This window comes from Microbacterium sp. ZOR0019, assembly GCF_000800925.1.
Classification (GTDB): Bacteria; Actinomycetota; Actinomycetes; order Actinomycetales; family Microbacteriaceae; genus Microbacterium; species Microbacterium aurugineum.
In genome coordinates, this window is record NZ_JRKC01000077.1 from 1 (window position 1) to 56,848 (window position 56,848).

Annotated in this window: 56 protein-coding genes (1 of these 56 cut by a window edge); 44 read left to right on the forward strand and 12 right to left on the reverse strand. The window is 68.6% G+C overall.

Annotation, left to right across the window (positions count from 1 at the left end):
- The coding region (locus L978_RS15495; protein WP_047524189.1) for a sulfurtransferase at positions 1–516 on the forward strand (516 nt) is incomplete at its 5' end.
- Here the strand turns inward: L978_RS15495 and L978_RS15500 are convergent.
- Positions 504–1,427: a hypothetical protein gene (locus tag L978_RS15500; RefSeq protein WP_047524190.1), complete on the reverse strand. Its 924-nt coding sequence runs from the start codon at positions 1,425–1,427 to the stop codon at positions 504–506. The two genes, L978_RS15495 and L978_RS15500, sit on opposite strands and share 13 nt — an antisense overlap.
- Before the next feature lie 303 nt (positions 1,428–1,730).
- Between L978_RS15500 and L978_RS15505 the strand changes: the two genes are divergently transcribed.
- From L978_RS15505 to L978_RS15515, 3 genes are all read left to right on the forward strand, one after another.
- Positions 1,731–2,381, forward strand: a complete 651-nt coding sequence (locus L978_RS15505; protein WP_047524191.1) for a hypothetical protein — start codon at positions 1,731–1,733, stop codon at positions 2,379–2,381.
- Positions 2,378–2,734: a hypothetical protein gene (locus L978_RS15510; protein ID WP_047524192.1), complete on the forward strand. Its 357-nt coding sequence runs from the start codon at positions 2,378–2,380 to the stop codon at positions 2,732–2,734. Before L978_RS15505 ends, L978_RS15510 begins: the two co-directional genes overlap by 4 nt.
- Positions 2,735–2,810: 76 nt before the next feature.
- On the forward strand, positions 2,811–4,241 hold the full coding sequence (locus L978_RS15515) for an MFS transporter (protein WP_047524193.1): 1,431 nt from the start codon (positions 2,811–2,813) through the stop codon (positions 4,239–4,241).
- A 13-nt stretch (positions 4,242–4,254) separates the two neighbouring features.
- Here the strand turns inward: L978_RS15515 and purB are convergent, their stop codons facing one another.
- The gene (purB, locus tag L978_RS15520; protein ID WP_052193805.1) at positions 4,255–5,637 is read right to left on the reverse strand and encodes an adenylosuccinate lyase; all 1,383 of its coding nucleotides are present in this window, start codon (positions 5,635–5,637) and stop codon (positions 4,255–4,257) included.
- A gap of 23 nt (positions 5,638–5,660) precedes the next feature.
- On the reverse strand, positions 5,661–6,200 hold the full coding sequence (locus L978_RS15525) for a low molecular weight protein-tyrosine-phosphatase (protein ID WP_194239304.1): 540 nt from the start codon (positions 6,198–6,200) through the stop codon (positions 5,661–5,663).
- 86 nt (positions 6,201–6,286) lie between these two features.
- On the opposite strand from L978_RS15525, the gene L978_RS15530 reads away from it, so the two are divergent.
- The gene (locus L978_RS15530; protein ID WP_047524195.1) at positions 6,287–6,544 is read left to right on the forward strand and encodes a hypothetical protein; all 258 of its coding nucleotides are present in this window, start codon (positions 6,287–6,289) and stop codon (positions 6,542–6,544) included.
- On the forward strand, positions 6,541–7,824 hold the full coding sequence (locus L978_RS18435; protein ID WP_052193806.1) for a hypothetical protein: 1,284 nt from the start codon (positions 6,541–6,543) through the stop codon (positions 7,822–7,824). The genes L978_RS15530 and L978_RS18435 overlap by 4 nt, the downstream gene beginning before the upstream one ends.
- A gap of 32 nt (positions 7,825–7,856) precedes the next feature.
- Here the strand turns inward: L978_RS18435 and L978_RS15540 are convergent, their stop codons facing one another.
- The 3 genes from L978_RS15540 to L978_RS15550 all read right to left on the reverse strand — a co-directional run bounded on the left by L978_RS15540 (position 7,857) and on the right by L978_RS15550 (position 8,893).
- Positions 7,857–8,261 (reverse strand): phage holin family protein, encoded by a 405-nt coding sequence (locus tag L978_RS15540; RefSeq protein ID WP_047524196.1) that lies wholly within the window; start codon positions 8,259–8,261, stop codon positions 7,857–7,859.
- 66 nt (positions 8,262–8,327) lie between these two features.
- Positions 8,328–8,690 (reverse strand): type II toxin-antitoxin system death-on-curing family toxin, encoded by a 363-nt coding sequence (locus L978_RS15545; RefSeq protein ID WP_047524197.1) that lies wholly within the window; start codon positions 8,688–8,690, stop codon positions 8,328–8,330.
- Positions 8,687–8,893 (reverse strand): ribbon-helix-helix protein, CopG family, encoded by a 207-nt coding sequence (locus L978_RS15550; RefSeq protein ID WP_047524198.1) that lies wholly within the window; start codon positions 8,891–8,893, stop codon positions 8,687–8,689. Before L978_RS15550 ends, L978_RS15545 begins: the two co-directional genes overlap by 4 nt.
- A gap of 85 nt (positions 8,894–8,978) precedes the next feature.
- Between L978_RS15550 and L978_RS15555 the strand changes: the two genes are divergently transcribed.
- The 5 genes from L978_RS15555 (at position 8,979) to L978_RS15575 (ending at position 15,917) form a co-directional block, all read left to right on the forward strand.
- The gene (locus tag L978_RS15555) at positions 8,979–10,046 is read left to right on the forward strand and encodes a histidinol-phosphate transaminase (RefSeq protein WP_047524199.1); all 1,068 of its coding nucleotides are present in this window, start codon (positions 8,979–8,981) and stop codon (positions 10,044–10,046) included.
- Positions 10,047–10,152: 106 nt separating this feature from the next.
- Positions 10,153–11,280 (forward strand): thiamine pyrophosphate-dependent dehydrogenase E1 component subunit alpha, encoded by a 1,128-nt coding sequence (locus L978_RS15560; protein ID WP_047524200.1) that lies wholly within the window; start codon positions 10,153–10,155, stop codon positions 11,278–11,280.
- 11 nt (positions 11,281–11,291) lie between these two features.
- Complete coding sequence (locus tag L978_RS15565; protein WP_047524248.1) at positions 11,292–12,257, forward strand: alpha-ketoacid dehydrogenase subunit beta; 966 nt, start codon at positions 11,292–11,294, stop codon at positions 12,255–12,257.
- A gap of 122 nt (positions 12,258–12,379) precedes the next feature.
- Entirely contained in the window at positions 12,380–13,720 is a 1,341-nt protein-coding gene (locus tag L978_RS15570; protein ID WP_047524201.1) for a dihydrolipoamide acetyltransferase family protein, read from the forward strand.
- 199 nt (positions 13,721–13,919) lie between these two features.
- Positions 13,920–15,917 carry a BCCT family transporter gene (locus L978_RS15575; protein ID WP_081997088.1) on the forward strand — a complete coding sequence of 666 codons (1,998 nt, stop codon included), beginning with the start codon at positions 13,920–13,922 and terminating at the stop codon, positions 15,915–15,917.
- Between the two features lie 20 nt (positions 15,918–15,937).
- On the opposite strand, the gene L978_RS15580 is transcribed toward L978_RS15575, so the two are convergent.
- Positions 15,938–17,158 (reverse strand): ROK family protein, encoded by a 1,221-nt coding sequence (locus L978_RS15580; RefSeq protein WP_047524202.1) that lies wholly within the window; start codon positions 17,156–17,158, stop codon positions 15,938–15,940.
- A 101-nt stretch (positions 17,159–17,259) separates the two neighbouring features.
- Here L978_RS15580 and L978_RS15585 point away from each other — a divergent pair, with 101 nt between their 5' ends.
- The 12 genes from L978_RS15585 to L978_RS15640 all read left to right on the forward strand — a co-directional run bounded on the left by L978_RS15585 (position 17,260) and on the right by L978_RS15640 (position 29,981).
- A complete protein-coding gene (locus L978_RS15585) occupies positions 17,260–18,579 on the forward strand; it encodes an ABC transporter substrate-binding protein (RefSeq protein WP_047524203.1) in 1,320 nt (439 codons plus the stop codon).
- Complete coding sequence (locus L978_RS15590; protein ID WP_047524204.1) at positions 18,576–19,514, forward strand: carbohydrate ABC transporter permease; 939 nt, start codon at positions 18,576–18,578, stop codon at positions 19,512–19,514. The genes L978_RS15585 and L978_RS15590 overlap by 4 nt, the downstream gene beginning before the upstream one ends.
- The gene (locus L978_RS15595; RefSeq protein WP_047524205.1) at positions 19,514–20,392 is read left to right on the forward strand and encodes a carbohydrate ABC transporter permease; all 879 of its coding nucleotides are present in this window, start codon (positions 19,514–19,516) and stop codon (positions 20,390–20,392) included. The genes L978_RS15590 and L978_RS15595 overlap by 1 nt, the downstream gene beginning before the upstream one ends.
- 62 nt (positions 20,393–20,454) lie before the next feature.
- The gene (locus L978_RS15600; RefSeq protein WP_047524206.1) at positions 20,455–22,143 is read left to right on the forward strand and encodes a glycoside hydrolase family 13 protein; all 1,689 of its coding nucleotides are present in this window, start codon (positions 20,455–20,457) and stop codon (positions 22,141–22,143) included.
- A 163-nt stretch (positions 22,144–22,306) separates the two neighbouring features.
- Positions 22,307–23,329 (forward strand): metal ABC transporter solute-binding protein, Zn/Mn family, encoded by a 1,023-nt coding sequence (locus L978_RS15605; RefSeq protein ID WP_047524207.1) that lies wholly within the window; start codon positions 22,307–22,309, stop codon positions 23,327–23,329.
- Positions 23,326–24,162 carry a metal ABC transporter ATP-binding protein gene (locus L978_RS15610; protein ID WP_047524208.1) on the forward strand — a complete coding sequence of 279 codons (837 nt, stop codon included), beginning with the start codon at positions 23,326–23,328 and terminating at the stop codon, positions 24,160–24,162. The genes L978_RS15605 and L978_RS15610 overlap by 4 nt, the downstream gene beginning before the upstream one ends.
- A 14-nt stretch (positions 24,163–24,176) precedes the next feature.
- Positions 24,177–25,037 carry a metal ABC transporter permease gene (locus tag L978_RS15615; RefSeq protein WP_047524250.1) on the forward strand — a complete coding sequence of 287 codons (861 nt, stop codon included), beginning with the start codon at positions 24,177–24,179 and terminating at the stop codon, positions 25,035–25,037.
- A gap of 121 nt (positions 25,038–25,158) precedes the next feature.
- Positions 25,159–25,575, forward strand: coding sequence for a Fur family transcriptional regulator (locus L978_RS15620; RefSeq protein ID WP_047524209.1), 417 nt, complete (start codon positions 25,159–25,161; stop codon positions 25,573–25,575).
- Positions 25,572–26,612 carry a permease gene (locus tag L978_RS15625; RefSeq protein WP_052193807.1) on the forward strand — a complete coding sequence of 347 codons (1,041 nt, stop codon included), beginning with the start codon at positions 25,572–25,574 and terminating at the stop codon, positions 26,610–26,612. Before L978_RS15620 ends, L978_RS15625 begins: the two co-directional genes overlap by 4 nt.
- The gene (locus L978_RS15630; RefSeq protein WP_081997089.1) at positions 26,605–27,408 is read left to right on the forward strand and encodes a TIGR03943 family putative permease subunit; all 804 of its coding nucleotides are present in this window, start codon (positions 26,605–26,607) and stop codon (positions 27,406–27,408) included. The genes L978_RS15625 and L978_RS15630 overlap by 8 nt, the downstream gene beginning before the upstream one ends.
- The gene (locus L978_RS15635; protein ID WP_231555081.1) at positions 27,398–29,233 is read left to right on the forward strand and encodes a hypothetical protein; all 1,836 of its coding nucleotides are present in this window, start codon (positions 27,398–27,400) and stop codon (positions 29,231–29,233) included. The genes L978_RS15630 and L978_RS15635 overlap by 11 nt, the downstream gene beginning before the upstream one ends.
- A 1-nt stretch (position 29,234) precedes the next feature.
- Positions 29,235–29,981, forward strand: a complete 747-nt coding sequence (locus L978_RS15640) for a DNA-3-methyladenine glycosylase (RefSeq protein WP_052193808.1) — start codon at positions 29,235–29,237, stop codon at positions 29,979–29,981.
- On the opposite strand, the gene L978_RS15645 is transcribed toward L978_RS15640, so the two are convergent.
- Entirely contained in the window at positions 29,921–30,931 is a 1,011-nt protein-coding gene (locus tag L978_RS15645; protein WP_047524210.1) for a LacI family DNA-binding transcriptional regulator, read from the reverse strand. The genes L978_RS15640 and L978_RS15645 overlap by 61 nt on opposite strands.
- A 140-nt stretch (positions 30,932–31,071) precedes the next feature.
- Between L978_RS15645 and L978_RS15650 the strand changes: the two genes are divergently transcribed.
- The 11 genes from L978_RS15650 (at position 31,072) to L978_RS15700 (ending at position 43,448) form a co-directional block, all read left to right on the forward strand.
- Entirely contained in the window at positions 31,072–33,081 is a 2,010-nt protein-coding gene (locus tag L978_RS15650; RefSeq protein ID WP_052193809.1) for a beta-galactosidase, read from the forward strand.
- A complete protein-coding gene (locus L978_RS15655) occupies positions 33,078–34,004 on the forward strand; it encodes a carbohydrate ABC transporter permease (RefSeq protein ID WP_047524211.1) in 927 nt (308 codons plus the stop codon). The genes L978_RS15650 and L978_RS15655 overlap by 4 nt, the downstream gene beginning before the upstream one ends.
- Positions 34,001–34,885, forward strand: coding sequence for a carbohydrate ABC transporter permease (locus tag L978_RS15660; protein WP_081997091.1), 885 nt, complete (start codon positions 34,001–34,003; stop codon positions 34,883–34,885). Before L978_RS15655 ends, L978_RS15660 begins: the two co-directional genes overlap by 4 nt.
- A gap of 75 nt (positions 34,886–34,960) precedes the next feature.
- Positions 34,961–36,292 carry an ABC transporter substrate-binding protein gene (locus tag L978_RS15665; RefSeq protein ID WP_047524212.1) on the forward strand — a complete coding sequence of 444 codons (1,332 nt, stop codon included), beginning with the start codon at positions 34,961–34,963 and terminating at the stop codon, positions 36,290–36,292.
- A gap of 61 nt (positions 36,293–36,353) precedes the next feature.
- Complete coding sequence (locus L978_RS15670) at positions 36,354–38,477, forward strand: alpha-galactosidase (protein ID WP_047524213.1); 2,124 nt, start codon at positions 36,354–36,356, stop codon at positions 38,475–38,477.
- A 160-nt stretch (positions 38,478–38,637) separates the two neighbouring features.
- Positions 38,638–38,874, forward strand: a complete 237-nt coding sequence (rpmB, locus tag L978_RS15675) for a 50S ribosomal protein L28 (RefSeq protein WP_017203559.1) — start codon at positions 38,638–38,640, stop codon at positions 38,872–38,874.
- Positions 38,874–39,044, forward strand: coding sequence for a 50S ribosomal protein L33 (gene rpmG, locus L978_RS15680; protein ID WP_017203558.1), 171 nt, complete (start codon positions 38,874–38,876; stop codon positions 39,042–39,044). Before rpmB ends, rpmG begins: the two co-directional genes overlap by 1 nt.
- A 3-nt stretch (positions 39,045–39,047) precedes the next feature.
- Complete coding sequence (rpsN, locus tag L978_RS15685; protein WP_017829734.1) at positions 39,048–39,353, forward strand: 30S ribosomal protein S14; 306 nt, start codon at positions 39,048–39,050, stop codon at positions 39,351–39,353.
- Positions 39,354–39,704: 351 nt separating this feature from the next.
- A complete protein-coding gene (locus L978_RS15690; protein WP_047524214.1) occupies positions 39,705–40,529 on the forward strand; it encodes an endonuclease domain-containing protein in 825 nt (274 codons plus the stop codon).
- A 530-nt stretch (positions 40,530–41,059) separates the two neighbouring features.
- Entirely contained in the window at positions 41,060–41,347 is a 288-nt protein-coding gene (locus tag L978_RS15695) for an HU family DNA-binding protein (protein WP_017203554.1), read from the forward strand.
- Between the two features lie 169 nt (positions 41,348–41,516).
- Entirely contained in the window at positions 41,517–43,448 is a 1,932-nt protein-coding gene (locus L978_RS15700) for a cytochrome c oxidase assembly protein (protein WP_052193812.1), read from the forward strand.
- An 18-nt stretch (positions 43,449–43,466) separates the two neighbouring features.
- Here the strand turns inward: L978_RS15700 and L978_RS15705 are convergent, their stop codons facing one another.
- Positions 43,467–44,537, reverse strand: a complete 1,071-nt coding sequence (locus L978_RS15705) for a hypothetical protein (protein ID WP_047524215.1) — start codon at positions 44,535–44,537, stop codon at positions 43,467–43,469.
- Positions 44,538–44,653: 116 nt separating this feature from the next.
- Here L978_RS15705 and L978_RS15710 point away from each other — a divergent pair, with 116 nt between their 5' ends.
- Positions 44,654–46,039, forward strand: coding sequence for an ATP-dependent DNA helicase (locus L978_RS15710; protein ID WP_047524258.1), 1,386 nt, complete (start codon positions 44,654–44,656; stop codon positions 46,037–46,039).
- Between the two features lie 11 nt (positions 46,040–46,050).
- Here L978_RS15710 and L978_RS15715 read toward each other — a convergent pair whose 3' ends face one another.
- The gene (locus L978_RS15715) at positions 46,051–46,698 is read right to left on the reverse strand and encodes a biliverdin-producing heme oxygenase (protein ID WP_047524216.1); all 648 of its coding nucleotides are present in this window, start codon (positions 46,696–46,698) and stop codon (positions 46,051–46,053) included.
- A gap of 81 nt (positions 46,699–46,779) precedes the next feature.
- Entirely contained in the window at positions 46,780–47,091 is a 312-nt protein-coding gene (locus L978_RS19165) for a DUF2470 domain-containing protein (RefSeq protein WP_047524217.1), read from the reverse strand.
- 97 nt (positions 47,092–47,188) lie between these two features.
- Here L978_RS19165 and L978_RS15725 point away from each other — a divergent pair, with 97 nt between their 5' ends.
- The 4 genes from L978_RS15725 to L978_RS15740 all read left to right on the forward strand — a co-directional run bounded on the left by L978_RS15725 (position 47,189) and on the right by L978_RS15740 (position 50,776).
- Positions 47,189–48,478: a serine hydrolase domain-containing protein gene (locus L978_RS15725; protein WP_047524218.1), complete on the forward strand. Its 1,290-nt coding sequence runs from the start codon at positions 47,189–47,191 to the stop codon at positions 48,476–48,478.
- Positions 48,479–48,573: 95 nt separating this feature from the next.
- Positions 48,574–49,149: an isochorismatase family protein gene (locus L978_RS15730; RefSeq protein ID WP_047524219.1), complete on the forward strand. Its 576-nt coding sequence runs from the start codon at positions 48,574–48,576 to the stop codon at positions 49,147–49,149.
- A gap of 160 nt (positions 49,150–49,309) precedes the next feature.
- Positions 49,310–50,131 carry a sugar nucleotide-binding protein gene (locus L978_RS15735; RefSeq protein WP_047524220.1) on the forward strand — a complete coding sequence of 274 codons (822 nt, stop codon included), beginning with the start codon at positions 49,310–49,312 and terminating at the stop codon, positions 50,129–50,131.
- Positions 50,132–50,140: 9 nt separating this feature from the next.
- Positions 50,141–50,776 (forward strand): DUF1684 domain-containing protein, encoded by a 636-nt coding sequence (locus L978_RS15740; protein ID WP_047524221.1) that lies wholly within the window; start codon positions 50,141–50,143, stop codon positions 50,774–50,776.
- A 20-nt stretch (positions 50,777–50,796) separates the two neighbouring features.
- Here the strand turns inward: L978_RS15740 and L978_RS15745 are convergent, their stop codons facing one another.
- Positions 50,797–51,801, reverse strand: coding sequence for a LacI family DNA-binding transcriptional regulator (locus tag L978_RS15745; protein ID WP_047524222.1), 1,005 nt, complete (start codon positions 51,799–51,801; stop codon positions 50,797–50,799).
- A 160-nt stretch (positions 51,802–51,961) separates the two neighbouring features.
- Here L978_RS15745 and L978_RS15750 point away from each other — a divergent pair, with 160 nt between their 5' ends.
- The 5 genes in view from L978_RS15750 to L978_RS15770 are tightly spaced (at most 57 nt apart) and all read left to right on the forward strand, a layout consistent with a single transcriptional unit that may run on beyond the window.
- On the forward strand, positions 51,962–53,488 hold the full coding sequence (locus L978_RS15750) for a sugar ABC transporter ATP-binding protein (RefSeq protein WP_047524223.1): 1,527 nt from the start codon (positions 51,962–51,964) through the stop codon (positions 53,486–53,488).
- Positions 53,489–53,511: 23 nt separating this feature from the next.
- The gene (locus L978_RS15755; protein WP_047524259.1) at positions 53,512–54,504 is read left to right on the forward strand and encodes an ABC transporter permease; all 993 of its coding nucleotides are present in this window, start codon (positions 53,512–53,514) and stop codon (positions 54,502–54,504) included.
- Entirely contained in the window at positions 54,501–55,556 is a 1,056-nt protein-coding gene (locus tag L978_RS15760) for an ABC transporter permease (RefSeq protein ID WP_047524224.1), read from the forward strand. The genes L978_RS15755 and L978_RS15760 overlap by 4 nt, the downstream gene beginning before the upstream one ends.
- A 43-nt stretch (positions 55,557–55,599) precedes the next feature.
- A complete protein-coding gene (rhaS, locus tag L978_RS15765) occupies positions 55,600–56,631 on the forward strand; it encodes a rhamnose ABC transporter substrate-binding protein (protein WP_047524225.1) in 1,032 nt (343 codons plus the stop codon).
- Between the two features lie 57 nt (positions 56,632–56,688).
- Positions 56,689–56,848, forward strand: partial view of an L-rhamnose mutarotase gene (locus L978_RS15770; RefSeq protein ID WP_047524226.1) — the 5' end (the start) only. 203 nt of this gene lie beyond the right edge of the window; the window shows 160 of its 363 coding nt (coding positions 1–160); the start codon lies at positions 56,689–56,691; its stop codon lies off the right edge, out of view.

Sequence of the window (56,848 nt, forward strand, 5' to 3'; positions counted from 1 at the left end):
CGGCAGGCGGGGGTCAACGTGCGCGTGCTCGCCGGCGGCCTCCGCGGGTGGCAGGCCGAGGGATTCGAGGTCGCGACCGATGACGTGAGCCCGGAGCCCGGCGACGTGGTGCTCGAGGAGATCGGGCGCGATGCCCTCTCGATCGACGAGGCGGCGGCGTTCCCGGAAACCGGAGTCCTGCTCGACGTGCGCGCCCCCGAGCGGTACCGCGGCGAGACCGAGCCGCTCGACCCGGTGGCCGGTCACATCCCCGGCGCGCGCAATCTGCCGACCACGCTCCACCTCGACGACCAGGGGAGACTCCTCGACACCGATACCGTGCTCGCCACCCTCGCGGCGGTCGGGGTGACCCCGGGCGCACCGGTGGCTGCGTACTGCGGTTCGGGCGTGACCGCCGCCCACACCGCGCTGGTCCTGCACGAGGTGGGCATCGAGGCGAAGGTGTTCCCCGGATCCTGGAGCCAGTGGTCGAACACTCCTGGCCGCCCGGTGGCGACCGGCGATCAGCCGGGCTGATCCTCGCGGGGTCCGTATCCCCAGCGCAGGCCGAGCGCACCGGGGCCGAACGCCCGGCGCACCAGGTGCACCGAGGTGCCTCGGGGTGGCGGCAGCGGTGTCAGGGTCACGCCTTCAGGGGTCTCGAGGTGCTCCTCGCACCAGTCCGGGATCGCGTCCGGATGGAAACGGGTCCACACCAGCAGTTCCCGGGCCTTCTGGGCCAGCGCGTGCCCGGTGTCGCGCGTCTCCGGGTAGTCGGGCGGATACTCCGCCGACCACTCGACCATTGCGGTGTCCGGGGCTGTCAGCGGGATGTCGAGCTCGAACAGCACCCCGTGGACCTCGCCATCGGGGTGGGAGTACCGTGCGGCGATCCTGCCTCCGGAGACGGCTTCGATCACGGGTGCGGGCGTGCGAACCCCGGGAGTGATCTCCAGGAACGGGATCGCCGTGATGGTGCCGACCGTGGACTGGAGGATGCTGCGGGTGACGCTGTAGGCGATGTTGCCGTCGGCCCCCACATCGGTCACCGAGTGCGTCGTGAGCTCTCGGGAGGTGTCGGGGTACGACGCACCGAGCGCCTGGAACGCGTCCATGACCGCGCGCTCGAGCTCTTCCTCATCGATCGGGAACTGATTGGGCCCGAGCGGGCCCGTGCGGTTCGTCGACCGGAGAAGCCTGCTCAGGGCTCCGGCCTCGAGCCGGAGGAGGTCCTCGATGTCGGCGAGTGCGGCGAGCGACTGCACGCCCTCGGGGCGTCGGGCGCCGGAGCGCCAGTAACTCAGCGTGGCCATCGAGACCCGGTTGCCGCGCGCGTTGAGCTGTTGCTGCAGCCAGGAGAGGGTCACGTCCCTGGCGTTGATCGCATCGCGCAGCGCCCCCGCGAATGCATCGGATCCGGATCTGCGCGCGTCATATTCGTAACTCATCACAGCCCCCATCCGGTATGTGAAGCCCACCGTCCTAGAGTGAGCATACGACCGCACGCGCATACCTCAGGGGACCGGGTGGGCATGTGGGGTCACTTGGCCGTCGTCGCAGGTAGGGTGCCCGACCGTGCGAGGACCGGCCTGACGCAGTGATGCCCCCCTTGCTGCGTACGTCGTGAAGCCCGGCAATCGATCTGGGGAGATCCGCCGGGCTTCACGAAACCTCCTCCGCACGCCGCGGGCGTTGCGGCTCTGCGCCCCCGCGTAGACTGGGAGCAACACCCCGGAGGACTCTGGATCGTCATGTCTGCCCCTGCTCGCGCATTCACCATGCGCCACGTGCAATTGCTGCGCGCACTGTTCGCCGCCGTCGCCGCCCTGATGATCACCTTCTCGTCGGACCACTCCGCTCCCGTCGGCCTCTCGGTGTTCAGCGGCTTCGTCTTCGTCACCGCGCTCATCCAGCTGCTGGCCGCGTGGCTGGTGCTCCCCGCGGGGTCCCGCTGGCCCTACATCCTGCTCGGCGTCCTCGGCACCCTCGCCGGCGCCGTGAGCGGCATCCCGGCCTGGCGCTCCGACGACCTGTTCTTCATCGTGGTCTCGACCTGGGCGATCCTGAGCGGCGGCATCGAGCTCCTCGCCGGCATCCGCTCTCGTCGAAACGCCGATCCGCTGTCCCGTGATGCGATCACGGTCGGCGCGCTGGGGGTGCTGCTCGGGATCGTGCTGCTGCTGATCCCGGCCGGCTTCGTCCAGGAGTACACGATCGAGAAGGCCGGCACGTTCGTGTTGTCCGGCATCATCCTCGGCGTCGGGATGTTCGGTGGGTACGCGGCGATCCTCGCCGTCTTCCTCGGCATCGCCGGCCTCACCCCGAAGCGAATGGACACCGTCACCGCGGTCTCCGAATCGAACGACGACACCGCCGCTGCGGAGCACGGAGGAACGCGATGAGCGACGAGAAGCCCACCCGTCGGGACATCCTGCGCCCGCTGCACCTGCTGCTGATCGCGCTGGGTTGCGGCGTCTTCGCCATGGTCGTGACGCTGGTCTCGACCGGAGCCTTCACCGCCAGGGTGAACACGGCGATCGCGAACGGCAGCTATGACGGGCTGACCCCGGTGGCGCTCGGCCTCGTGGTCGGCGGTGGCGCGTTCATCGTCACGCTCCTGATCCTCGCGATGCTGATCCTGGCGGTCGACCCCGCCGATGTCACCAAGACCATCGACCGTCCGGTGCTCTACGACGACCCGGAGCCCGAGGGCGAGGCGGACGGCGAGCAGCCCGGCCGCGCGGCGTCGTCGTGACCGTCGGGCGTGCGGCATCCCCTGCTGTTCCGCCCTCGTCCGGAATAGTCGTGCCGTCCGACCGCTTGTTCCTGAAGTGACCGCCCCCGTCGACCGCGCCTCCATCGGACTCCGCTCGGCGCGAGGCCCCATCCTCGGCGCGCTGATGCTCGCCACCGGCCTCATCGCGATCGACGCCACGATCCTCGCGACCGCGGTCCCGAGCATCGTCCGCGATCTCGGCAGCTACCAGCAGTTCCCCTGGCTGTTCTCGGTGTATCTGCTGGCGCAGGCGGTGAGCGTCCCCATCTACTCCCGGTTCGCCGACACGGTGGGCCGCAAGCCGATCATCCTCCTCGGGATCGCCCTGTTCCTGCTCGGCTCCGTGCTCTGCGGGTTCGCGTGGAGCATGCCCGCGCTCATCCTGTTCCGCCTCATCCAGGGCTTGGGGGCGGGCGCGGTCGCGCCGATGGCGATGACGATCGTGGGCGACATCTACACGGTCGCCGAGCGCGCGAAGGTGCAGGGGTACATCGCGAGCGTGTGGGCGATCTCGTCGGTGGTCGGACCCGCGCTCGGCGGCATCTTCGCGCAGCTCGACGCGTGGCGATGGATCTTCTGGGTGAACATCCCCCTGTGTCTGATCGCCGCGTGGATGCTGCAGCTCAAGTACAAGGAGGAGAAGCAGACCCGTCGGCACCGGATCGACTACGCCGGGGCCGTCCTGCTCACGATCGGGCTCACCGGCCTCATCCTCGGGATGCTCGAGGGTGGGAACGCCTGGGACTGGATCTCCGTGCCGAGTGCACTCTGCTTCGGGGTGGGCGTCGTGGCCCTCGCGTTCTTCGCGATGGTCGAGCGGCGGGCGGCGGAGCCGATCGTCGACCTCCGGCTCGCGGCGCGGCCGTTGATCCTGACGACCACGCTCGTGTCACTCGGGGTGGGGGCGCTCATGATCGGTGTGACCAGCTTCGCCCCCGCGTACCTGGAAGGGTCACTGGGCATCGCGCCCCTCCTATCCGGCCTGGCGGTCGCCGCCTTGACTCTCGGCTGGCCCATCGCGGCCGCGAACGTCGGACGACTGTACCTGCGCATCGGCTTCCGCCGCACCACCCTGATCGGCATGAGCATCGCCACGTTCGCGGCGACCGTGCTCGCCGCGGTCTCCTCGTGGCCGAACCCGTTCGTGATGTCGGTGATCGCGTTCGTGCTCGGCTTCGGCCTCGGCTGGTCGGCCGCCCCGACCCTGATCGCCGCACAGTCCTCGGTGGGCTGGGGGGAACGCGGTGCCGTGACGGGCATGAACGCCTTTGCACGTTCCGCCGGGAGTGCGGTGGGCGTGGCGGTGTTCGGCGCGATCTCCAACGCGGTCATCGCGCAGGGTGCGGGCGCCGACGACCCGGAGACGATCATCCACGCCTCGGTGTGGGTGTTCGTCGCCGTCGCCGCGACGGCCATGCTCACGCTGCTCGCTGCCGCATTCATGCCGCGGGATCACGTCGAGCGCCACTCCGGCGAACCGGCCTAGCGGCGAGAACGGGTCAGCGGGCCAGGCGCTCCGCGATGCCGGTGTAGGTCGCGGGGGTCAGCGCGAGGAGTCGCTGCTTGGCGGCATCCCCGATCTCGAGGCCCTCGACGAACGTCGCGAGCTCGGCCGCGCCCACCCGGTGACCCCGCGTGAGCTCCTTGAGGAGTGCGTACGGATCCGTGATCGTGGACCGACCGGCCACCACCTCGGCGCGGATGACGGTCTGGATGGCTTCGGCGAGCACCTCCCAGTTCACGTCGAGGTCGGCGAGCAGCACGTCGCGCGAGAGCGAGATCGCGTTGAGGCCGCGACGCAGGTTGTCGAGCGCGAGCAGCGAGTGTCCGAAGGCCACACCGATGTTGCGCTGCGTGGTCGAGTCGGTGAGGTCGCGCTGCAGGCGGCTGGTGACGAGCGTCTGGCCGAGCGAGGCGAGCAGGGCGCCCGAGATCTCGAGGTTCGCCTCGGCGTTCTCGAAGCGGATCGGGTTGATCTTGTGCGGCATCGTCGACGAGCCGGTGGCCCCGGCGACGGGGATCTGCGCGAAGTACCCGAGCGAGATGTACGTCCAGATGTCGGTGGCGAGGTTGTGCAGGATGCCGCCCGCGTGCCGCACACGGTCGTAGAGCTCGACCTGCCAGTCGTGCGACTCGATCTGGGTCGTCAGGAGGTTGAAGCCCAGCCCCATGCCCTCGATGTACTCACGGGCGATGGTCGGCCAGTCGGCATCCGGGTCGGCCGCGAGATGCGCCGACCAGGTCCCGGTCGCACCCGAGAACTTGGCGAGGTACTCGGATGCCGCGATCTGACCGCGCACGCGCTCCAGACGCCATGCGAACACCGCGAGCTCCTTGCCCATGGTCGACGGGGTCGCGGGCTGGCCGTGCGTGCGGGAGAGCATGGCCGCATCGGCGTGCTCGACGGCGAGTTCGCGGAGCTTCGCGATGACGGTGTCGAGCGCGGGGAGCCAGACCTGCTCGACCGCCCGCTTCACGGTGAGCGCGTACGAGGCGGAGTTGATGTCCTCGCTCGTGGCGGCGAAGTGCGTGAGTTCGGCGATGGCGTCGAGGCCGAGCGTCGAGAGGCGGTCGCGCACGAGGTACTCGATCGCCTTCACGTCGTGCTGCGTGACGGCTTCCTTCTCGGCGAGCCAGTCGATCTCGGCCTGGCCGAAGTCGCGATACAGCGCGCGCAGGCGATCCTTGTCGGCGTCCGAGAGCGGCGTCGTCTCGAACAGCGAGCGGTCGGTCAGGGCGATCAGCCACTCGACCTCGACCTCGACCCGCGCGCGGTTGAGTCCGGCTTCGGAGAGGAAGTCGGCGAGACCGGTGACGGCGCCGCGGTAGCGACCATCGAGCGGGCTCAGGGGCTGCGGCGGGAGCGAAGGCTGGAAAGTCAGGGGAGTCCTCCTGATCGGGCCCCTCAGAGGCGGGGCGTGCGGGGCTGGCGCAGGGCGGGTTCGAGTTGGCGGAACAGACCCCGGGTCGCCGTCTCAATCATACCGAGCACCGAATCGAACATCTCCGCTCCGGCGTAGTAAGGGTCGGGGACATCGTGGGTCGAGGCGTTCGGGTCGAAGGCCATCAGCAGGGTGACCTTGCCCTCCTCATCTTCGTCGCGCGCCCACTCCCGCAGGATGCGCTCGTGCGTGCGGTCGAGTGCGACGACGAGGTCGTTCTCGGCGAACGAGGCGAACGTGAACTGCCGTGCGCGGTGGAGCGAGCCGTCGTACCCGCGGCGGGAGAGCGACTCGATCGTGCGTTCGTCGGCGCGCTCGCCGAGGTGCCAGTCTCCGGTTCCGGCGCTGCGAGAGACGATGCGCGACCCGAGTCCCTGCTTCTCGGCGAGGTCGCGGAACACGACTTCGGCCATGGGGGAGCGGCAGATGTTCCCTGTGCACACGAAGATCACGCGGAAGGGAACGGGGGACGTCACAGGTACATTCTGCCCGCCTCGGGCCATCCTGCACAGCGTGGACGAGTCCCCACCTCTCCACCGGCCGTGGGTATGGCGCTCAGAGACGTCGGCCGATCCCGCAGGCTGAAGCCATGTACTCGCTCTCCCCTGGACGTGTGTTCACCTCCGCCGAGGTCTGGGCTCGGCTCGTCGCACACCGAGAGATCGGGGCGGCCGTGTCGATGCTGGAGGATGCGGGTGCGGCGCTGGTGGGACTCGTCGACGACGCGGACTGGCAGTCCGAAGGATTCCGTGCGCTGCACGACCTGCTGGGACGGCTCCGAGAGGAGACGGGCGTCGAACTCGGACACCTGACCGTGCGCGAGTGGGAGCTCGGAGCGCAGGGGTGAGCGGGCTCGAGATCGGGCACGGCGGGGCGATCGCCGTCGACACCGGACAGCTGCGCGACGTCGGATCCCGGATGCGCGGCGTGGCCGAGCGCTACGAAGACGCCCGTTCCGCGGTCGTGCGAGCGCAGGAGGTGATCCTCTCGGCACCGGCCGCCTGTCCGCAGGTCGATGTGAACGCCTTGGCGGCGAGTGCGGAGCGACTCGACGCCCTGGGGGCCGAACTCCTCGACGCGTGCGTGGGCACGGAGCTGATGGCCGATGCCTTCGAGGTCGTCGAGCTGCGGGCTGAGATCGAGGCGCTGGCCCTCACCGACGCGGCGGCAGCGGCAGCGGCAGAGGCGCGTCTGGAGCAGTTGGTGAGCGGCGACGAGCGGGTCGGGGTGATGGCCGAGTGGCTGGTGGCGGGCTGGGAGGATCGGCGGTTCCAGGGGGCGGGACGCCAGTTCGACGCGGGCGGCCTGCTCTCTCCTCTGTTCCTGGCCGGGGCGTTCATCGGCGTCGCCACGGGGCTCGGCGCGGTGGTCGCAGGGGCGCCGCTGAAGGGGCGGCCGGATCCGATCCGGGTGACTCCGGTCAAAGCCTCGACCCCTGCCGCGCCGCAGAACCTCGCCGGCGCGCTCCGGCGGATGCCGTCCTCGACGGCACAGGTCGCGGTGGAGAAGTACACGATGGCCGACGGGGGGACCCGCTTCGTGACGTACATCGCGGGAACGAGGAACGGTGCGCCGTGGGAGGGCGGGAAGGGGGAGCCGTGGGACATGAAGTCGAACGTCGAGCTGTATCAGGGGCACACGTCGGCGTCGTATCAGGCGACCCTCGACGCGCTGACCGAGGCGGGGGCGGAGCCCGGCGACCGGGTCGACGTGGTCGCCTACTCGCAAGGGGGCATGATCGCGGCGCACCTGGCGACGGCGAGCCCCTACGACGTCGGCATGCAGGTGACCGCGGGGAGTCCGCAGCAGCCTTCGCTGGGTGACGATCAGACGCTCATCCAGCTTCGGCACTCCGATGACCTGGTCTCGAACCTCGCCGCGGGTGGGTCAGCGGCGGACACCGGGTCGGCGGACAGCTTCACGGCGACGCGTGTCGGTGATCCTCAGGCCGGGCTTCAGGATGTCGCGCTGCGGGCGCACGCACTCGAGACGTACATCGAGACGGCCGAGATGGTCGATGCGTCGGATGATCCGCGGGCCGAGGCCCTCGACGCCTACTGGGCCGAGCTCGCCACCGCCGTGGAGATCGAACGCACCGAGTACCGCGCCGAGAGGACACCCCGCTGAGCGGGACGACGCTCCGGCTCGAGGCCGGGGCCTCAGTCGCGGCGGGAGTTCTTGTTCTGCGGGCGCAGGATGAAGCCGAAGATGCCGTTGATCACCGAGATGATGAGCGCGGCGAGCACGCCCCACCAGAAGTCGCCGACCGCGAGGCCCCATCCGAAGCCGCTCGTGATCCATGCCGTCAGCCACAGCAGGAAGCCGTTGATGACGAAGCCGATCAGGCCGAGCGTGAGGATGTAGAGGGGGAACGCGACGATCTTCACGACGGTGCCGATGATCGTGTTCACGAGCGCGAAGATCGCGGCGACCGCGAGCAGGGTGAGCACCAGCTGCAGGGTCTCCCCGGGCGGGAAGGGCGTGATCACGACCTGCAGAGCCGGGATCAGGGTGACGACCCAGATGGCGAAGGCGTTGACGACGACGCGGATGAGGAAGCGCATAGTCCGACCAGTGTCCCACGGACGTCCGCGGCTGTCAGCCTGCTGCCGGGCTGATCGCGCGGACGCTCAGCGTCGGTTCGAGCGGAGCAGTGCGGCGATCTCGTCGAGATCGGCCAGGCTCTGGGCTGCGCGGAGGATGAGGTCGAAGGCGACCTCCGTGTTCATGTCGATGACGATGCTGTTCATTTCGAGGAACGTGAGAGTGATGATCCAGGAGAAGCGCTTGTTCCCATCGAACAGAGTGTGGTTCTGGCTCAACGAGGACAGGAGGGCGGCAGCCTTGACTTCGAGGTCCGGGTACGCCTCGACACCGAACATCGAACTGGAGGGACGGGCCAGGGCAGAGGAGAGGAGCCCGATGTCTCGGATGTGGAGGCCCAGTTCCTCGGCGACCGCGACGGCGTGTGGAAGCTCGAGGTACCGGGTCACGCGTCTTCGAGTTTCTTGAGAAGGTCCGCGTACCGGTCGGAGATGCCGCGGGCGATGCCCACCGCTTGCTCGGTGGTTACCTCCTCGCGGAGGAAGCGATCCGCCGCCTCGATCAGGAGGGCGTGCTTCGACGTGTGTCGTCGTGATGCCAGCTCGCCGAGCTGCGCATCGAGTTCTTCCGGAAGTCGCACCGTCATCGCCATACCAAAATGGTACCACCGTGCATCGGGCGGGAACAGGGCGTATCGACACTGCTGCCACGGCCGCGGTCCTCGTAGACTCGACCTCGTGACCGAGCCGATCCTGCCCCGCATCCGTCCTGCCATCGCCGCACTCGCGCCGTACCGCCAGGGCAAGCAAGCGGGGCCAGACGCGTTCAAGCTCTCCAGCAACGAGAACCCCTTCGATCCGCTGCCCTCCGTGCTCGAGGCACTGGAGCGGACGACGCCCGTCAACCGCTACCCGGATGCCACCGCGACTCGTCTGCGCGAACGACTCGGTGCGCGCTACGGCGTCGAGCCCGACCAGGTGCACGTCGCGTCCGGCAGCGTGTCGATCCTGCATCAGCTGATCCTCGCGACCGCGTCGGAGGGCGACGAGGTCATCTACGCCTGGCGTTCCTTCGAGGCGTACCCGAGCCTGCCGCTCGTGGCCGGCGCGACCGGGGTGCAGGTGCCGCTCACCGCGGACTCCCGCCACGACCTCGGCGCCATGGCGGATGCGGTGACCGAACGCACGCGCGCGATCATCGTGTGCACGCCCAACAATCCGACCGGGCCCATCGTCACCTCGGCCGAGTTCGCCGCCTTCGTCGAGCGCGTCCCGAACGACGTCCTGATCATCCTCGACGAGGCGTACGCCGAATTCGTCACGGCACCGGATGCGGTCGACGGTCTCGCCGAGCGCGTGTTCGATGCGCACCCGAACGTCGTGGTGCTGCGGACCTTCTCGAAGGCGTACGGCCTCGCCGGTCTCCGCGTCGGCTACGCGATCGGGCACGAGAAGGTGCTCGACGCCGCACGCACCACGGGCATCCCGCTCTCGGTCACCTCCGCCGCGGAGAACGCCGCGATCGCGAGCCTCGACGCCGAGGCGGAGCTCCTCGAGCGCGTCGCCGTGATCGTCGAGCGCCGTGACCGCCTGGCTGAGGGGCTCCGCGCGCAGGGCTGGGACGTCCCCGACTCGCAGTCGAACTTCGTGTGGCTGCCCACGGGAGAGCGCACCGACGACGTGGCCGCGGCGTTCGTCGCCAACGACCTCATCGTCCGTCCGTTCTCCGGAGACGGCATCCGCATCTCCGTCGGCGAGGAAGCCTCCATCGCCCGCGTGCTCGAGGTCGCGTCTTCGGTCCGCTGAACGTGTCGCCCGGGCGTCTTCGCCCGTGTTTCTCCGGTTTCCGGGCAGTTGCAAGGGCGTCCTAGGTATGCGTGACCGGGCATGCGGGCGCGGGTAGCGTGAGAGCGTGACCACCTCCGAGACACCCCTTGTGAGCGTTCTGGACGAGACCGGACGGTTCGCTCCGTCCGCCGCCGCTGAGCGATACCTTCCCCTGATCGAGGCGATCAGCGATGCCGAGCTCGAGCAGTTCTACCGGGACATGGTCGTCATCCGTGCGATCGACACCCAGGCGACGAACCTGCAGCGACAGGGGCAGCTGGCGCTCTGGCCACCGAGCCGGGGACAGGAGGCGGCGCAGGTCGGCTCCGGTCGTGCCGCCCGTGCGCAGGACACGATCTTCCCCTCCTACCGGGAGCACGCGGTCACCCGCATCCGCGGTGTCGATCCGGTCGACATCATCAAACTGATGCGCGGCGTCTCGCATGGCGGGTGGGATCCGACCGACCCGAAGAACGGCAACACCCGGCTGTACACCCTGGTGCTCGGTTCGCAGGCGCTGCATGCGGCCGGCTACGGGATGGGACTCGTGTTCGACGGCCGCACCGGAACAGGTGAGGCCGACCGTGACGAAGCGGTCATCGTCTACTACGGCGACGGCGCTTCCAGTCAGGGCGACGTGCACGAGGCGATGGTCTTCGCCGCGAGCTATCAGGCGCCGACCGTGTTCTTCCTGCAGAACAACCACTGGGCGATCTCGGTGCCGGTCTCGACGCAGTCGCGGGTTCCGCTCGTGCAGCGCAGCGCGGGCTACGGCATCCCGAGCGTCCGCGTGGACGGCAACGACGTGCTCGCCAGTTATGCGGTCTCCCGCACAGCTCTCGATGAGGCCCGCAGCGGCAGGGGTCCGCAGGCGATCGAAGCGGTCACCTACCGGCTCGGCGCACACACCACCAGCGATGACCCGACGAAGTATCGCGGCAGCGACGAGGAGCAGTACTGGGCCGGGCGCGACCCGATCGTCCGGATGCGTGCATTCCTCGAAGGCCGCGGCGCCTCGGCGCAGCTGTTCTCCGATGTGGAGGCCGAGGCGGCGGATGCCGCGGAGGATCTGCGCGCCCGCACGGTCGAGCTGGGGCCGCCCAGCCCGGACAAGATGTTCGACCACGTGTACAGCGAGCCGCATCCGCTGATCGACCAGCAGAAGGCCTGGCGCGCGCAGTACGAGGCGTCGTTCGAAGGAGGAGCCCAGTGACCCTCGAGACGATGCCGCTCAGCAAGGCGCTGAACGCGGGGATGCGCAAGGCCATGGAGGACGACCCGAAGGTCGTGCTGATGGGCGAGGACATCGGCAAGCTCGGCGGCGTCTTCCGTGTGACGGAGCACCTGCAGCGCGACTTCGGCGACCGCCGGGTGCTCGACACCCCGCTGGCCGAGTCGGGGATCGTCGGGACCGCGATCGGCATGGCGATGGTCGGGTACCGCCCCGTCATCGAGATCCAGTTCGACGGATTCGTGTTCCCCGCGTTCGACCAGATCACGACGCAGCTCGCCAAGCTCACGAACCGGCACGAGGGTGCGATCAGCATGCCGATCGTGATCCGCATCCCCTACGGCGGGCACATCGGCGCGGTCGAGCACCACCAGGAGAGCCCGGAGGCGTACTTCGCGCACACTCCCGGCCTGCGCGTGGTCTCGCCGTCGACACCCAACGATGCGTACTGGATGATCCAGGAGGCGATCGCGTCGAACGACCCGGTGATCTTCATGGAGCCGAAGAGCCGGTACTGGCAGAAGGGCGAGGTCGAGCTCGATGCCTCCGCTGTGCCGCTGCACTCCTCACGCGTCGTGCGCACCGGCAGCGATGTGACGCTCGTCGGACACGGCGCGATGGTCACGACGCTGCTGCAGGCCGCCGCGCTCGCCGAGGCCGAGGGGACGAGCTGCGAGGTCGTCGACGTGCGTTCACTGTCGCCGGTCGACTACGAGCCCATCCTCGACTCGGTGCGCAAGACCGGACGCATGGTCTACGCCCAGGAGGCGCAGGGCTTCGGCAGCATCGGCGGCGAGATCGCGGCGACCGTGATGGAAAGGGCGTTCTATGCGCTCGAGGCCCCGGTGCTGCGCGTCTCCGGCTACGACACCCCGTTCCCGCCCGCGAAGCTCGAAGGCACCTACCTCCCGGATGCGGACCGCATCCTCGAGGCCGTCGATCGCTCCCTGGCCTACTGACATCTACCTCATGTTCACAACTCAGGAAGAACTCATCCGATCTCGGATTCTCGGGCTGGTTTCGCCCAGACGCCAACGATCTTCCTGAGTTGCGAACGAGACACCAGCCGAAAGGACTCGTCATGAGCACGCAGAACTTCAACCTCCCGGACGTCGGGGAAGGGCTGACCGAAGCCGAGGTCGTGGCCTGGAAGGTCGCCCCCGGCGATACGGTCGCGATCAACGACGTGATCTGCGAGATCGAGACGGCGAAGTCCCTCGTCGAGCTGCCGTCTCCGCACGCGGGGGTGGTGGGCGAGATCCTCGTCGAGGAGGGCGCGACGGTCGAGGTCGGCACGCCCATCATCACCTTCGTGACCGATGCCCCGGCACCTGCTCCGGCTGCACCCGCTGCTCCGGTCGCGGAAGAGGGCGGGGGCTCGGTGCTGGTCGGCTATGGCACGGGCGGCGGCGCGACCTCACGTCGCAAGCGTCCGGCCGAGCGCCCGGTGCGTTCCTCGGTCGGGGTCATCGCGAAGCCGCCGATCCGCAAGCTCGCCCGCGACCTCGGAGTCGACCTCACCACGGTCGCCGCGACCGGCTCCGACGGCGAGGTCACCCGGGATGACGTGATGAAGCACGCGTCGCAGGCGAGTGTCTTCCGCAACATCGAGACCCCGGAGTGGGGGACCGTGCGCGAGGAGACCGTGCCCGCTCCGCAGGCCGCACCGGCAGGACTCGCGCGTGGTCTGGCCCCGACCCAGCCGTCGGCCGCGGGAGACGACCGCACCGAGTCGATTCCGGTCAAGGGTGTGCGCAAGGCCACCTCCTCGGCGATGGTGCAGAGTGCGTACTCGGCCCCGCACGTGACGGTGTGGAAGGAGATCGACGCCAGCCGCACGATGGAACTCGTCAAGCGCCTCAAGGCTTCGCCCGACTACGCCGACATCCGGGTCTCGCCGCTGCTGATCATGGCCCGCGCCGTGATCTGGGCGGCCCGCCGCACGCCCATGGTCAACGCGGCGTGGATCGAGACGGAGGCCGGCGCGGAGATCGCCGTGCGCCACTACGTGAACCTCGGGATCGCCGCCGCCACCCCGCGCGGTCTGCTGGTGCCGAACATCAAGGACGCGCAGGACCTCGGGATGAAGGACCTGGCGCGGGCGCTGAACCGTCTGACGCTGACCGCGCGCGAGGGCAAGACCCCGCCGGCCGATCAGCAGGGCGGCACCATCACCATCACGAACATCGGCGTGTTCGGGATGGATGCCGGAACCCCGATCATCAACCCCGGCGAGGCCGGCATCGTGGCGATGGGCACCATCAGTCAGAAGCCGTGGGTCGTCGACGGTGAGGTGCGTCCTCGTTGGGTGACGACGGTCGCAGGATCGTTCGACCACCGCGTGATCGACGGCGATGGCATGAGCCGCTTCATCGCCGACGTCGCGTCCGTGCTCGAGGAGCCCGCGCTGCTGGTCGACTGAATCCACGCCGTGCGAGCGGCAGCGTCTCACCGGGGCGTGCCGGTCCTGCGTCGCGCCTCGGGAGACGCCGGGTTGGCGCGGAGTCGTGTGTTCCTACGCGGTTCTGCGCGGAAACCTCGCCTATCGTGAGGTCCAGCACCTCAGCCCTCGCGGGAAAGACCAGTTTGACCCGAAGAACCGGCCGCGTAAGGAGATCACGATGATCGACCGAGAACGAGACGCCGAGAGCAAGACCTCGATACCAGGGAAACCTTCGCCGAAGAAGATCCTGAAAGAAGTGACCCACCCCGCGCTGATCCCCGGGATCGGTGTGGAAGACACACCCCGTGTGTTCAACACGAACTGGATCGTGTTCGGCGTCGCCGGTGTGCTCGTGCTGGCGGTCGTGATCTGGGGCTTCCTCGCCCCGGAGAGCATCAGCGCGGCGGGTGCCGCATCGCTCGGATGGGTGACGGACAACTTCGGGTGGCTGTTCTCCCTGCTGGCCGTGGTGACGATCGCCTTCATGTTCGTGGTCGGCTACGGCCGCACCGGCGGCGTCCGGCTGGGCGCCGACGACGAGTCACCGGAGTTCTCGACCGTGTCGTGGATCGCGATGCTGTTCTCCGCAGGCATGGGGATCGGCCTCCTGTTCTGGGGGCCGGCGGAGCCGCTGACCTACTTCATGGATCCTCCGCCGGGCTTCACGGCTGCCGAGGGAAGCCGTGACGCGATGCTCGACGCCCTCGCGCAATCGATCCTCCATTGGGGTCCGATGGCGTGGGCGTTCTACGCGCTCGTCGGTGGGGCGATCGCCTACGCGGCGTATCGAAGAGGCCGCGCTCCACTGATCTCGGCGATCTTCCGGCCGATCTTCGGCGAGCGCACCGATGGCTGGATCGGCGCCGTGATCGACGTCTTCGCGATCATCGTGACGCTCTTCGGTACCGGGGTCACGCTCGGCATGGGAGCCCTTCAGATCGCCAGTGGTGTGGAAGTCGTCACGGGCATCGGGCCGCTCGGAAACACGGGCCTCATCGTCATCATCACGGTCCTCACCGCCGCGTTCGTCGTCTCCGCCGTCTCCGGCATCAAGCGCGGTATCCGGGCGCTGTCCAACATCAACATGGTGATCGCCGCGGTGATCGGACTGTTCATCTTCATCGCCGGTCCCACCCTGTTCCTGTTGAACATGATCCCCGCCAGCGTCTCCGCGTTCTTCGGGGAGCTGTGGATCATGCTCACACGCAACCCCGCCCAGAGCGAGGACGCCGCCGCGTTCATGTCGAGTTGGACGAACTACTACTGGGCCTGGTGGATCTCCTGGACGCCCTTCGTGGGAATGTTCATCGCGAAGATCTCCCGCGGTCGGACGCTTCGGGAGTTCGTCACCGTCGTGATCGTCGTGCCGTCGATCGTCTGCGTCGTCTGGTTCGGGATCATGGGCGGGACCACGATGCTGTTCGAGTCCGAGGGGCGTGGCATCGCGGAGGCGGGGTCGCCGGAAGCGATCCTCTTCGCGGTTCTCGGCGAGCTGCCGTTCGGGGTGGTGCTCTCCGTGCTCGCGATGATCTCGATCATCCTGTTCTTCGTGACCTCGGCGGACTCCGCGGCGATCGTGATGGGCTCGATGAGCCAGCGCGGCAAACCGGAGCCGTCGACCTGGGTGACGATCACGTGGGGGCTTCTGCTCGGCGCGGCAGCACTCGCGCTCCTCCTCGCGGGTGGTCAGACCGCTCTGTCCGGACTGCAATCGATCATGGTGGTGTCGGCGCTGCCGTTCGCAGTCATCGTGATCGGCATCATGATCGCGTGGGCGAAGGAGCTGCGCACCGACCCGTACATGCTGCGTCATCGATACGCGCGTGCGGCGATCGCGCAGGGAGTGCGCCGGGGGATCGCGGAGCACGGCGACGACTTCGTGTTCGGCGCGACCGAGGTCGCCGCCGACGAAGGCGCCGGCGCGGGGATCGACACGGATGATCCTGCCCTGACGGAGTGGTACGAAACCGCCACCGGGCAGATCCCCGTCGTCTCGGCCGAAGACGTCACCCGGACGCTCGAGCCCGGTCGTATCCAGCCTCGGGGGCCCGGCAATCCCGCCCACACCGCCTCCGGAGACGCCTCCCTGACCGTCGGCGAGAACCGGCGGGAGACTCGACTCCGCGCGCGCCAGAAGCCGGAGGAGACGACGGGGGACGAGGAGGGTCGCGACTGACCGCGCGCCGCTCCTCCGCCTTACGCGCTCGCGCGGAGGCGTTCCTCGGCGAGCCGGGGCACGGCGTACTCCCTGGCCGCGCGGCGAGCGGTCGCGACGGCTCCCCGTGACACGACCTCGGCACCGAGCGTCGAGGCGAGGATCTCCGGCGCCGGCAGGTGCAGCTCCTCGGGGAGGATGCGCCGGGCGGCGGTCAGCACGGGCTCGATGCTCTCGGCGACCGCTCCGCACACGATGACGCGCGCCGGGTCGTACATGCTGCCGAGCACGCCGACGATACGGGCGACGGTGGCGCCGACACGAGAGGTGACCAGCTCGGCATCGGGGTCACCCGACGCCGCGAGGGTGAGCACGAGGCGGGGATCGATGCGGTCTGCTGCGACGAGGCGTCCGACCGCGCTGTCCGCCGCGATCTCGCCCTCATCCACCGCCGCCCGCACCTGATCCTCCACCGCGTAGCGGAGTCCGAACGCCGACCCGACGCCCACGATGTGGTCGAACACGACGCCCTCGCCGACGCCGCCGTGCGCGCCGTGCAGCACGTGGCCGTCGACCACCACGCCGCCGCCGAATCTCTCGCTCGCGAGCAGAGCGACGTAGTCGCGGCATCCGATCGCCGCTCCCTCCGTCCCCTCGGCGATGGCGGCGAGCTGCGCGTCGTTCTTGATCTGGACGACGGGAGCCCAGTCGCGCAGGGCCTCGGCGAGGCCGGGGTTGGTGCGCTCCCAGAAGCCGTCGGGGTGCGGAGGGGAGACGCCCTCGCGGTTCACGGGTGCCGCGACGCCGACGCACAGCGCGAGCACCCGGTCGGGCGTCACCTCGGCTTCCGTGAGCGCATCGCCGAGGCGTTCGAGGATCGTCGCGCGCCGTTCGTCGGCCGACTGCGAGGGCGTGAACTCCAGGCGGTGGTGGACGAGCGTGCGGTCGAGAGGGTCGGCCACGGTGACGGCGAGGTGGGTGTCTCCCGCATCCACGCCGATCACGACCCCGAGGTCGGGGGCCAAGACGAAGCGCCGCGAGGGTCTGCCGGAGCGGTACGCGCCGACCGCGCGGGCGTTCGGAAGCTCGCACAGCACGGCGGCCCCGACCAGGGTGTCGATCGCGTCGATGGCCGTCGAGCGGGTCAGGGAGGTGCCTGCCATCGCCTCGGTCGCGGTGAACTCGCCGGCCGTCCAGGCGAAGTCGAGGACTGCCCCCACGCTTGCACGGCCGGTGCCCAGGTCTGCGGAGACTTCTGTCACGACACTTGACCTCCCTGTCTTCTCAATGAGAGAGTACCGTTCGACAGAGTAAATTCGCTCACTAGATTTAGTCTGTGGATTTATATATCGGAAGGACGACGGTGTCTGAGAGACGAACACGAGCGGCCCGAGCGGTGGCCGCAGCCCTGGGGGTCACCCTGGTCGGCACGGCGCTCGCCGGATGCGCCCCGGGCTCAGGAGCGGAGACCATCCGCTTCACCTTCAGCAAGCGCGAGGCGATCGAATTCATGACCGCCCTCGTCGCCGAGTACAACGCGTCGCAGAGCGACGTGCGGGTCGAGATCGACACCTCGGGCGTCGATGTCGTCTCGGCGAGCTTCGTGCGGGGCAATCCGCCCGACATCATGCTCGCCAACTACAACTACGAGATCGCCCGGTTCGTGCAGCGCTGCGCCCTCACCGATTTGTCCGAGACCGCCGCGGCCGCGGACATCCGCGACGACCTGCAGCCGCTCATGGATCAGTACGGCTCCTGCGAGGGGCGGACGAGTGCTCTGCCGTATTCGGTGATGGCCGCATCGGTCATCTACAACAAGGAGATCTTCCAGGCGCAGGGTCTCGAGGTTCCGCAGACCTGGGACGAGCTGCTCGCCGTGTGCGACCAGCTGAAGGCCGCCGGCATCGACCCGTTCTACGGCACGTTCAAGGACGACTGGACCGTGGGGCAGGGCTGGTACGACTACACCGCGGGTGGCTCGGTCGACGTGATCGAGTTCTTCGACGCCCTCGCGGACGAGGGGGCGGAGGTGGGGCCCGACTCCGAGGTCTCGTTCTCGAAGGACTTCGCCGAGCCGATGGACAAGATGATGCAGCTCGCGAACGACTACACGAACGCGGATGCGCCGAGCCGCGGCTACGGCGACGGCAACCTGGCCTTCGCCAAGGGGGAGGCCGCGATGTACCTGCAGGGGCCATGGGCGTTCAGTGAGATCGCGAAGACCGCGCCCGATCTGCAGCTGGGCACTTTCCCGCTGCCGATGACCGATGATCCGGACGACCTCGGCGTGCGTGTGAACATGGACCTCGCCGCGATGATCCCGGAGGGCTCCCGCCACAAGGAGGCCGCCCGGGACTTCCTCGAGTTCCTCTACGAGCCCCGGAACATCGAGGAGTACAACGCCTCGCAGCTGGGCTTCACCCCGACGAAGGGGGCGCCGGCTCCGGACGACCCCCGTGTCGAGGGGATGATCGAGTACTACGACGAGGGCCAGATCTATCAGGGCCCGTCGGTGCTCGTTCCCAAGACCCTCCCGATCTTCAACTACGCGCAGGCGATGGTGCTCGGGGCCTCGCCGACCTCCATCCTGCGCACGATGGACGCGGACTGGGCCCGTATCGCCTTCCGTGCGCCGATCCCCTCGACCCAGGACAACGCGGCCGGTGAGGAGGGCGCATCATGAGCACCACCACGACCCCCTCGGCGTCGGACAGCACGACCGTCATCGTGACGGGCGGCGACCGGAAGCTCCGGCGGCACACGCGTCGCGTCGAGCCGATCTATTACCTGTTCCTGCTGCCCACGCTGGTGCTCTTCACGCTCGCGATCACACTGCCGGGCGTCATCGGCATCTTCTTCAGCTTCACCGACTCGATCGGCATCGGGGAGTGGAGCTTCAACGGGCTGACGAACTACATCGCGCTGTTCAGCGATCCGTCGATCCTGCAGAGCTACCTGTTCACGTTCGGGTTCTCGATCGCCACGGTCGTCGTCGTGAACGTGGTCGCGTTCCTGCTGGCCGTCGGGCTCACCTCGCGCATCCGGTTCAAGACGGGCCTGCGGACGATCTTCGTCATCCCGATGGTGATCTCGGGCATCATCATCGCCTACGTCTTCAACTTCCTGTTCTCGAACTCGATTCCTGCGGCGGGAGCGGCGGCCGGCATCCCGTGGCTCGAGACGAGCCTGCTCGCCAATCCGGACCTCGCCTGGATCGCCATCGTGATCGTCACGGCCTGGCAGGCCGTGCCCGGCACACTGCTGATCTACATCGCCGGGCTCCTGTCCGTCCCCGGCGAGGTGTACGAGGCGGCGAGCATCGACGGGGCCAGCAAGGCGCAGCAGCTCACCCGCATCACGCTGCCGCTCGTCGCGGGCTACGTCGTGATCAACGTGATCCTCGGGTTCAAGGGCTTCCTGAACGCCTACGACATCATCGTCGGCCTCACCAACGGAGGTCCGGGCACGTCCACCCGCAGCGTCGCGATGACGATCATCGCGGGCTTCAACGGCGGCGACTACGCCTACCAGATGGCCAACGCGACCATCTTCTTCATCGTCGCCGTGCTCATCTCCCTCCTCCAGCTGTCGCTGACGCGCGGAAGGAACGCACTCTGATGTCGACGCAGACACTCACCACCATCCCCACCTCGGGCAAGAAGCCGCGCGTGCGCATGGAGCGCGTGAACTGGTCGGGCACGGTCATCCTGATCCTGTGCGCGGTCACCGTCCTCCTGCCCCTGTACGTGACCATCTCGATGGCGCTCAAGACCACCGGGCAGGCGGTCGACGGCAACGCCTTCTCGCTCCCGGCCCCGTTCAGCTTCGACGGCTTCGTCGAGGCATGGACGCTGACGAAGTTCCCCGTCGGCGCGGGAATCTCCCTGCTGGTCACCGCCGGTACGGTGACCGCGACGATCGTGCTGGCCGCGTTCGCGTCCTACGCGATCGTGCGCAACTGGGACCGCCGGCTGTTCCGCTACTCGTTCTTCTATCTGCTCGCGGCGATGTTCATCCCGTTCCCCGTCGTGGCGCTGCCGCAGATCCAGCTCACCGGACGCGTCGGACTCGACAACCCGTTCGGGGTGATCATCCTCGCGACCATGTTCCAGCTGAGCTTCAGCGTGCTGCTGTTCACCGCGTTCCTGCGGTCGATCCCGATCGAGCTGGAGGAGAGCGCCCGCATCGACGGCGCGAGCACCTGGCAGACCTTCTGGAAGCTGATCTTCCCGCTGCTCGCCCCGATGAGCGCCACCGTCGGCATCTTCGCCTTCCTGTACGCCTGGAACGACTTCATGATGCCGTCGCTCATCATCGCCGACCCGGCGCTGCAGACGCTGCCCGTGCGGCAGAACCTGTTCCAGAACCAGTTCAGCAACAACTACAACGTCGCGTTCGCCTCGTACCTGATGGCGATGGCGCCCGCGATCGTGGCCTACCTGTTCACCCAGAGATGGGTCATGGAAGGCGTCACGCAGGGTGCCGTCAAGGGCTGACCGACCCGCCGAACGACACGAACCACCGGAAACACCGGAAACACAGAAGGAGTCCTCCTCTCATGACCGACGCGCTTCTCGCCGAGACCCGCACCGCCGAAGATGCCGCCTGGTGGCGTCAGGCCGCCGTCTACCAGATCTATCCGCGCAGCTTCGCGGACGCGAACGGCGACGGCATCGGCGACATCCCGGGCATCGTCTCCCGGGCCGACTATCTCCGCGACCTCGGCATCGATGCGGTCTGGCTCAGCCCGTTCTACCCCTCGGCGCTCGCCGACGGCGGGTACGACGTCGCCGACTACCGCGACGTCGATCCGCGGCTCGGCACACTCGCCGACTTCGACGACATGGTCGAGGCGCTGCACTCCCGCGGCATCCGCGTGATCGTCGACATCGTCCCGAACCACTCGTCCGACCAGCATGAGTGGTTCCAGGAGGCGCTCGCCGCCGGTCGGGGATCGGCCGCGCGCGAGCGCTACATCTTCCGCGAGGGCAGCGGCCCCGACGGATCCGAGCCACCGACCGACTGGGACTCGGTGTTCGGTGGCAACGCGTGGGAGCGCGTGGCAGACGGGCAGTGGTACCTGCACAACTTCGCCGTCGAACAGCCCGACCTGAACTGGGATCACCCCGAGGTGCGCGCCGACTTCCTGAAGACGCTGCGCTTCTGGTCGGACCGCGGCGTCGACGGGTTCCGCATCGACGTCGCCCACATGCTCACGAAGGACCTCAGCGAGCCGCTGCCGTCACGCGCCGAACTCGATGCGATGGACCGCACCTCGGGCACGCATCCGATGATCGACCGCGACGACGTGCACGAGATCTACGCCGAGTGGCGTGCGGTCTTCAACGAGTACGACCCGCCCCGCACCGCCGTCGCCGAGGCCTGGGTCGAGACCCCGGAACGTCGTGCGAAGTACGCCTCCGCCGAGGGGCTCGGGCAGGCGTTCAACTTCGACCTTCTGGTCGCCGACTTCGACGCCGCGCAGTTCCGGAGCATCATCGCCGACAACCTGCAGCAGGCGGGGGCCACCGGATCGTCGACCACCTGGGTGCTGTCGAACCACGACGTCACGCGTCACGCCACCCGCTACGGACTCCCGGCGCTGAACGGCCGTCCGGTCAAGCAGGGCACCGAGTGGGTGAAGGCCGGCGGCCCGGCTGAGGCGCTGGACCGGGAGGGTGGACTCCGCCGGGCGCACGCCGCGACCCTTCTGCTGCTCGGCCTCCCCGGCAGCACGTACCTCTACCAGGGGGAAGAGCTCGGACTCCACGAGGTCGCGCAGATCACGCCCGAGCAGCGTCAGGACCCCGGCTTCTTCCGCGGCGCCGAGTTCGACGGACTGGGCCGTGACGGATGCCGCGTGCCGTTGCCGTGGACGGCGGGGGGTTCCTCGCACGGCTTCGGTGCCGCGGGCTCGCACCTTCCGCAGCCGGAGTGGTTCGCGGAGTACGCGGTCGACGTGGAAGCGGCGGATCCGTCGTCGACACTGTCGCTGTACCGGGAGGCCCTGCGCCTGCGGCATCTGCTGCAGACCGGCGAGGCCCTGGAGTGGATCGAGACCGGGCGCGACGACGTGCTGCGCTTCGCCCGGCCGAACGGATGGCAGGTGGTGTCGAACTTCGGCACGGCCCCGTTCGACCTCGGTGCGGACGCCGCCGACGTGGTCCTCGCGAGTGCTCCCCTCGACGGCGCTGCGCTTCCCGGCGAGGCCACGGCCTGGATCGCTCCCTCTCACCTGCTCGGCTAGCGACCCCTTTTGTCGCCGAGACCCCCGTCTGTCGCCGAGACCCCCGCCTGTCGCCGCGCGTCAGCGGGGGTCTCGGCGACAGACGGGGGCGTGGACGGCAGGAAAAAGGAGAGGCTCGACTCTCAGTTTGATAATGGTTCTCATTAGCGTTTAGAGTGGGAGCATGAAGAAGCCCGTCCTCGTCCTCGCCCTCGCATCCGTTGCCGCCCTCACGCTGGCCGGATGCTCCACCCCCGCCGCGGGGGAGGGCGACGACGGCACCATCACGGTCGTCGCGAGCACGAACGTCTACGGGGACATCGCCGCGCAGATCGGCGGTGACCGCGTCGACGTGCAGTCGATCATCACCTCCGCCTCGCAGGACCCGCATTCCTACGAGGCGAGTGCCCGCGACCGGCTCACGGTGCAGAAGGCCGACCTGGTGATCGAGAACGGCGGGGGATACGACGCCTTCATCGACACGCTGCTGCAGGATGCGAAGGACCCGCACGTCATCACGGCCGTCGAGTACTCGCACGACTTCCCCGGCAATGAGGGCCACGACGACGACGCGGACCACGACCACGCCGACGAGTCCGCCACCGATGCGCCCGAGGAAGAGGGGCACGACCACGATCATGCCGACGGTGAAGAGGGGCATGAGGGCCACGACCACATCGAGGGCTTCAACGAGCACGTCTGGTTCGACCCGCACACCATGATCCACGTCGTCGAGGCGATCAGCGAGGAGCTGGCCGAGCTCGACCCCGACGGGGCGAAGGACTTCACGGCCAACGCCGACGACCTCATCGCCGACCTGGAGGGCTTCGAGGCCGACCTCGAGGGCATCAAGACGGACGCCGCGGGTGTCGAGGTCTTCATCACCGAGCCGCTTCCGGGGTACCTCGCCGCGGCTGCGGGCCTGACCGACGTCACCCCGGAAGGATTCGCGGAGTCCGTGGAAGAGGGCACCGATGTCGCGCCCGCCGTCCTGCTCGAAGCGCTCGATGTGATCGGCAGCGGCACGGTGGGCGCTCTGCTGACCAACGCTCAGACCGGTGGTGCGGAGACCGAGCGCGTCGAGGCCGCGGCCGAGGAGGCCGGCATCCCCGTCGTCGCCTTCACGGAGCTGCTCGAGGACGGATCGTCGTACTCTGAGTGGATGAGTGACGCGATCCAGAGCCTCGCCGCCGCCGTCGAGTCGTGAGCGGCGGCGCCGCACCGCGCGACAATCCGGTCCTCGAGATCTCCGACGCCTCACTGCATCGCGGCGATCGGGAGCTCTGGTCGGGACTCGACCTCACCGTCGAGCCGGGAGAGTTCATCGCCGTGCTCGGCCCCTCCGGATCGGGCAAGACCACTCTCCTGCGCAGCATCCTGGGGCTTCAGCCGCTGTCGTCCGGCGTGATCAAGGTCGCCGGAGAGCCCGTGCACCGCGGCAACCCCCGCATCGGCTACATCCCGCAGCAGCGCTCGCTGGCTCCGGACACGAGCATGCGGGCACGTGATCTCGTCGCCCTCGGAGTGCAGGGGAGCCGCTTCGGCTTCCCGATCCCGCACCGCGGCGACCGCGCGAAGGTCGACCGTCTGCTCGAGGCGGTCGGCGCGTCGGAGTTCGCCGAACGACGGGTCGGGCTGCTGTCGGGCGGAGAGCAGCAGCGGCTTCGGGTCGGACAGGCCCTCGCCGACGAGCCCGCCCTGCTGCTGTGCGATGAGCCGCTGTCGAACCTCGACCTCGCCAACCAGGTCGCCGTGACCGACATCATCGACCGTCAGAGGCGTGAGCGCGAGGCGGCGGTGCTGTTCGTCACGCATGACATCAATCCGATCCTCGGCCGGGTAGACCGCATCCTCTACATCGCCGGCGGGCGGTTCCTGCTCGGGACTCCGGACGAGGTGCTGCAGACCCGCGTGCTCACCGACCTCTACGGCACCCCGGTGTTCGTGCTCCGTGCGGGCGACCGGTTGGTCGTCGTCGGTGTTCCGGATGCCGAACCGCACCACGACCACGGCGATCACGAGCACGGAGGAGTCGCATGAACGTCGCATCGGTCATGGTGCCGCTCGTCGACTGGAGCGACGTCTTCTCCTTCCAGGACTACGGCGAGCTCGTGGCCCTGCTCGCGAACTCGATCATCGCGGGCGCCGTCCTCGGTGTCGTCGGCGGTCTGATCGGCGTGTTCGTGATGCAGCGCGACCTGGCTTTCGCGGTGCACGGCGTGAGCGAGCTGTCGTTCGCGGGCGCCGCGGCGGCTCTGCTCTTCGGCGGCAGCGTCGTGGCCGGATCCCTCGCGGGCGCGCTCGCCGCCGCGATCCTCATCGGCATCCTGGGGGCCAAGGCCAGGGACCGAAACTCGATCGTCGGTGTGCTGATGCCGTTCGGACTGGGTCTCGGCATCCTCTTCCTCTCGCTCTACGACGGTCGCAGCGCCAACCGCTTCAGCCTGCTCACGGGGCAGATCGTGTCGGTCTCCACGCCGGACCTCGGGTGGCTCATCGGGATCAGCCTGGTCGTGCTGATCGGACTCCTGGTGATGTGGAACCCTCTGCGCTTCGATTCCCTCGACCCGGAATCCGCTGCCGCCCGTGGTGTGCCGACCCGCGCGGTGAGCCTGTTGTTCATGGTGCTGCTCGGCCTGATCGTCGCGGTGAGCGTGCACATCATCGGGGCGCTGCTCGTGATGGCACTGCTGGTGACCCCGGCGGCCGCGGCCATGCGTGTGACGGCCGGTCCGATCGCCGTGCCGTTGCTCGCGGCGCTCTTCGGGTTCGTCTCGGCGGTCGGCGGAATCCTGCTGGCCCTCGCCGGCACGCTGCCCGTGAGCCCGTACATCACGACGCTGTCGTTCACGATCTACGTCGTGTGCTGGATCGTGCAGCGGGCGCGGGCCAGGGTCCGGCGGGTGCGGGTCTGAGACCGTGCTTCCGAATCGCGCAATTGGTCGGGAATCAGCCCGAGATGCGACCATTCACGCGATTCGAAAGGGTCCTGGCCGCTCCCAGCCCTCGCCAACCGCAGCGGCCTAGACTCGACGTATGGCTCAGCGGAACACCTGGCAGCGCGAACGCGTGCGCGAAGCACTCGCCGACGCTCGCGGATTCGTGAGTGCGCAGAGCCTGCATGCCTCCCTGCGCGACGACAACACGGGCATCGGCCTGGCGACCGTGTACCGCGCTCTCGCGGGACTCGCCGCCTCCGGTGACGCCGACTCGCTGCAGAGCCCCGAGGGTGAGGCGCTGTATCGCGCCTGCACGACCCAGGGACACCACCACCACCTGATCTGCCGATCGTGCGGCCTGACCGTGGAGATCGAGGCCAAGGACGTCGAGCAGTGGGCGCATCGCACCGCCGCCCTGCACGGCTTCACGGACGCCGCTCACGTGGTGGACATCTTCGGACTGTGCACCCCGTGCGCGAACAAGCGCGACGCCGAACGGACTGCGAACGCGTGAGCCCCTCGGCAGCGACGGCGACCCGTCACGGTCACTCCCATCGCCCGGCGCCCACTGCGCGCTCGGCATGGATCGGCCTCGGCCTCGGTGCCGTCATCATCGCGGCACTGTTCCTGGTCGATGCGTTCCTGCCGACGCTGTTCCCGGCGTCGCTGCCCACCCGTGCGCAGGACGGCCTCACCCTCGCCCTGAGCGTGCTGATCGAGGCGCTCCCGTTCGTGATCCTCGGCGTGCTGCTGTCGATCGTGGTGCAGGTCTGGTTGCCCGCCGATGTCATCCACCGCTGGCTGCCGAAGCGCGCGTGGGCGCGGCGGGCCGTGCTGTCGCTGCTGGGGATGCTCATCCCGGTGTGCGAGTGCGGCAACGTGCCCTTCGCCCGAGGGCTCATGATGCGCGGTCTCGCCCCGGCCGAGGCGATGACCTTCCTGATCGCGGCGCCGATCGTGAACCCGATCGTGATCCTCACCACGCACGCCGCGTTCGGTTGGGACGGCGGGATCCTCGTCGCGCGCCTCGTGGGCGGATACCTGATCGCGAACCTGATCGGCTGGATCTACAGCCGCCACCCCGACCCCGACGGCATGCTCACGCAGCGCTTCGTCGACACCTGCGACCGGGTGACGCACGAGCCCGGGACGCCGGTGCGCCGCAGCCTGACCCAGTTCCTCATCGAGCTTCGCGCCGTGATGCCCGCGCTGGTCATCGGTTCCGCACTCGCCGGTGCCGTGCAGGTGCTGATCCCCCGGGAGTGGCTGCTTGCGATCGGCTCGAACCCGGTGCTGTCGATCGTGGCCATGATGGCGCTCGCGATGACGGTCGCCATCTGCTCGAACGTCGACGCCTTCTTCGCGCTGTCGTTCGCCTCGACGTTCTCGTCCGGCGCGATCGTCGCGTTCCTGCTGGTCGGACCGCTCGTCGACATCAAGATGCTCGCGCTCATGCGCACCACCTTCACCGGGCGCACGCTCGTCGGGATCGTCGGGATCGTCCTCGCCTCGGCGTTCGCGATCGGGATCGGGGTGAACGTCCTTGTCTGAGCAGACCGCCACACGTGCGCGTGCCCTCGCCATCCGCTGGCTCGGGGTCGGCCTTGCCGCGGTGATCGCGGTCGTGACTCTCGGGCTCGGCGTCACGGACCGCCTCACGCTCTACATCAGCCCCGAAACCGTGTGGTTCGCGTGTGCGGCCGCGGTCGTGACCCTGGCCGGCGCGATCTGGTCGTGCACCCTGCCTCTCGGCGAAGAGGGCGATCACGGTCATGACCACGGACACGGACACGGCACGGACGTCTCCGACGACACGGAATCCGGCTCGTCCGCGACCCCGCGCCGCCCTTCCCTCGCGGGTGTCGGCGCGGTCACAGGAGGGGTGATCGCCTCGGGCGTCGTCATCGCGGCCCTGGTGCTGCCCCCGGCCTCGCTCTCGGTCGAACTCGCGATGTCGCGCGCGGGGGAGCAGAGCGCGCTGTTCGCCGGCTCCGACAGCGTCGCGCTCGGCGTCGCCGACACCTCGACCTTCGGCGTCGGTGACTGGGCGAGCGTCTTCGCCGCGTCCACGAACACCTCGGCCTACGACGGTGCGCCCGTGACCCTCACCGGCTTCGTGACCCCGGGATCGGGCGACGGCGTGAACCTGACCCGGCTGGTCATCACGCACTGCGTGATCGATGCGCAGACGGCCGCGCTGCCGGTCACCGTCGATCCGGGCGACTATCCGACCGGACAGTGGGTCGAGGTCACCGGCACCGTGCGCGCGGACAGCGACGGCAAGCTCCACATCGAACCGACCGACGTCGTCGCGATCGACGAGCCCGGGGACCCGTATGAGTACTGACGACGAGCGCCCCGAGACGCCCGCCGTTCCGCGGACCCGCGCCGAGCTGCGCGCCGCCCGTGAAGCCGCAGAGGCGGCGGAGGCCGAGCGGATCGAGCGTGCGGTCACCCCGCCGGATCACGCCGCGCACCCCGCCGACGAGCCGGAAGCCGCAGAGGACGACGCCGCTGTCCGTGAGGCCGCTCTTCGGGACGCCGCTCTTCGGGAGGCGGCTGTGCGCCGAGCCGGTGAACGGGAGGTCGCGGAGCAGGAGGCGGCCGCACGGAAGATGGCCGCGTTCGAGGCTGCCGCGCGGGAGGACGCCGAAGCGACCGCGCTGCCGGCCGTCCCTGTCGCACCTGAGCCCGTGTTCGTGGGCGCCGCCCCGCAGATCGACGACGAGGCGGCGACATCCCCTCCCGCCGAGCCCCCGCTGACGGCCGCGTCCGAGGCCCCGGCCCCGGCCCCGAGCGCGCCGCGGAACCCGCGGAGGTTCCTCCTCACACTCGGTGCGGTGCTGGGCGTCCTCGTGCTCGCCGGCACCGGGCTCGGCATCGTCAGTCTCCTGCAGGGCCCGCGGATCAGCGACGTGCAGGTGGACGCGGAACATGCGATCGAGTCCTCCGGGAGCAGGGTCATCCTCACCGCGAACCAGGCGCTCGCCGACATCGATCCCGAGCAGGTCACCGTCGAGCCGGCGACGCCGTTCACGGTCGATGCCTCGGGGCGCGGCGTCGGCGTCCGCTTCACGGTGCCGCTCGACGACTCGACGGAGTACACGATCCGCGTGGCCGACGTGGCCGGTGCGGGTGGCGGTCCGTCGACGACCCTGACCACGTCGTTCACGACGCCGCCGTCCACCATCTTCCTGCTGCGCCGAGACGTCGACGGCAAGGACAAGATCTTCCTCACCGACCTCAAGGGCGACGGGGTGGCGGTGTACGAGCACGAGAAGATCAACGACTTCCGGGCCACCTCGACGCAGCTCGTGGTCGCGGTGGAGGAAGAGGACGGCTCCCACCTGCTCGTGATGGACCGCGACGGGAAGAACCAGCGCGAACTCGACCTGCCCGGTGACGGCTACGTCGGCGCCGTCCAGGTCTCGGAGCGAGGTGGCCTGGTCGGCTACAGCTACTCCGACCGCGAGCTCAGCGACGACGAAGGGCGGGCGAGCGTGCTCGTCACCCAGTCGCTGAGCGGCAAGGACGAGCCGCAGGTGATCGAGGTCGCCGGTGCGGAGGCGAGTGTCTTCGTGTGGCAGTTCGTCCCCGACAGCGCCGCCGTGCTGTTCATCGACTTCGACGGTGCGCTGTCCCTCGTGGACCGCTCGAGCGACGCGGGTGTGCAGTCCCTCGGTCTCGCCGCCATGATCCAGGGCATCTCCCGCGGCACCTACACCGCCATCGTGGAGCGCCTCGACGGGGCCGTCGTCGAACTGAACCTCGCGGACGGATCGGAGCAGCCGCTCGCAGCATCCGACCCCGATTACGGGACGGCGACCTCCATCACTCCGTTCCCCGGTGGCACGCTCCGGCACGTCGTCGCCCGTGACGATGCGGGACTCCCGATCGGACAGGCCGTCATCCGCGTGGACGACGACGGCAAAGCCACCCCGCTGGTCGAGATCGGGGCGACCGATTCGATCCTGCAGGCGTGCGCCTCCCCGAGTGGTCAGTATGCGGCCGTGGCGATCGCGCCCGACCTCGCGAACAACCCCTACGACGGAATGCTGCTGCCGTTGCCCGAGCAGGTCGAGACGCACCTCATCGACATGGAGAGCGGCAAGGAGATGGTCGCTCTCACCGGCTTCGATGCCTCCTGGTGCCAGACGGCCCCGCGGTTCTGAGATGCCGCAGCAGGATGGTCTGCGACGAGCGGTCCGTGCGGACCTGAGCGGCTCGGCGGTCGAGGTCGCGCCGCTCCTGCTCGGGGCCGAGCTTCGGACGTTCGCGCCCGCGACGGACGAACGCGGACCTGTCGAGGTGCGACTGCGCATCACCGAGGTCGAGGCCTACCACGGGCAGGGCACCGGCGAGATCGCCGACCCCGGGTCCCACGCGCGGATGGGACGCACGCCGCGCAACGCCACCATGTGGGGCGAGCCCGGACATCTCTACGTGTATCTGAGTCACGGCATCCACTCCTGCGTCAACGTGGTGTGCGGGCCGATCGGGCAGGGCGACGGCGTGCTGCTGCGTGCGGGGGAGATCGTGACCGGGGAGGATGCCGCGGCACGGCGCCGAGGTGCGACGCTTCCGCTCAGCCGCATCGCCCGGCGGGATCTGGCGCGTGGGCCCGGTCGTCTCGGACAGGCCGTGGGGCTGCGGCATCCCCTGCATGACGGCATCGACGCCATCACCGGCGAGGATCGGCACGGGGCGAGGGCCGAGTTGTGGCTCGGCGAGCCGCGGGACGATGTGGTGCGCGGCCCCAGGGTCGGCGTGGCGGGCGTCGCCGGGACCGCTGCCTTCCCCTGGCGCTTCTGGATCGATGCCGACCCCACCGTGTCGCCGTTCCGGTGGGGGAGAGGGGCTCAGGCGGAATCTCTCCACACGACCGGCGTCGGCAACATGATCCCCACGCGCGGACGCTGATCTTCGCGCAACTGGGCGAGCACAGCGGCTGCGGCGGCCGCGCCGAGTCCTTCCGCCGGTTGGTCGACGGTCGACAGCGGCGGTGTGGTCCTGGTCGCCCATGAGCTGTTGTCGAAGCCCACGACGCCGACGTCCTCGGGAACACGGCGGCCGGCTTCGCGCAACGCCAGCATCGCTCCGGCGGCGACGGCATCGGAGGCACCGAAGACTCCGTCGATGTCGGGCGCGCGGTCGAGCAGTCGCGTCATCGCCGCGGCCCCGTCGGCGTACGAGTACAGCGGCGCCTCCTCGACGAGGTCCGGGTCGAAGTCGGCACCCAAGGCATCGGTGAATCCCGCGAGGCGATCAGTGCCGGAGTCACGGTCGAGCGCCGCGGCGATCATGCCGACGCGCCTACGTCCTGTCGCCATCAGGCGTGAGGTCACGGCGTTCGCGGCCCCGCGGTTGTCGACGCCGACCCAGGCCGCATCCACATCAGGGGGATGGCCCACGTAGGCGACGGGAAGGTCGAGTCGCATGACCGCGTTCGTGATCGGATCCTGCGCGCGGGCCGAGACGATCACTGCACCGTCCACGAAGCCGCCGTTGAGGTAGCGGGCGACGCGTTCCGTGTCGCGCACCGAGTCCACCACGAGGCACACCATCTGGTAGTCCGCCTCGGACAGCGTCTCGTTGGTACCGAGCATGATGGCGCCGATGTTCGGGTCTTCCAGGAACAGCGCGTGCGGTTCGTGCACGATGAACGCGATGGCCTGGGTGCGCTGGCGCACCAGGTTCTGCGCCGCGGTGTTGGGAACGTATCCGACCTCGCGGATCGCCTCTTCGATCGCCGCCCGGGCGGTGTCGGACACATAGCCGCCGTTGATCACGCGGCTCACGGTTCCCCTCGACACCCCGGCCACCCGTGCCACGTCGTGCACGGTGCTGCGGCGGCGGGCGGAAGTGGTCATGATCGACAGCCTAGCGACCCGGACTTGACGACCTCCACGGCGACATGCAACCATGTGTGCACGTTCACAGAAATTCCGATCGGTGCTTTCATGACCGAATCTGTGCACGTGCACACATCTTCGCAAAGGAGCGTCTCCGTATGGCCGCCGCAGTGTCCGACCGCATCGCCGCCCTCTCCGCAGGGCGCGGCCTCGTCTTCGGATGCGACTACAACCCCGAGCAGTGGGATCGCAGCGTGTGGCCCGAGGATGTGCGCCTCATGACGCAGGCGGGTGTCGGCCTCGTCGCGATCAACATCTTCGGCTGGTCGTCGATCAACCCGGCCCCTGATGTCTGGGACTTCAGCGCGCTGGACGAGATCATCGGTCTTCTGCACGCGAGCGGGATCCGCATCAACCTCGGCACGGGCACCGCCTCGCCCGCCCCGTGGGTCACCGCCCGCCATCCCGAGATGCTCCCGGTCGGCGCGGACGGCACCGTGTTCCAGCAGGGCGGTCGTCAGGGGTACTGCCCGAGCTCTCCGCTCTTTCGCGCGTATGCCGCCGACGTCGTGACGCACGTGGTCGAGCGCTACGGCGATCACCCCGCGGTGTCGCTGTGGCACGTGTCGAACGAACTGGGCTGTCACAACGCGCTCTGCTACTGCGACGTCAGCGCCGAAGCGTTCCGTGTCTGGCTGCGTGAGCGCTACGACGACATCGACGCGCTGAACCGCGCATGGGGGACGACGTTCTGGAGCCAGCGGTACAGCGACTTCGAGGACGTGCGTCCGCCCGCGCAGGCCCTGTCCCTGCGCAACCCCGGGCAGATGATCGACTTCCAGCGGTTCAGCTCCGACGAGCAGCTCGCGCTGTACCGGGCGGAGGCCGCGATCCTGCGGGAGCGGAGCAGCATTCCGGTCACGACGAATTTCATGGTCACCGCGCACATCCGCAACCTCGACTACTGGACCTGGGCGGGGGACATGGATCTGATCGCCAACGACCACTATCTCGACCGCCGTCTCGACGACGCCCGCGGGGAGCTCTCGTTCGCTGCCGACCTCACGCGCGGCCTCGCGCAGGGGGAGCCCTGGCTACTGATGGAGACGTCGACGGGTGCGGTGAACTGGCAGCCGTACAACCTCGCCAAGTCGCCGGGGGAGATGCGGCGCAACATCGCCTCCCACCTCGCTCGCGGTGCCGACGGGATCTGCTTCTTCCAATGGCGGGCTTCGACGCAGGGTGCGGAGAAGTTCCACACCGCCCTGGTTCCCCACGCCGGTGAGGACTCGAACCAGTGGCGTGAGGTCGTCGAACTGGGTGGCCTGCTCGATCGCCTCGGTGAGGTCGCCGGTACCCGAGTCGTCGCGGACACCGCGCTGCTCTTCTCGTGGGAGAGCTGGTGGGCGTCCGAGAACGAAGGGCGTCCGAGCGAGGCGCTGACCTACCTCGGACAGGTGCATGCGGCTCACGCGGCGCTGTCGGATGCGGGTCTGACCACCGACGTCGTGCGCCCCGGCGGCGACCTCGACGGCTACCGTCTGCTCATCGTGCCGGCCCTGCACCTCCTGAGCGATGCGGACGCCGCGGCCATCGCACGCGCGGTCGAGGGCGGTGCCGTCGCGCTCATCACCTTCTTCAGCGGCATCGTCGACGAGGAGGATCGCGTGCGCACCGGCGGGTATCCGGGGGCGTTCCGCGATCTGCTGGGCATCCGCTCCGAGGAGTTCGCTCCGCTGCGCCCGGGCGAGGTCGTCACCCTCACCGACGGCACGACGGGCACCGTCTGGAGCGAGCGGTTCGCGGCGACCGACGCCGAGGTGGTCGCATCGTTCGTCGACGGCCCCGCTGCCGGAGGTCCGGCGATCACGCGGCGGGCGGCCGGCGACGGCGCGGCCTGGTTCCTCTCCACCCAGCTCTCGCGAGCGGACTACGCCGGGCTGATGACGCGGATCGCCGTCGCCGCCGGTGCCGCACGGGCGCCGGGCGCGGGGCCGGACGTCGAGATCGTCCGACGGGTCGGGGACACCGGCAGCTTCCTGTTCGTCGTCAACCACGGGTCGACCGACGCCGAGGTCACGGCGTCCGGTCATGAGTTCGTCACGGACGCCCCCGCCACCGGCATCGTGCCGGCTGGGGCCGTCCGCATCATCAAGGAGGATGTATGACCACCACGCTCACCGCCTCGGCGGTCTCCGCGCCCACCGCGGCGCGAGCCCGTCGGCGCGTCCCGCACAAGGGGGCCATCGCCTTCCTGATCGTGCCGTTCGGCGTTCTGTTCGCACTGTTCTACGTCGTGCCGATCGCCTACGCGTTCTGGCAGTCCCTGCTCGTCGTCGAGCGCGACGGCACCTTCGGCAAGGCCGAGCAGGTGTTCGGCGGCCTTACCCAGTACGTACTCGTCTTCCAGAACGAGGCCTTCTGGAGCTCGATGGGGCGCATGCTGCTGTTCGGCGTCGTGCAGGTGCCCGTCATGCTGGGCCTCGCCCTGCTGTTCGCCCTGCTGCTGGACTCGCCTCTCGTGCGCGGGAAGCGCTTCTTCCGTCTGGCGTTCTTCGTGCCCTACGCGGTGCCGGGCGTGATCGCCGCGATTATGTGGGGCTCGCTGTTCTCGCCCAACCTCTCGCCCTTCACCGCGATCACCAAGAACATCGACTTCCTCGGCGCCGACCTGGTGCTGTGGTCGATCGCGAACGTCGTGACCTGGGTCTACGTCGGGTACAACATGCTGATCATCTACTCGGCACTGCTGTCGATCCCGCAGGAGCTGTACGAAGCGGCCCGCCTCGACGGCGCAGGCCAATGGCGGATCGCCTGGTCGATCAAGATCCCGCTGGTGCGGCCCGCGATCGTGATGACCGCGATCTTCTCGATCATCGGCACGCTGCAGCTGCTCGCCGAGCCCCAGGTGTTCCGGTCGTTCAGCTCGGCCGTGACCAGCACCTTCACCCCGAACATGACCGTGTACGCCACGGCGTCCATCCCGAACACCAACCTGGCGGCTGCCTTCTCGGTCGTGCTCGCCGTGACGACGTTCGTGCTGTCGTTCGGGTTCATGAAGTACATGCAGCGCAAGGAGCAGAACGCATGACCACCGCGTCGATCGTCGCGCCCGGCCGGCGCCGCAGCACCGCTCGGGAATCGGGCATCTCCCGCACGGGTGCCATGCTGATCATGGCCGTGTTCACGGTCTACTTCCTGCTTCCGCTGTGGTGGCTGCTGGTCGCCTCCAGCAAGGAGACCGGCGACATCCTCACCACCGCGCCGCTGTGGTTCGCCGACTTCCACCTCTTCGACAACATCGCTGAGCTGTTCACCTACCGGGACGGCGTGTACCTGCGCTGGCTGGGCAACTCGATGCTCTACGCCGCTCTCGGCGGAGCCATCGCCACGCTTCTGGCGGCCATGGCGGGCTACGCGCTCGCCAAGTACCGCTTTCCCGGCCGCGACCTGCTGTTCGACATCGTGCTGGGAGGAGTGCTCGTCCCCGCGACGGCTCTCGCGCTGCCGCTGTTCCTGATCTTCAGCCAAGCGCAGCTGACCAACACGTTCTGGTCGGTCTTCCTCCCCTCGATCGTGAGCCCGTTCGGCGTCTACCTCGCGCGCATCTTCGCGGCCTCCTCGGTGCCGGACGAACTCCTCGAGGCGAGCCGCCTCGACGGGGCGGGAGAGATCCGCACCTTCTTCACTGTCAGCATCCGTCTGATGACCCCGGCTCTGGTGACGATGTTCCTCTTCCAGTTCGTGGCCATCTGGAACAACTTCTTCCTGCCGATGATCATGCTGCGCAGTGAAGAGCTCTTCCCCGTCGTCTTCGGCCTCTACAACTGGAACAACCAGCTGAACCAGCTCCCCGAACTCCGCGGTCTCGTCCTGATCGGCGCCCTGCTGTCGGTCATCCCGCTGATCGTGACATTCCTCCTGCTCCAGCGCTTCTGGCGCAACGGACTGGGCGCCGGCGCCCTGAAGTGAGCAGGTCGTCACCCGGATCTCCCGCGTGACGCTCCATCCCCGCATCACCCCATCGCATCCATGAAAGGGATCGAAATGCAGCATTCGAAGAAGAAGGCAGCGGCCGTCATCGCCATCTCGGCGTTCGCGCTCGCAGGCTGCTCCGCCGGCGGCGGAGACAGCACCGGAGGCGGCGACGCCGCAGCTTCCTGCACCCCGGCCGACGGTGACGTCACGCTCGAGTTCACCTCCTGGATCCCCGGCATCGAAGACGTCGTGAAGATCTGGAACGATGCCAACCCCGAGATCCAGGTGAAGGTGCAGACCGGACCCAACGGCAACGGCGGCACATATCAGAACTTCTTCAACCAGATCAAGGCCGGCGACGCCCCCGACCTCGGACAGATCGAGTACGACGCTCTGCCGAATTTCCTCGTGCAGGACGGCCTCGAAGATCTCAGTGCGTGCGCAGATGTCGTCGCAGCCGAGGATCAGTTCGTCGACTGGGCCTGGGGGCAGGTGACGCTCGGCACCGACGGTGTGTACGGCGTTCCGCAGGACACCGGGCCCATGGCGCTGTTCTACCGCGCCGACCTGTTCGAGCAGAACGGCATCGCCATCCCCACCACCTGGGACGAGTACCGTGAGGCCGCCGTGAAGATCCGCGACCTCGGCGGCTACATCACCAACTTCTCACAGTCGGACATCAACCAGTTCGCCGGCTTCGCGTGGCAGGACGGCGCCCAATGGTTCGCGAGCGACGACGAGGGCTGGACCGTCACGCTCGCAGACGACGCCACGACCACGGTCGCCGACTTCTGGCAGGGCATGCTCGACGACGACCTCGTCGCGACGGTGCCCGCCTGGACCGACGAGTGGAACAACGCCTACAACTCGGGCGAAGTCTGGACCTGGAACTCCGCGGTGTGGGGTGCCAACTCCATCTCCAGCGGTGCCCCCGACACCGCGGGCTCGTGGGCCGTCGCTCCGCTCCCGCAGTGGAAGGACGGCGGGACCGCGGCCGGGAACTGGGGTGGATCCTCGACCGCCGTGCTCAAGGGCAGCGAACACCTCTACGAGGCGACCACGTTCGCGCTGTGGCTCAACACGTCGGATGAGGCGCTGACTGCGCTCGCCGACGCGGCCAACCTCTATCCCGCCACGACGGCGGGACTCGCTTTGCCGGTTTTCAGTGAGGGCGTGGAGTTCTACGGCGGGCAGAAGATCTACGACATCTTTGCCGATGCCGCCACCCAGGTCTCCCCCGACTTCGCGTGGGGTCCGACCATGACCCAGACCTATGCGGACATCTCGGACGGCTTCAAGGCTGCTGTCAGCGGCAGCGGAACCCTGCTCGACGCGATCGAGAAGGGCCAGACGGCGACCGTCGACGCGCTCAAGGCGGCGTCGATCCCCGTCAAGGAGTAATACCCTCGGAGGCCCGCCCCCGTTCGCACGGGGCGGGCCTCCTCCTCGCGTCTGGAGAGACATGTCAGAAACGGTCCACCTGACCTCGGGCGGTGTGAGTGTCGTCATCGACACGGCGGCCGCCCGGGTACTGCACTGGGGAGCGGCGCTCGACCCGCTCGACCTGGACGCTCTCGTGTCGTCATCGACCGGCGCTGTGACCTTCAGCTCTTTCGACGTTCCGCGCACCTTCCCGCTGCTCGCCGTCGAAGCCGACGGGTGGTCGGGTGCACCGGCGCTCGCCTGGCATCGGGCGGGGTTGCACAGCGCCCCGTTGCTGCGAGCGAGCGGGTGGGAGGTCTCGGCGACATCGCTGCGGGCGGAGTTCGCGGATGCCGAGGCCGAGGCCACCGCCGTGCTCGACCTCGCGTTGGACGTCGATGGCGTGCTCACCGCGCAGCTGTCGGTCACGAGCACAGCCGCCGATGACGCGGTGCCGCTGGACCTGCTGGCCGCCCGCATCCTGCTGCCGATCCCCGCGCACGCGACCGAGATTCTCGACCACACCGGACGATGGACGGGAGAGCGCCGCCCGCAGCGGGGTGCCCTGCGTCACGGTGTGCATCTGCGTCAGGTGCGCCGCGGTCGCGGCGGCCACGACGCCCCCTATATGACCGCGGTCGGCACCGACGGATTCGGCTTCCGCCGTGGCGAGCTGTGGACAGCGCACGTCGCGTGGAGCGGCGACGTGGAGGTCGGTGTCGAGCGGCTTCCCGAGGGTGCCGGAGTGCACGGTGCGGTTCTCGGTGGGGGAGAGCTGCTGCTGCCGGGCGAGATCCGACTGGGTGTGGGGCAGACCTACGTGTCGCCGCGGGTGTTCCTCACCTACGGCGGGAGCGGGCTCGACTCCGTGTCGTCGCGTCTGCACCGGACGGTGCGCTCGTTCCCCGGTCACCCCACGACGCCGCGACCGCTGGTGCTGAACACGTGGGAGGCGGTCTACTTCGACCACGACCCCGCGAAGATCATCGAGCTCGCCGAGGCCGCGGCAACCGTCGGCGTCGAGCGCTTCGTGCTCGACGACGGCTGGTTCCGCGGACGACCCGATGATCGCTCGGGACTCGGCGATTGGTTCATCGACGATGCCAAGTGGCCCGACGGCCTCCGACCTCTCGCGGATCACGTGCATTCGCTCGGGATGCAGTTCGGCCTGTGGTTCGAACCCGAGATGGTGAACCCGGTGTCCGAGCTCGCCGCGCAGCATCCTGACTGGGTGCTCCAGGCCTCGGCGGACTCGGCCACGTGGCGGCATCAGAAGGTGCTCGACCTCGCCAACCCCGCCGCGGCCGTTCACCTGCTCGAACGCATCGACGCCCTGGTCTCGGAGATCGGGGTCGACTTCATCAAGTGGGATCACAACCGCGACCTGCACGCGGCCGTCTCACCGCACACAAGACGCGCGTCCGTGCACGCGCAGACGGCCGCCTTCTACGCCCTGCTCGACGCGCTGCGCGGGAGACATCCCGCTCTGGAGATCGAGTCCTGCGCGAGTGGCGGCGCCCGTGTCGACCTCGGGGTCGTGCAGCGCACACAGCGCGTGTGGGCCTCGGACTCGAACGATCCCGTGGAGCGTCAGCTCATCCAGCGGTGGACCGGCACCCTCCTCCCTCCCGAACTCGTGGGCTCGCACGTCGGGCCGCCGATCGCCGAGACGACCCATCGGTCGGCGTCGCTGCCCTTCCGCATGACCACGGCGCTGTTCGGTCACGCCGGCATCGAGTGGGACATCACCCGCTGCACGGATGCCGAGCGCGCGACGCTGGCTCGTTGGGCGGCGCTGTATCGCGAGCTGCGTCCGCTGCTGCACTCGGGGGTTACGGTGCGCGCCGATGAGGTCGATGACCAGACGCTGTTGCACGGTGTGGTCGCGGTCGACGGCTCGCGTGCCGTCTACGCCTGGGTGCGCCTGGGTACGTCCGTCGACGGCTTCACTCCGCGCACGCGGATCCCCGGTCTGCCGGCGACGCAGCGGTATCGCCTGCGGATGCGGGAGGATCTCGGGAACGTCGCACGACACCAGGTTGCTGACCCCGCGTGGATCGACTCCGGGGTGGAGGGATCCGGTGCCTTCTTCGAGTCCGTCGGTGTGCCGTTGCCGCTGCTGGATCCGGGGGCGGCCCTGCTGATCGAAGCCGTCCGAGCCTGAATCACCGCCGTGCTAAACTGACTCTTTGTCTGCGCACACTCCTGTGCGCAGTTCGCATGCTTCTCCTTCCGCGGCCGAGAGATCGGCGGGTCGGGTTGCGTGCAGACAAGGGATCTTGGGTGGGGCCGTCCGGCCTCACGGTATAGAAGGAGTCACCATCATGGCAGCAGTGTGCCAGGTGACCGGAGCTGTTCCCGGCTTCGGTCACAACGTCTCGCACTCGCACCGCCGGACGAAGCGCCGCTTCGACCCGAACGTGCAGAAGAAGACCTATTTCGTCCCGTCGCTCGGTCGTAAGATCACGCTCAACGTGTCCGCCAAGGGCATCAAGGTGATCGACGTCCGCGGCATCGAGAACGTGGTCAAGGACCTCCAGGCGAAGGGTGTGAAGCTCTAATGGCCAAGAAGGCTCAGGACGTACGTCCGATCATCAAGCTGCGTTCGACGGCAGGCACGGGTTACACCTACGTGACGAAGAAGAACCGCCGCAACACCCCCGACCGCCTCGTGCTCAAGAAGTACGACCCGGTCATCCGTCAGCACGTCGAATTCCGAGAGGAGCGTTGATCAATGGCTAAGAAGAGCAAGATCGCTCGCAACGAGCAGCGCAAGGTCATCGTCGAGCGTTACGCAGAGCGTCGCGCCGAGCTGAAGAAGACCCTGGTCGACCCGAACGCCACCGACGAGGCCCGCGAGGCCGCACGCGTCGGCCTGCAGAAGCTGCCGCGCAACGCGTCGCCTGCTCGCGTGCGTTCGCGCGACGTCATCGACGGCCGCCCCCGCGGTGTCCTCACGAAGTTCGGCATCTCGCGTGTCCGCTTCCGTGACATGGCACACCGTGGCGAGCTGCCCGGCGTGACCAAGTCGAGCTGGTAAGTCTCAGCAGACAGCCGAAAGGGGCGAGGATCTTCGGATCCTCGCCCCTTTCGCGTCTCCACCCTCCCTGCATCCATCCCTCCCTCCTACTGCCCTCTCTCCCTGCCGCACCTGCTCCCTCTCCCCTGCTGCCCTCCCCCTGCTGCCCTCCTGCTGCCCTCACTCCTGTCCCGCCCCGCGCGTTCTGAAGGACTTCTCGCGAATTGCAGGAGCGAACGCTGGGTCCACTCCTTCATTCCGTGAGATCTCCTTCAGGGGTCTGTTCCTGCACCGAAGCCTCGGCGATCGAGCTCAGCCCTTCTCCCGGTGATCGGGCGGCGTGCGCGCGCCCGCTGGAGGCAGGATCGTCCGATGGATCCCGTGGATGAGCTCTGGCGTCGTGGAGGGGTCGCGCGGGTGCGCACTCTGCGCGCGGCCGGGGTGAGTGCGCACTCGCTCCGGCGGTCGAAGGAGCGTCTCGAGGTCGTCACCGTGCGGCAGGGGTGGGTGGCCTTGCCGGATGCCGACCCCCAGATCGTCGGGGCGGCGGCTCACGGTGTCGTGCTCAGTTGTGTCACGGCGGCGGAGAGGCGAGGACTCTGGATTCCGGAGAAGACGCCACTGCACGTCGCTGCCCGCCCGAACGCGGCGCGGATCCGGGTGCCGTCCCAGGTCGTCGTGCACTGGTCGAAACCGGTGGTCCCTCGTCCCCCCGACGCGACGGTGGATGAACTGCTCAACGTGCTGGCCGTGATCGCGCAATGCCAGCCGTTCGAGACCGCCCTGGTCATCTGGGAGTCGGCCATGAACAAGGGGTACGTCGATGCCGCGCGCCTCCGTGGCCTCGACCTTCCGGCGCCGGCACGAGCGCTCCTCGAGCGGGCGCGACCGTTCGCGGACTCGGGGCTGGAGACCATCGTGATCCATCGGCTCCGCTGGCTGGGGCTCCGTATGCTGCCACAAGCCTGGTGCCTCGATCGGCGGGTGGATGTCCTCATCGGTGATCGACTGGTGATCCAGATCGATGGTGCGACCCACACCGGGGAGCAGCGGGACAAGGACATCGCTCACGACGCGCAGCTGGTCCTCCGTGGCTACCGTGTGCTGCGCTTCAGCTACGAACAGGTCATGCACCGTTGGTCTGAGGTGCAGTCCGTGATCATGGAGGCCGTGGCGCAGGGCGCCCACCTCTCCTGATCACCCCTCCTGATCATCCCCTCTCCTGATCGCCCTCTCCTGATCGCCCCCCTCCTGATCGCCTGCTTCCTTGGACTCACGCCTCGCGTTGCGAAGGAGAACTCACGGAATGAAGGAGTGCATTCCGCATCTGCTCCTTCATTCCGTGAGATCTCCTTCATCCCGCGGGTTCTCCTCACCCTGCGACTGCTCCTTCATCCCGCGGGTTCTCCTCACCCTGCGACTGCTCCTTCATCCCGCGGGTGCTCCTTCATCCCGCGAGTTCTCCTCGCCAGCGCGAATTCTCCTCACCAGCGAGAGATCTCCTCACCCCGAGAGTTCTGCGTCAGCCCGCGCGCGCACCGCGTGAGTTCCCCAAAACTGTGACTGGAGTGACGAATGTGACGCGACACGCCCAGTAATTGCCCAAAACCCGCGAAATGACGCGGATATGTGGGTGGTCGTTGATACATTCGAGGCGGTCACTAGACCAGGGGCACCCGCCCCGATACCCACAACGATGCGACGGGATCTCGTCGCTGGAGGATGACATGGCTGACAAGTCCATCACCAAGACCGAGCTCGTCGCGAGCATCGCTAGCGCCACGGGCCAGAGCCAGGCCACCGTCTCCGGTGTCCTCGACTCGCTGTTCGCCACGGTCTCCGACGCTGTTGCCAAGGGCAGCAAGGTCTCCATCCCGGGCTGGATCTCCTTCGAGCAGGTCGACACCGCTGCTCGCACGGGCCGCAACCCGCAGACCGGCGCCGAGATCAAGATCCCGGCCGGCAAGCGCGTCAAGGTGACCGCTGGCTCCAAGCTCAAGGCTGCCGTCAAGTAAGCAGACCGCACCTCTTCGAAGGCCGCTCCCGTTCCGACGGGAGCGGCCTTCGTGCTCTCGCCCCTCCCGGCGCGCCTAGGCTGGAGGGGTGAGTTCCCGCAGCGAGTCGACGAGTCGGATTTCGGCGTATCGAATCGCCGGGGTGGTCATCCTCCTCGTCGCCGCGCTGATGGCCCTGGTGGTGGCGCTCGTCGTCGGAGGCGGTGCCGATGCACCGCTGTTGCAGGATCCGGGGCCGATCGTGCTCTGGGGCACCCCGCTCGCGAAACTCGTGATGAACATGTCGGCCGCCGTCATGCTCGGCTCTCTCGTCCTCGCGCTGTTCGGTCTACGCGCAGGGGAGCGCTCCTTCGATGCGGCGCTGAACATCGCCTCCGTCGGTGCTGCCGTCTTCACGGTCTCCGCGGGCCTCGCCGGGTTCCTCGCGTTCATGGCCGCCTTCAACCCGAAGCTCAGCATCGAGCGGGAGTTCGGCACGCAGCTCGGCCGCTTCCTGTTGGAGCTGCCTCTGGGACAGTCCTGGCTCATCACGACGATCTTCGGCGCGATCATCACGGTGCTCGCCTTCGCCTGGCGCTCGTGGACGCCCACGCTCATCACCGCACTGCTCGCCGCCGCTTCCTTCATCCCCCTCGCGACGCAGGGGCACGCGGGCGACCTCGCAGGCCACAACATGGCCGTCAACTCGATCCTGCTGCACACGGTCGGTGCCGCGGTCTGGCTGGGTGGGCTCCTGCTCCTCGTGCTGCTCCGCGGGCGCGGTGACGTCGACACCGCTCGACTCGTCGGACGCTACTCCTCCCTCGCGATCGCGGCGTTCGCGGTGGTCGCCTTCTCCGGATTGACCCGGTCGATCGTGGCCGTCGGAAGCTGGGACGCGCTGTGGAGGACACAATACGGCTGGATCGTGCTCGCGAAAGCCGCGCTGTTGGGCGGCATGGGACTTCTCGGCGCCTGGTACCGCGCTCGCCTCATCCCGAAGCTCGCCGGACAGCGTGCGGCGGGTTGGTTCTGGCTCCTCGTCCTGTGCGAAGTCGCGCTGATGGGGTTCGCGTCCGGCGCCGCTGCCGCGCTCGCGCGCACGCCCCCTCCCACCGGTGAGGTCGCCGCGTTCGCGCAGACGCCCGCCCAGATCCTCACCGGGTCGACGCTGCCGCCCGAGTTGACGCTCGAACGCTGGTTCACGGCGTGGGACTTCGATGTGCTCTGGATCGTCGTCGCGGCCTTCGGCCTGTTCTTCTACCTCGCCGGCGTCCGGCGCCTGCATCTGCGCGGAGATCGCTGGCCGATCCATCGCACGGTCTTCTGGGTGCTCGGGCTGCTCATGCTCTTCTGGGTGACGTGCGGCCCGCTCAACGCGTACCAGGAGTACCTGTTCAGCATCCACATGATGGGCCACATGATGCTGTCGATGGCCATCCCGCTGCTGCTGGTCTCGGGCGCACCGATCACACTCGCCCTGCGCGCGATCCACAAGCGCGACGACGGCACCCGGGGAGGCCGCGAGTGGATCATGTGGGCCGTGCATTCGCCGTTCGCCCGGGTCGTCACCCATCCGTTCGTCGCCGCGGCCATCTTCATCCTGTCGCTGTGGGCGTTCTACTTCACCGACCTGGTGCGGTGGGCGATGGTCGAGCACATCGGTCATGAGTGGATGGTGATCCACTTCCTGATCTCGGGCTACCTGTTCGTGATGAGCCTGATCGGTGCCGACCCGGTGCCGTACCGACTTCCCTACCCCGGCCGCCTCATCACCCTGATCGCCGTCATGGCGATGCACGCCTTCTTCGGCATCGCGATCATGATGCAGGAGGGGCTGATGGTCGCGGAGTGGTTCGGATCGATGGGCCGTGACTGGGGGGCCGATCCGTTGCAGGACCAGTACGTCGGCGGCGGCATCGCCTGGTCCATCGGCGAGATCCCGACCTTGATCCTGGCCATCACGGTCGCGATCCAGTGGAGCCGCAGCGACACGAAGCTGCAGCGTCGGCGCGACCGGCATGCGGACCGCACCGGAGACAGGGAACTCGAGGAGTACAACACCAAGTTGGCCGAGCTCGCCGCTCAGGACCAGCGTCGCGAGGAGCGCGAGAGGCGTTGAGGCCCGCGGGTGAATCCGTCAGTCGACGGGAGGTTCGCCCGGTGAGCCGATCTTGATGGACGCGGAACCGTCGGGCAGGATCGCGATGGTTCCGTTGAGCTGGAACGGCACGTCTTCCGATACGGGGTCGATGGAGCCGTCGAAGAGCGACTGGATCTCGACTTCGACGTGCGCGACGGCATCGGTCGTGGGAATCTGCCACTGTCCGCCGTCGGGCGTGACCGTGACCTGAGGCTGCGTCGCGATGGACCACTTCGGCGGCGACGAGATGCGGTCCGTGACCCGCAGGCCGAACGGGCAGGCGGTCGGCAGGAGCACGTCCTGCGTGGTGCACGCGGTGAGGAACTCCTCGACCCGCTGCTGCACGACCTCGACGAATTCGTCTGTCGGCGTGGTCTGCACATCGAGCGGCGTGACGGCGAGCGGGGTGTCCGCGAGCACACCGTGTCCGGAGGCCGTCGCGATCGGGGTGTCCACCGTCACGGCGTACAGTCCCGGGGTGAACACGAGCAGCGGCAGCGGTTCGATCGCGTCGGCCTCGGTGCCCGCTGCGGACACCTGCCGTCGGTCGACCTCGAAGCCGTTCACGGCGAACTGATCCACGCCGCGGACCGTGAGCTCGACGACGGCCAGCGGACTCTCCGCGAAGCGCCAGTTCGGGGTGACGCCCGCCCAGCCGTCCTGTTCGATCAGGAAGGTGCTGGTGCCGGCGTGACCGCTCGCCTCGTAGCTCACCGTGACGGCGGTGCCGCCTTCGGCCTGCTCCTCCGACTCCACCTTCACATCGGTCAGCGGTGCGAGTGCGGCGCGGCGCAGCATGGCCTCGGACGCGGCCGGGTCGATGCCGGACTCCTCGAGGATCTCGCGGTCGATCGCGACGCCGGGCACCCGTAGTGCGTCTGCGGCGCGGCCGGAGGAGAGCAGGTCGAGGTAGCGGGTCACGAACGCGGACGGGCCGTAGAACTGCTGGTACAGCGTGGCACCTCCGGCGCCGATCGCTGCGACGAGCATGAGCCCGACCACCACGAGCATCGCGAGATCGACGCCCAGGCGTGACCGCCGGGGCGCGCTCGACCTGGCCCGCTCCATGGCGCCAGTCTAGGAGTGCGTCCTGGGGGGACGCCGAGCGTCGGCGGCCGGGCGCGGATGCCGGGACATAGCATGGGAGGCGCCCCGTATTCCGCCCACTGCCCCCTGTGAGTGCCGTGTCCCTTCCCGCCCTGTCCGAGGAGCAGCAAGAGCTGTTCCGGCTCATCGAGGACACCGGCGAGCACGTCTTCATCACCGGTCGCGCCGGCACCGGGAAGTCGACGTTGCTGCAGCACTTCGCCTGGAACACGAAGAAGCAGATCGCCATCTGCGCTCCGACGGGCGTCGCGGCGCTCAACGTCGAGGGCCAGACGATCCACTCCCTCTTCCGTCTGCCGATCGGTCTGATCGGCGACGCCGACATCGACCAGAACGACGCGACCCGGCGCATCCTGAACGCCATCGAGACGCTGGTGATCGACGAGATCTCGATGGTCAACGCCGACCTGATGGACGCGATCGATCGCTCCCTGCGCCAGGCCAGGGGGCGCAGGGGGGAGCCCTTCGGCGGTGTCCAGGTCGTCATGTTCGGTGACCCCTACCAGCTCGCTCCCGTCCCACCCCGCGGCGACGAGGCCCGCTACGTCCAGGACCACTACCGCTCGTTCTGGTTCTTCGACGCCAAGGTCTGGGCGGGGGGATCGGGGCTCTCGGACCAGGAGGGGCTGTTCCAGGTCGACACCCGTGCTGAACTGCACGTGCGGGAACTGGTGCAGATCCACCGGCAGTCCGACGACGGCTTCAAATCGATGCTCAACGCCGTGCGCTACGGCCGCGTCACGGCGGAGATCGCGGGGGTGCTGAACACGCAGGGACGACGCACGCCCCCGGAGCCGGAGCCGGGCGAGGTGCCCATGATCACCCTCGCGACGCGCAACGACATCGTGAACAAGATCAACAGCCAGCACCTGAATGCGCTGCCCGGCAAGGAGCAGACCGCGCGGGCCGAGGTGAGCGGCGACTTCGGACGCGGTGAAGCCGCCCTGCCCGCCGAGAGCGAACTGAAGCTGAAGGTCGGGGCGCAGGTGATGTTCCTGCGCAACGACACCGCCATGTCCGGCGAGCCGCCGCGCTGGGTGAACGGCACCATCGGCACGGTGACGCGCATCCTCGGCAGCGCTGTGCGTGTCGACATCGACGGCGAGGAGGTCGACGTCGAGCCCGCCGTGTGGGAGCGTTTCCGCTACGCCTACGACCAGAACACCAAGAAGCTCACCCGCGACGTGGTCGCCGAATTCACCCAGTTCCCGCTGCGTCTCGCCTGGGCGGTCACGATCCACAAGTCGCAGGGCAAGACGTACGAGCGGGCGATCATCGACCTCGGATCCGGGGCTTTCGCGCCGGGGCAGACGTACGTGGCGCTGAGTCGACTGACGTCCCTGGACGGCCTGTACCTGTCACGCGACCTGCGGCCACGCGACATCCGGGTGGACGAAGACGTGCGCCGGTTCATGCGCGACGCCTGGCTGGCGGCGTCGACGCCCGAGCTGCCGAAGACCTGACGGAAGAGGGATCAGGCGGCGGCGCGGGCCCGGTCGAGATCCTCGAAGAGCTCGGTGTTGAATCGATAGGCGAGGAGCACCTCGTCGATCACACGCTCACGCTCCGCGTCGTCCCACGGGGCGGCGTCGAGCTGCTCGCGGTAGACGTCCTTGAATGCGGACGGGTCGGCGATGTCGTCGAACAGGTAGAACCCGATGCCGTTCGTCTCGAAGCCGAACCGACGGGCCATCACCCGGCCGATGAAGATCCCGCCGGAGAGGTCGCCGAGATAGCGGGTGTAGTGGTGGGCGATGAAGCCGCCCGCCCACGTGGCGCCCACCTGGCGGATGCGCTCGACGTAGCGCACGGTGGTGGGCAGCGGCACGATCTGCTCGCGCCAGTCGCCACCGAGCAGGAACTCCAGGTCGGCTTCCAGCGCGGGGAGTCGCGTGAGCTTGTCGCTGAGGAAGACCGCCGCCACCGGATCCTGTCGCATGCGCTCGGCGGCTCCTTCGAGCGCTTCGTAGATGAAGTAGTGCTGCGCGACGAGGGAGATGTAGTCCTCGCGTGAGCCCTCGCCCTTCAGGAGGTCGGACATGAAGCCGGCGGTCTCGCTGCGGGAGTGCGATCCCGACGAGCGCTCGCGCAGGGCGGCGGAGAAGGAGAGGATCTCGGGCATGTGCCTAGTGTAAGGGTTGCCTTACCTCGGGCGGTAGTGGCGGTGCCGAGTCAGACGGGCGATGGGCCGCGTCCGAGTCGTTCAGGCGTGCGGACGGGGCTCTATCCCGAGGCGCGCGCAGGCCTCGTCGTAGAGCGCCACGACCTCGCGGCGCACAGCGGGGCGATCCGTGATGGGTCCGCCGGGCCACGGGACGCGCAGTTCGGAGGGTTCGCCGTCGACGGTGATCTCCCAGACGCCGCCGTCGCCGTCGAATCCGGTCATCACGGAGGCGGTGACGTCGGCGGAGCCCTCGGCGAAGGCGCGGGCGATCAAGAGGTTGTCATCGGTGTGGTCACCGTTCATGTGGCGCAGGACAGCGGCGATCACGTCGGCATCGAAGAAGTGGGGCACGTTTCTCACCCTATGTGCGCGCAAAGGCGCCCGGCGCGATGCCGTCTTTCAGGAAGGGCGTTCTAGACTCGGGAGATACATCCTCGGGGGTTCCTTCATGCAGCTTCTCTCGTCGCGCCGTTGGCGTGCCGCTGCGGCCAGTGCGGCCGCGCTCGCTCTCGTCCTCACCGGATGCTCATCCGAGGATTCCTTCAGCTACACGCCACCGGCTCAGGTCGACGGCGCTCTGCCCGATGACACGGTCGCTTCGATGCAGGCCGCGGTCGACAATGCGCTCGTCGCTTCCGGGGCCACCGGGGCGATCGTCGGGGTCTGGGTGCCGTGGAGCGGCAGCTGGGTCACCGCCGTCGGCACGCAGGACCGTGACGGCGGTGGAGAGGTCTCCACCGACATGTCCTTCCGCATCGCCGACGTGACGCGTCTGATGGCGTGCGACGTGCTCTACGCCCTCGCCGATGAGGGAACGCTCGAACTCGATGCGAACGTCGCCGACTACGTCTCCGGGGTCGCTGACATGCGGGAACAGGGTGTCACGCTCCTCGACCTGTGCAACGGCACCAGCGGCGCCGGTTCGTCCGAGCCGACCACCAAGAGCGCTCTGTTGAACACACCGGACCGCATCTGGGCGCCGCTGGAGCTCGCGGGCTACGGACTGGCGCGCCCTCGTGTCGACCCGGGCACCACCTTCCGCGATTCGGATGCGGGGTATCTCCTGCTCGGCCTCGCCCTCGAGCGCGCCACCGGGATGACCGCGTCCGAGCTGATCGCCGAGTACGTCACCGACCCGCTCGAGCTCACGGCCACGTCGCTCCCCGGCCCCGCTCCGGCTGCTCCCGGTGACGACCCGATGAAGGGGCACTTCCTCCCCGCGGTCGAGGGTGGATTCACCTGCGCCGCCCCCAACGACATCACCACGATCTCGTCGAGCTCGGGATTCACCGATTCCGGCGCCGTCTCGACCATCGACGACCTCGGTCGCTACATCCAGGCCGAAGCCCGCGACGCGCTGCGTGGTGCCGACGCTGAGCCGGCGCGCTTCGGCTCCCCGCTGCCGGCCGCGGAAGACGGTCCTTCCTGGTACCAGGCCACCGGTGGCGCCTATCTCGTGGGGTCGATGATCGGCCAGCACGGCTGGGTCCCCGGCTATGCCACATCGGCGTACTCCGACCCGGCGACCGGGTTCACCGTCGCCGTCGTGCTGAACGACTCGACGGCGGGGTCGCGCTTCGCGCAGCAGCTCTCGTGGGAACTCGCGGCGATCGCCTCGAAGGCGCCGGCTGCGTCCGGGCAGACCGCGCCGGAGTTCGGGCTCCCCTTCACCGCGGAGCAGTACCACCAGTCCATCACGGACGCTGCCATCACCTGCGTCGAGCCGCCTGCGGAGTGACCACCGCCGCACGAGGGTGACACTGGCGGAAACCGTTCGGTCGTTGTCCGTGCAGCGGCTTGGCGCGGGGGCGGATCCCGGCGAGCATGGGGCGCATGGCCTCTTCCGACACCGTCCTGCTCGTCATCGACGCGCAGGAGTCCTTCCGTGCTCGCGCCGACGACTGGGCGGAGACCGCCAACCCCGCCGTGCTCGACAACATCGCCCTCCTGGTCGCCGACGCCCGCGGGCGTGGTGAGCGGGTGGTGTGGATCACTCATTCCGAGCCCGGCTCCGGCGGCGTGTTCGACCCCGCGCAGGGGTTCGTGCGGGTGATCGACGAGCTCGGTCCCCTCGACTCGGAGGATGCGGTCACCAAGACCACGATCAACTCCTTCCTCTCGACGGATCTCGACGAGCGGTTGCGGAGCGCCGGCGTGCGACGGGTCGTCATCTGCGGCATCCGGACCGAGCAATGCTGCGAGACGACCGCTCGTGCGGCCGCTGATCTCGGCTACGAGGTGGACTTCGTGACGGACGCGACGACCACCTCCGCGATCCCGGCTTCGGGGCCGTTGGCCGCGGTCTCGGGCGAGGACATCATGCGCCGCACCGAGAGCATCCTCGCCGCTCGCGGATTCGCGACGATCATCCGCACGAGCGATCGCACGGGGATTGCGGCCGCTCGCTGAGGAGGACGTGCGTCGGATCGGTCGCGTGCACCGTGGTCACGCCCATCCGGTACGGTAGTGGCCCTACGTGAACCGACTCGCGCGACGACGATTTCGGAGGGTCTCCATTGCAGCACGATCGCCGCGGACTGCCCGCGATCGCCGTTCGCTGGGCAGCCCCATGACCCCGGTACCTCGTCGCACGCTCCTCGTCGGATACGGGAAGCTCGGCGCGCGACTCGCCGCACGTCTCCTCGCCGACGACGGCGAGGTCTTCGCCCTGCGGCGGAGCACCGGCTCCCTGCCGGCGGGCGTGATCGGACTCTCCGCCGATCCGTCCCATCCGCTCGATTCGCCCCTTCCGGTCGTCGACGCGATGGTGATCACGCTGCCGCCCAGCGGCGTGAGTTCGGGGTACCGCACCGCGTTGACGAACCTGAGGGCCGCACTGCCCGTGCTGCCGGCGCGCACCGTGTTCGTGTCGTCGACGGGAGTGTTCGAGGGAGCTGCGGCAGATCATCCGTTGACCGAACAGGATGTCCCCGCACCGACGAGTGCGCGATCCCAGGAGCTGTACGACGGTGAGCAGGCGGCCGTGGCGCTGTTCTCCGCCGTGATCGTGCGCCCCGCGGGGATCTACGGGCCGGGTCGGGAGTTCCTCCTGCGGAAGGTGCGCGAGGGCGCTGCCGTCGACCACGCCCGGCGCACGAATCGGATCCATGAGGTCGATCTGGTGCGGACGCTCGAGCTGCTGGTGCGGATGGAGGATCCGCCGCCGCTCTTGCACGCGGTGGACGAGCGGCCCGCACCTCTCGCCGAGGTCGTCGCGTTCATCGCCGGGAAGCTGGGCGTGGACGTGCCGCCGGATGTGGCGTCCGGCGGTCCGAGCGGGGTCGTCTATGACGGGACGCTGCTGCGATCCGTGCTGGGCCACCTCGAGTACCCGACCTTCGAAGCGGGATACGCCGAGATGATCGCCGAGGACGCGATGCCGCGCCCGTAGCCTGGGGGGATGACGAACACACTCGCACGGACGGCTGCCGAGGTCGTCGACTGGCGCCGCCGCGTCTTCGCTCTCTACGCCGCCGTGCGTCTCTCCGATTCGCCGGAGGATGCGCATGAGCTGTGGCGGATCGAACGGGATGAGCTCATGCTGCATCATCCGGCGACGCCGCTGCTCGCCGAGGATCGTTCTGCGTTCGAGGGGTTGCCGATCGCCTCGTACGACCCGGAGTGGCGCTTCGAGTTGCCGGTCCTCCCCGCCGACCCCGGCGGCTTCGACTTCGCGACCGGCACCGACGGCGTCGTGCCTTTCGAGCGCGTGGGTCGCGTCGAGATCCCGGACGCCGGATCACTCGATGTCTGGTGGCTCAGGTCCTACGGCGGTGGGCTGTTCATCCCGGTGCGCGACGCTCTCGCGGGGCGCCCGGGCGGCACCTACGGCGGTGGCCGCTATCTGGTCGACACGATCAAGGGAGCCGACCTCGGATCCGATGCCGAGCGCGGGACGATCGTGCTCGACTTCAACTTCGCCTACAACCCGTCCTGCGCCTATGACCCCGCCTGGGCCTGCCCGCTCGCGCAACCCGGCAACGTGATGGCGGTGCCGATCCCGGCCGGGGAGATGTACGGGGTCGACAGCACCTGATCCCTCGCTTCCGACGTCGCTCAGGCCGGTCGCGCGGTCGACTCGCGCACGACGAGCTCCGGCTGGAACACCACGCGCTCGGGATCGGACTTCCCGCCTGCCTCGCGCAGCATCAGGTCGACGGCCGTGTAGCCGATCAGCTCGGCGGGCTGGCGGATCGACGAGAGCGGGACGACGGCCGCCGCGGCGAAGTCGATGTCGTCGTATCCGATCAGGGCGATCTCGTCGGGGACCCGGATGCTGCTCCGCATCATGAGCGCCTGCAGCACGCCCATCGCGAGCAGGTCGTTCGCGGCGAAGACGGCATCGGGACGGTCCTCCGGCGCACGGGCACTGAGGGCGTCGCCCGCGGCACGACCGGCGAGCACGCTCAGGGAATCGGTCAGGATGACTTCGAGCGAGACTCCGGCCTCGTTGGCCGCTCGGCTGGCTCCCTCGAGACGGTCGACCACCTGGCGGATGCCCATCGGCCCGCCGACGAAGGCGATGCGTCGTCGCCCCTGGGCCGCGAGGTGCTGCACGGCGAGGTAGCCGCCGCCGACATCGTCGACGGAGACCGACGAGAAGCTCTCGTCGGCGACTTCGCGGTCGACGAGCACCACGGTCGTGCCTCGGTCACGCAGGCGGCGCAGACGCGGGAGGTCGTCGGCGAGGGGGGAGATGAGGAGACCGGCGATGCGCTGCTCCTCGAACAGGTCGATATAGGCGCGCTCGCGCTCGGCCTTCTCATCGCTGTTGCCGAGCATGACCGTCATCCTGGCCTCGGCCGCGCGTTCCTCCGCGCCCCGGGCGATGTCGGTGAAGAAGGGGTTGCGCACATCGAGCACGACGAGGCCGATCGAGCGGCTGTGGCCTGCTCTGAGCTGCCGGGCCGCATCGTTGCGCACGAAGCCGAGTTTCTCGATGGCGGCCGTGACGCGTTCCACCGTGGCGGGGGAGACCTTGTCCGGATGGTTCAGCACATTCGAGACGGTCCCGACGGAGACGGATGCGGCGAGAGCGACATCTCGAACACTGACGACCACGGCGTCTTCCTTCCCGCGGGACCGCGAAACCTGTCCCTGAAACGTACCATCGACCATCCCATGACTTGACAGCAGGTCACCGAGGGTCGTAACTTACAGATGCGCCATCCTTTAAAACGATTCAATCCGCAGGGATGATCCTGCAGTTTAGGTCCGATCAATGACGATTCCCTCTGGAGCTCCCGGCTCTCCGCCGGCGCTCGAACTCCGCGACATCCGAAAGTCCTTCGGTGCGGTGGTCGCTCTCCGTTCCGGGACTCTCTCCGTCGACGGCGGATCCATCCACGCGTTGGTCGGCGAGAACGGTGCGGGCAAGTCGACCCTCGTGAAGATCGTCGCAGGGCTCTACCAGCGCGACGACGGGATCTTCCGTTTCCATGGCGAAGACGTGGACTTCACGTCGACCGCGCAGTCCAAGAGCGCGGGCGTCGCCGTGATCTACCAGGAGCCGACGCTCTTCCCCGACCTGTCCGTCACCGAGAACATCTTCATGGGTCGTCAGCCCACGGGGCGCTTCGGGCGCATCGACCGCAGGGCCATGCGGCACGAGGTCGAGCGCCTCTTCACTCGACTCGGTGTGACGATCGATCCCGATCGTCCGGCGGAAGGTCTGTCGATCGCCGACCAGCAGGTCATCGAGATCGCCAAGGCCGTCTCCCTCGATGCGAGTCTGCTGGTCATGGATGAGCCCACGGCCGCGCTGTCCGGTGTCGAGGTCGAGCGCCTCTTCACGATCGCGCGCAGTCTTCGCGACGAGGGCCGCGCGCTCATCTTCATCTCGCACCGCTTCGACGAGGTGTTCGCGCTCTGCGACACCGTCACGGTCATGCGCGACGGTGCCTACATCGCCACCAGCGCGATCGCCGACACCTCGGTCGAGGAGATCGTGCACCAGATGGTCGGCCGCGAGGTGACCGAGTTGTTTCCCAAGCAGGAGACCACCGTCGGCGCCCCGCTGCTCGAGGTCGAGAACCTCACCAGCCCCGGTGTCTTCCACGACATCTCCTTCACCGTGCGCGCAGGGGAGATCGTGGGCCTGGCCGGTCTGGTCGGCGCGGGGCGCAGCGAGGTGGCTCGTGCCGTCTTCGGGGTCGACCCCTACCGCGAGGGCGCCGTCACGATGCAGAGCGTGCCCATCCCGCGTGGTCGTCCCACCGACGCCATGCGCGCCGGCCTCGCGCTCGTGCCGGAAGACCGCCGCAAGCAAGGTCTCGTGATCGAATCGGGCGTCGGCGGCAACATCACCCTCTCGATCCGCCGCCAGCTCGCGAAGCTGGGGTTCCTCACCACCGGAATGGAGAACCGTGCCGCCCGGGAGTGGGCGGCCAGGCTCGAGGTCAAGACGCACGCCCTCGACACCGTCGCCGCCACACTCTCCGGCGGCAATCAGCAGAAGGTCGTCCTCGCGAAGTGGCTCGCCACGCAGCCGAAGGTCCTCATCATCGACGAACCCACCCGTGGGATCGACGTCGGCACCAAATCCGAGGTGCACCGGCTGCTCTCCGAGCTCGCAGGGCAGGGCATGGGAATCCTCATGATCTCGTCCGAGCTTCCGGAGGTACTGGGAATGGCCGACCGCGTCCTCGTCATGCGCGAGGGGCGCATCACCGCAGAGATCGCCCGCTCGGAGGCCACTTCCGAGAACGTCATGTACGCCGCGACGCACGCATCGGAGCTCTCCTCGTGACTACCGCAATCCCCGTCTCCTCGATGACGAAGAGGCTCTCCGCGCTCGGCCGGGCGCGGGAGTTCGGAATCCTCCTCGCCCTGGCGCTCGTGATCGTGGCGGCCACGACGAACAACTCGAACTTCCTGTTCAGCCCTGACGGGTGGCGCGACCTGCTGCTCACGCCGTCGATCCTCGTGCTCGTCGCGGTCGGGCAGGCGATCGTCCTCATCACGCGCAACGTCGACCTCTCGGTCGGCTCGGTCATGGGACTCACCGCCTACCTCACCGGTCGCCTGTTCATCGACGTCCCCGGCATTCCGATCGTGATCGTCGTGGTGGCCGCGGTCGTGTTCGGCGCCCTCCTCGGACTCATCAACGGCGCCCTGGTCGCCTTCGCCAAGGTGCCGGCGATGGTGATCACCCTCGGTACGCTCTACGCCTACCGCGGCATCAACGTGCTGTGGACCGGAAGTGACCGGGTGAACGCCTCGGACATGCCGAAGGACTTCCTGGCGCTCGGCACCGGGCAGCTCGTCGGCATCCCGATCCTCACGATCGTGGCCCTCATCGTCCTGGCCGCGGCCGCCTGGTACATGAAGAACACACGCGGTGGCCGCGAGTACTACGCGATCGGCTCGGATCCGGCAGCAGCGGAGTTGTACGGCCTCCGCGTCACGCGCCGCGTGCTGACCGCCTTCGTCGTCTCCGGTGCTCTCGCGGGTCTCGCCGGAGTGTTCTACGCCGCCCGCTACGGCACCATCAACTCGCAGGCCGGAGCCGGGTGGGAGCTCGATGCGGTCGGGGCGGCCGTGATCGGTGGCGTCGCGATCACGGGCGGCATCGGCTCGGTGTGGGGCGCGGCGATCGGTGCGGTGCTCCTGCTCACGATCAACCGGGCTCTCCCCATCCTCGGCATCCCCGACTTCTGGCAGCGCGCCGTCGTCGGCCTCCTGATCATCGGCGCGATCGTGCTCGACCGCGTCCTCGCCGTCCGGCAGAAACGACGGCTCATCGAAGCGAGGGACCAGTCATGACCGCCGCGACCACGACGACCACGACCACCCGGATCATCCGAGACTTCGACAAGCCGCTCTGGCGTCGTGTCCTCCTCACCAGGGAGATGGCGATCGTCGCCCTGCTCCTCCTCGTCGTCATCGTCTCCGCGAGCACGGTCCGCGGCTTCGGTCAGCCGATCACGCTCACCTACCTGCTCCTCGACATCGCCCCGATCCTGTTGATCGCCCTTCCGATGACGCTCGTGATGATCACCGGCGAGATCGACCTGTCGGTGGGCAGCATGGTCGGCCTCTCCAGCGTCGTCACCGGCGCGTTGGTCCAGGGTGGGATCCCCTTCGAAGTCGCGGCCCTCGCTGCGCTGCTCGTGGGTCTGGTCGGCGGAGCCTTCAACGGGTTCCTCGTGACCGTGGTCGGGCTGCCGTCGCTCGCCGTCACGATCGGAACGCTCGCGCTGTTCCGCGGCCTCGCGGTCGGCCTCCTCGGCACGGCGGCAGTCACCGAGTTCCCGGAGTTCTGGACCGACCTCGCCAAGGCGAAGATCGCGGGCACGACGGTTCCGGTGGTCATGATCCCGTTCCTGATCCTGCTGGTGGCGTTCATCCTGTTGCTGCACTACACGCCTTTCGGACGTGGCGTGTACGCGATCGGCCTGGCGAAGGATGCCGCTCGATTCTCCGGCGTGCACGTGGAGCGGACGAAGTTCATCCTCTTCGCGCTCTCCGGACTGGTCGCCGCGTTCGCCGGGGTGTTCTACACGCTCCGCTACGGCAGCGCCCGCGGTGACAACGCCACCGGCCTGGAGCTGCAGGTGATCGCCGCGGTCGTCCTCGGCGGCGTGTCGGTGTTCGGCGGGCGGGGCAAGATCTACGGGGTCGTCGCCGCCGCGCTCCTCATCGGCTCGCTGGCCAGTGCGCTGCGTCTGATGAACGTGACCTCCGATGTGATCAACATCATCACCGGCGCCCTGCTGATCGTCTCGGTCGTGGCCGCGAGCTTCCTCGCCTGGCTGCAGAAGGCCCGGCGCAGACCAGGGCGTTCGACCACCGGCGCCACCTCCACAGCTTCATGACGCCGACGCCGCACTCGCGGCACCTCACGAAAGGAACAGAACAATGATGTTTGCACGCAAGCGTGTGACCGCGGTCGCCGCCCTCGCGGTGGCCGCAGCGGTCGCCCTCTCCGGATGCGCGAGCACCGGCGGTGACGACGGCGGCGACAGCGGCGGCGACGGCAACCTCGCCATCACCTTCCTGCCCAAGAACCTCGGAAACCCCTACTTCGACACGTCGAGCAAGGGGGGCAAGGCGGCCGTCGAGGAGTTCGGCGGCACCTTCGCCGAGGTCGGACCGGCCGAGGCCACTCCCGACGCACAGGTCAGCTACATCAACACGGCCACCCAGCAGGGCGTCGGAGCGCTCGTCGTCTCGGCGAACGACCCGAAGGCGATCTGCGACGCGCTGAACGAGGCACGCGACGCCGGCGTGAAGGTCGTCACCTTCGACTCCGACACCAACCCGGAGTGCCGCGATGTCTTCATCAACCAGGCGGACTCCGAGGGCATCGCGAAGGTCCAGGTCGACCAGATCGCCGAGCAGATCGGCGGCGCCGGAGAGATCGCGATCCTCTCCGCCTCGGCGAACGCGACGAACCAGAACGCCTGGATCGACCTGATGGAGGACTACCTCGCCAGCGACTACCCCGACATCACCCTCGTCGAGACCGTCTATGGTGACGACGACGACCAGACGTCGTTCGACAAGACCGCGGCGCTGCTGCAGACGCACCCCGATTTGAAGGGGATCATCTCGCCCACGACGGTCGGCATCGCCGCGGCGGCCCGCTACCTGTCCACCTCGGACTACAAGGGCAAGGTCTCGCTGACCGGTCTCGGCACCCCGAACCAGATGCGCGAGTACGTCGAGGACGGCACTGTCACGTCGTTCGCGCTGTGGAACCCGGAAGACCTCGGCTATCTGGCGGCCTTCGCGGCCCAGGCGCTCATCGAGGGCGACATCACGGGTGAGAAGGGTGACACCTTCACCGCAGGCGACCTCGGCGAGTACACGGTCGGAGACGACGGCGTCGTGCTGCTCGGCGACCCGTTCGTGTTCGACGCCGACAACATCGGTGAGTTCGACTTCTGATGATCATCGAACGCCCGGTCGGCAGGGTGTCGACCGGGCGTTCACAGAAAGGCAGGGATGATGCGCGTGTGCGTGAAGCTCCAGGTGCGACCCGAGCTTCTGGAGGAGTATCGCGAGCGTCATGCGCCCGTGTGGCCGGAGATGCTCGCCGAGATCGCGGCGGCCGGACGCCGCAACTACTCGCTCTTCCTCGCGCCCGACGGTGAACTCATCGGCT

Excerpts from the sequence above, each read along its gene's own strand:
- rpmB (WP_017203559.1), top strand. The coding sequence starts at position 38,638 with ATGGCAGCAGTGTGCCAGGTGACCGGAGCTGTTCCCGGCTTCGGTCAC.
- L978_RS15740 (WP_047524221.1), top strand. The coding sequence starts at position 50,141 with ATGACGAACACACTCGCACGGACGGCTGCCGAGGTCGTCGACTGGCGC.
- L978_RS15730 (WP_047524219.1), top strand. The coding sequence starts at position 48,574 with ATGGCCTCTTCCGACACCGTCCTGCTCGTCATCGACGCGCAGGAGTCC.
- L978_RS15660 (WP_081997091.1), top strand. The coding sequence starts at position 34,001 with ATGACCACCGCGTCGATCGTCGCGCCCGGCCGGCGCCGCAGCACCGCT.
- L978_RS15540 (WP_047524196.1), bottom strand. The coding sequence starts at position 8,261 with ATGCGCTTCCTCATCCGCGTCGTCGTCAACGCCTTCGCCATCTGGGTC.
- L978_RS15575 (WP_081997088.1), top strand. The coding sequence starts at position 13,920 with ATGATCGACCGAGAACGAGACGCCGAGAGCAAGACCTCGATACCAGGG.
- L978_RS15570 (WP_047524201.1), top strand. The coding sequence starts at position 12,380 with ATGAGCACGCAGAACTTCAACCTCCCGGACGTCGGGGAAGGGCTGACC.
- L978_RS15595 (WP_047524205.1), top strand. The coding sequence starts at position 19,514 with ATGTCGACGCAGACACTCACCACCATCCCCACCTCGGGCAAGAAGCCG.
- L978_RS15695 (WP_017203554.1), top strand. The coding sequence starts at position 41,060 with ATGGCTGACAAGTCCATCACCAAGACCGAGCTCGTCGCGAGCATCGCT.
- L978_RS15605 (WP_047524207.1), top strand. The coding sequence starts at position 22,307 with ATGAAGAAGCCCGTCCTCGTCCTCGCCCTCGCATCCGTTGCCGCCCTC.
- L978_RS15600 (WP_047524206.1), top strand. The coding sequence starts at position 20,455 with ATGACCGACGCGCTTCTCGCCGAGACCCGCACCGCCGAAGATGCCGCC.
- L978_RS15690 (WP_047524214.1), top strand. The coding sequence starts at position 39,705 with ATGGATCCCGTGGATGAGCTCTGGCGTCGTGGAGGGGTCGCGCGGGTG.
- L978_RS15725 (WP_047524218.1), top strand. The coding sequence starts at position 47,189 with ATGCAGCTTCTCTCGTCGCGCCGTTGGCGTGCCGCTGCGGCCAGTGCG.
- L978_RS15510 (WP_047524192.1), top strand. The coding sequence starts at position 2,378 with ATGAGCGACGAGAAGCCCACCCGTCGGGACATCCTGCGCCCGCTGCAC.
- L978_RS15760 (WP_047524224.1), top strand. The coding sequence starts at position 54,501 with ATGACCGCCGCGACCACGACGACCACGACCACCCGGATCATCCGAGAC.
- L978_RS15505 (WP_047524191.1), top strand. The coding sequence starts at position 1,731 with ATGTCTGCCCCTGCTCGCGCATTCACCATGCGCCACGTGCAATTGCTG.
- L978_RS15650 (WP_052193809.1), top strand. The coding sequence starts at position 31,072 with ATGGCCGCCGCAGTGTCCGACCGCATCGCCGCCCTCTCCGCAGGGCGC.
- rpmG (WP_017203558.1), top strand. The coding sequence starts at position 38,874 with ATGGCCAAGAAGGCTCAGGACGTACGTCCGATCATCAAGCTGCGTTCG.
- L978_RS15665 (WP_047524212.1), top strand. The coding sequence starts at position 34,961 with ATGCAGCATTCGAAGAAGAAGGCAGCGGCCGTCATCGCCATCTCGGCG.
- rpsN (WP_017829734.1), top strand. The coding sequence starts at position 39,048 with ATGGCTAAGAAGAGCAAGATCGCTCGCAACGAGCAGCGCAAGGTCATC.
- L978_RS15645 (WP_047524210.1), bottom strand. The coding sequence starts at position 30,931 with ATGACCACTTCCGCCCGCCGCCGCAGCACCGTGCACGACGTGGCACGG.
- L978_RS15620 (WP_047524209.1), top strand. The coding sequence starts at position 25,159 with ATGGCTCAGCGGAACACCTGGCAGCGCGAACGCGTGCGCGAAGCACTC.
- L978_RS15715 (WP_047524216.1), bottom strand. The coding sequence starts at position 46,698 with ATGCCCGAGATCCTCTCCTTCTCCGCCGCCCTGCGCGAGCGCTCGTCG.
- L978_RS15590 (WP_047524204.1), top strand. The coding sequence starts at position 18,576 with ATGAGCACCACCACGACCCCCTCGGCGTCGGACAGCACGACCGTCATC.
- L978_RS15635 (WP_231555081.1), top strand. The coding sequence starts at position 27,398 with ATGAGTACTGACGACGAGCGCCCCGAGACGCCCGCCGTTCCGCGGACC.
- L978_RS15655 (WP_047524211.1), top strand. The coding sequence starts at position 33,078 with ATGACCACCACGCTCACCGCCTCGGCGGTCTCCGCGCCCACCGCGGCG.
- L978_RS15705 (WP_047524215.1), bottom strand. The coding sequence starts at position 44,537 with ATGGAGCGGGCCAGGTCGAGCGCGCCCCGGCGGTCACGCCTGGGCGTC.
- rhaS (WP_047524225.1), top strand. The coding sequence starts at position 55,600 with ATGATGTTTGCACGCAAGCGTGTGACCGCGGTCGCCGCCCTCGCGGTG.
- L978_RS15565 (WP_047524248.1), top strand. The coding sequence starts at position 11,292 with ATGCCGCTCAGCAAGGCGCTGAACGCGGGGATGCGCAAGGCCATGGAG.
- L978_RS15500 (WP_047524190.1), bottom strand. The coding sequence starts at position 1,427 with ATGAGTTACGAATATGACGCGCGCAGATCCGGATCCGATGCATTCGCG.
- L978_RS15755 (WP_047524259.1), top strand. The coding sequence starts at position 53,512 with ATGACGAAGAGGCTCTCCGCGCTCGGCCGGGCGCGGGAGTTCGGAATC.
- L978_RS15530 (WP_047524195.1), top strand. The coding sequence starts at position 6,287 with ATGTACTCGCTCTCCCCTGGACGTGTGTTCACCTCCGCCGAGGTCTGG.
- L978_RS15615 (WP_047524250.1), top strand. The coding sequence starts at position 24,177 with ATGGTGCCGCTCGTCGACTGGAGCGACGTCTTCTCCTTCCAGGACTAC.
- L978_RS15670 (WP_047524213.1), top strand. The coding sequence starts at position 36,354 with ATGTCAGAAACGGTCCACCTGACCTCGGGCGGTGTGAGTGTCGTCATC.
- L978_RS15550 (WP_047524198.1), bottom strand. The coding sequence starts at position 8,893 with ATGGCGATGACGGTGCGACTTCCGGAAGAACTCGATGCGCAGCTCGGC.
- L978_RS15700 (WP_052193812.1), top strand. The coding sequence starts at position 41,517 with ATGGCCCTGGTGGTGGCGCTCGTCGTCGGAGGCGGTGCCGATGCACCG.
- L978_RS15640 (WP_052193808.1), top strand. The coding sequence starts at position 29,235 with ATGCCGCAGCAGGATGGTCTGCGACGAGCGGTCCGTGCGGACCTGAGC.
- L978_RS15525 (WP_194239304.1), bottom strand. The coding sequence starts at position 6,200 with ATGGCCCGAGGCGGGCAGAATGTACCTGTGACGTCCCCCGTTCCCTTC.
- L978_RS15750 (WP_047524223.1), top strand. The coding sequence starts at position 51,962 with ATGACGATTCCCTCTGGAGCTCCCGGCTCTCCGCCGGCGCTCGAACTC.
- L978_RS15735 (WP_047524220.1), top strand. The coding sequence starts at position 49,310 with ATGACCCCGGTACCTCGTCGCACGCTCCTCGTCGGATACGGGAAGCTC.